Here is a 57538-nt window from a genome sequence, read left to right on the forward strand (position 1 = left end):
CCCTGACGCCGCCAAACTCGCTAAACTCGTCGTTTCGCTTCGTTTGTTTCGCTGCGTCAGCAGCAGAGAGGCCGAACTATACGGCCCAACCCTCGAAGCGTCAACACCCCGCCCGACAATTTTGCGCACCAAGTCGATAAGTCGTTGTTTTAATGCACAACAAAAGCAATACACCTTAGAATCTTTTCGGTACACATATTCAAAATACACTTGAGCCCCCTCACCAACACTTCGATCAGCCTGCCGCGCCCAAAACCCTGCGCCCCCCCCAATTCATAAGAAGGAGTAAGCGATGTCAATACTGGCATGGTGGCTGGTAACCGCTCTGGTGCTGGCCGGTCTGGAAATGGCAACTGGAACGTTCTATTTGCTGGCGCTGTCGGTGGGCATCCTGCCCGGTGCGCTGGTGGCCTGGCTGGGGGGCGATCTGGCGCTGCAGCTGATCGTCGCGGCCATCGGCTGCCTGGTCAGCCTAGGCGTGATCAGGCACTGGAAAAGCCGGCTGATTCCTCTGCAAACCCAGCGCGATGATGATCGCGGCCAACGCGTGCAGGTGGAGAGCTGGATCGATGCCACCCATGCGCGCATCCATTATCGCGGTACGCAGTGGGATGCCGAGCTGGCCACCGGCGAGAGTAATGCCGAGCCGACGCAGTATTACTACATTACCGCGCGCAATGGCACTCACTTCACCATCAGTCGAGGTACCCCCGACTAGATACCAACCACCGTATGCATTCACATTAATTACCGAAATTAACTCACAGGCACATACCCTACTATTTGCAAATGGAGGTTAACCATGTACGCATTTCCGATTGCGCTGTTTCTGCTGGTGGTGGTGTTCATCGCCAAGACATTCAAGATCGTGCCACAACAGAATGCCTGGGTAGTCGAGCGACTCGGCCGCTTTCACGCGGTACTGCAACCGGGACTGAATATCGTCATTCCCTTTATCGACCGCATCGCCTACAAGCACAGCCTGAAGGAAGTACCACTGGATGTGCCCAGCCAGATTTGCATTACGCGTGATAACACCCAGCTGCAGGTCGACGGCATTCTGTACTTCCAGGTAATGAACCCGGAACAGGCCTCCTACGGCACCAGCGATTACTTACTGGCAATTACCCAGCTGGCACAAACCACACTGCGCTCAGTCATCGGCAAACTGGAACTGGACAAGACCTTTGAGGAACGCGACGACATCAACCGCGCGGTAGTGTCAGCACTGGACGAGGCCGCGACCAGCTGGGGCGTAAAGGTTCTACGCTATGAGATCAAGGACTTAACCCCTCCAAAGGAAATCCTGCATTCGATGCAGCAGCAGATCACCGCCGAGCGGGAAAAACGCGCGCGGATTGCCCAGTCGGAAGGCGTGCGCCAGGAGCAGATCAACCTGGCCAACGGTCAACGTGAAGCGGCGATCCAGCGCTCGCAGGGTGACATGCAGGCGGCGATCAACGAATCCGAAGGTGAAAAGCAGGCAGCGATCAACCGCGCCACCGGTGAAGCAGAAGCGATTCGCCTGATTGCGACAGCCAATGCCGAAGCGATTGCGCGCATTGCCGCTGCGATTGGACATGATGGCGGCATCGAGGCAGTGAACCTGAAAGTGGCCGAGCAGTATGTTGCAGCATTTGCCAATCTGGCCAAGGAAGGCAATACGGTACTGTTGCCGCAAAACGTGGGCGACGTAGCCGGACTGGTGGCAACCGCGATGAACGTGGTGAAGTCGGCAAAAACCGGCTAAAACGAAGCTGTCGAAACGATTGCAGCATTACAGACAAAGGGAGAAAGGCATGGCAGAACAGAAATACCGGCTGGTCACACGCAGCGACTTCGATGGCCTGGTGTGCGCGGTACTGCTGAACGAACTGGAACTGATCGACGACATCCTGTTCGTGCATCCGAAAGACATGCAGGACGGCAAAATCGCCATCAGCGAGCGCGACATCACCACCAATCTGCCCTATGTGGCTGGTGCGCATCTGGCATTTGACCATCACCTGTCGGAAACCATTCGCAACACCGGCGAGCGCGACAACCACATCATTGATCCGGCGGCCCCCTCCGCCGCACGCGTGGTGTATGACTACTACGGCGGAGCCGCACGGTTTCCGAATATCAGCACGGACATGATGGAAGCGGTGGACAAGGGCGATTCGGCCAACTTTACCCGCGACGAGATCCTGAACCCAAGCGGCTGGGTTCTGCTGAATTACCTGATGGATGCCCGTACCGGACTGGGACGCTTCCGCGAATTCCGCATCAGCAACTATGCGCTGATGATGGATCTGATCAAGTATTGCCGTGACCACGGCATTGACGACATCCTGGCGCTACCCGACGTGAAGGAACGCGTCGAGCTCTACTTTGAGCACGCCGAGGCCGCCAAGGAACAGCTGCTACGCTGCAGCCGGATCTATGACAATCTGGTAGTACTCGATCTGCGCGAGGAAGAAACCATTTACGCAACCAACCGCTTCATGGTGTACGCGCTCTTCCCCCAGTGCAATATCTCGATTCACGTTCTCTGGGGCGTACAAAAGCAGAACACGGTCTTTGCCACCGGCAAATCGATCCTGAACCGCTCATCGCAGACCAATGTCGGTGAGCTGATGCTCAAATACGGGGGCGGCGGCCATGAAAATGCCGGCACCTGCCAGGTTGGCAATGACGAAGCTTCCGACAAGCTGCGCGAGCTGATTCTGCAGATCACCGCAGATGGCTGATTGTTAAGCTCACCCCAAAGAAAACGCCGCTAAGAGCGGCGTTTTTGATTGCTGCTGGCTACGGGAAGCGCAAGCCCTCGCGATCCGGCCGCCCCCGGCCTCCCCATTCGATGGCATGAAAAGGCACATCGTTCTGGGGCCATGTTTCAAGCAGCGCCGATACGCCTCGGACCTGATGCCCTTGCGCAATCCAGGCAGCCAAGAGCTGACGGAATAAATCAAGCGCGCCTTCGGCAAGCAGATCGACAGAGTCAAGTGCAAACAGCGAATAATCTCCATCAACCCAGCCGGCACTGCGGCGCAATAGTGCTTCCTGTTCCTGTGGCGAATGCAACAAGGTAGTCAGCGCAGGCAAATTCACAGGCAAAGCCAGGCATTGCACTGGTTCGCCATCCGCTACTGGCAGGAACGGCATTTCGCCATCCATGGCACTGACTGCCGCAAAGCCATGACGTTGCAACAGCCGGTAGGCACTGCGACTCATTCGCTGATCCGGGGCGGAAAAATACAGGGGCAGCCTATCGAAGAGCTCGCGATAGGCGGCAATGCCAGCAAGCAATTCGGCCTCGAAGGCGGACTCTGCAACAAAACGCTGCTCCAGCAAAGCCAGCCAGTCATGGCGGGATGCTGGCATGACTCCGCACTCGTGACCATGGTCGCCAACCTGACGGATCAGTGCCGCACAACGGCGCGCCAGAATCGGCGCAGGCCGCAGACGACCATATGCCAACGCACTCCAACCCAGCTGTTTGCGCAAGCGCCAGGTCTCCAGCCACGATTTACCGGAGCGATCCGCTCCCATACTGAAAAAAACTGTTGCAGTGCCCCCCTGCTCCGCCAGCAAAGGCAACAACAAGGGCAGCGCCTTTTCGGCGCCAGCGATGCGGGTCACATCGATACGTAAAGCAATGACAGCCATGATGGGGCTAGCGAAAAGAAAATACGCGGGGCGCTAGCTTATCACGCCAGCATCGCATCAGCGCAGGACGTTCAGAATGGAGAGCCCAAGTTCGTACAAACCGGACTGCTTGAGCGCATGGCAGCGCATGACACGAACCTGCAATGCCATGGGTTGGCGGGCAACACCCGGCGAAGCGGGCGGCATGACAAACACCTGGAATTCCTCGCTGGGCCTGGGTACATAACTGGTCTGGACAGTCAGGCCACTGACACTGAGATCCGTGCACTCGCCATAATGCGAAAGACCAAGATCGGGCAGGCGCAGCTTGACCTTGCAGCGCACCGGTACGCGCACGGCAGCGCGCTGATCCTGGGGTGCCATGCCGGCTGTACCGCGTTTCATCGAATTCAGACTCCCTTCAACTGGCGCGATCATATAATGACACCAAGGCATCGTACATAAGCCGATGCTGATTTTACCCATCAAATCGACCAACGGATGACAGCCATGAGTGATATCGGCAGTTTGCGCACATTCAGTGTGCAGGTCTCCCAGACCCTGATGCAGGGTGCCCAGCAAACCATGCGAGAAGTCCTCGATAACGCGGACCGTCTGGATCGCCGCAAAGGCAATATTGCCGAATCTGCACTGCAGCGTATCCAGGACAATCAGGCCGTCGCTCAAAAAATGGCCGAGAGCCGCAATAAAATCGACGTATTTGTCTGAACACAAGCCTCATTGCAAACAAAGACTTACTGCCGTTGGGCACAAACAGCGGCAGATAACTTCCTTTTTTTCTTGCAAAAGCGCTTGACGCCTCCAAACCCGCATGATTAAATGCGCCCCTCTTCAGACGACGGGCGGTTAGCTCAGTTGGTAGAGCGTCTGCCTTACAAGCAGAATGTCGGCGGTTCGATCCCGTCACCGCCCACCAGTCCGTCAGAAGAAAAACCGCTGCGGAGCGGTAGTTCAGTTGGTTAGAATACCGGCCTGTCACGCCGGGGGTCGCGGGTTCGAGCCCCGTCCGCTCCGCCAGCAACACAGCAGTAAAATGGCATCATCCAGTGGGTTGTTAGCTCAGTTGGTAGAGCGTCTGCCTTACAAGCAGAATGTCGGCGGTTCGATCCCGTCACAACCCACCACCGCTGCGGAGCGGTAGTTCAGTTGGTTAGAATACCGGCCTGTCACGCCGGGGGTCGCGGGTTCGAGCCCCGTCCGCTCCGCCAGCAACACAGCAGTAATCAGCAGCACCTCAATATGGGTTGTTAGCTCAGTTGGTAGAGCGTCTGCCTTACAAGCAGAATGTCGGCGGTTCGATCCCGTCACAACCCACCACCGCTGCGGAGCGGTAGTTCAGTTGGTTAGAATACCGGCCTGTCACGCCGGGGGTCGCGGGTTCGAGCCCCGTCCGCTCCGCCAATCTCCCTTTCTGTTGTGCCTCCACCACGATTCAGCAATGCGCTGGTCACACTGGTACTCTTTCCGGTTACACTTGCATTCCAGCACCCGAGACGACCCACTCGACAGGAACTCGACAATGGCCGAAAGGGCACCCGCGAATACTAATTCCACCGCCTGGTTTCAACGCCCCTCCTGCCAGATTCTTGCCTTTGGCTGCCTGCTGCTTCTCATTTCCTTCGCGCTAATCAGCACTGGCCACAGTCTTGCCGGCCTGACTCTGCTTGTTGCCGCCGCCGCCTGCAATATCGCCGCGCTGCATTCCGAACGACTGCGCCATCAGGCTCGACACCGCCACATTCCCGCTGCTGCCACCACGATTGCCAGACTCCCACGCCCCTCCCAGGGCGAACTGCTCGGCGACATCCCTGATCTCTTGTGGCTGATCGAAGGCAGCGACCGCACCATCACACCGCTCAACCGCAACCGCCTGGAAAAACATCCGGATGGCGCGGGCGACAAAGACCGCCTCAGCAACATCCTGCCCAGCCGGGCTGCACGACTCTATCTGGAAGCGCTGATTGCCCTCCAGAGTGACGAAACACCACAGCGCTTCGAATATCAGCTCGGTCAGGATGGCGAACAGAGCACCTACGAAGCCCGTCTGGTTCCACTCGAAGGCAACCGTTGCCTTGCGGTGATCCGCGACATCAGTCACATCAAAGCGATGGAAGAGGCATTGCTGCACCAACAGCTGTTTGTACATCAGATCATCGATGCAACTCCTGCGCTTGTTTTCGTGCGAGATCGCCACGGCCGCTTCCTGCTGGTTAACCGCGCCACACAAAGCACACTCGGCCATGAACTACTGGTTCAATCGCACATGGCCTGGCTCGATCCGGATCGCCCGTTTGCCACCGGTGACGAGGAAGTACTCGAGCAGCAACGCTCGGTGCGCCTGCTCGATCAATGGACACTACCCAACGGCCAAGTGCACTGGTTCGACGTCACCAAACAGCCGCTACTGCGCGACGACGAAACCTATATTCTGAACATCGCCATCGACATCACCCACCTCAAGGCAGCAGAGAGCGCACTGGCAAGTGGCGACAGCCTGCTGCACGCCATGGCCGACGCCCTCCCGCACCCCTTCCTGCTGGTAGAAGATGGTGTGGTTGAGTTTGCCAACTATGCCGCCTGCGATCTGCTCGGCCTCACCCCGACGGAGCTGATCGGCGAACCACTGGACCAGCTCGCCAGTAACGCCGCCGCACTACAGCAAGCCGAAACGACCAGCGCGAACACCCTGGAACGCGCCAACGCACCGGCCATTCCCTGTGCCATTCACCCTGTCAGTCGCTCCAGTCGCCCCGCCCACCTGATCGTACTGGGCAGCTGATCCCGGCTGCCATGCTAAAATCAGCGGTTTGTCACTCCCGACAGCGTCGCCGATGTCCCGCCTGCCCGCCGCACTCCAGCAACAACTCTCCGACTGCCAGAGCGCAGACCGCCATGCGCTAGTGCGTCTGGCGCGCAACGTGCAGGAGCGTATACAGCGCAAGCAGCCAGCCGACCGCCTGCAAGCCCAGCTGGAACAGCAGCTGAGCACCTCGCTCGAGAAAACCAGCCGCCGCCGCGCCCAGCTGCCGCAACCGCGGTTTGACGAAGCCCTGCCTGTCAACCAGAAGCGTGACGAGCTGCTGCAGGCGATCCGCGATCACCAGGTGGTTATCGTCTGCGGGGAGACTGGCTCCGGCAAGACGACCCAGCTTCCCAAACTCTGCCTGGCACTCGGTCGGGGCGTGCATGGTTTGATCGGCCACACCCAGCCACGCCGGCTTGCCGCGCGCTCGGTGGCGCAGCGCATCGCACAGGAACTCGACAGCGAACTCGGCCAGCATGTTGGATACAAGGTCCGTTTTACCGAAAAATCCAGCGCGGGCAGCTACATCAAGCTGATGACCGACGGCATTCTTCTGGCAGAAACCCTGTCGGACAAATACCTCAACGCCTATGACACGATCATCATCGACGAGGCTCACGAACGCAGTCTGAACATCGACTTTCTGCTGGGCTATCTCAAGCAACTGCTGCCACGCCGGCCGGATCTGAAAGTCATCATCACCTCAGCCACCATCGATGCAGAACGCTTCAGCAAGCACTTCAACAACGCACCAGTGATCGAAGTCTCCGGGCGCACTTACCCGGTCGAGGTCCGTTACGCACCACTGGCGGCGCGCGACGAAGACGACGCCGAAATCGAAATGGAAGAAGCGGTCGCCGATGCCATCGGCAAGCTCTGGGCGTGCGACGGCAATGGTGACGTACTGGTTTTCCTGCCCGGCGAGCGCGAAATTCGTGAAACCGCCGAGGAACTGCGCAAGGCCAAGCTGCGGGACGCCGAAATCCTGCCGCTGTTCGCCCGCCTGTCAAATGAAGACCAGCAACGCATTTTCCGCCCGAGTAATGGCCGGCGCGTGGTACTGGCCACCAACGTCGCCGAGACGTCCCTTACCGTCCCGGGGATCCGCTACGTGATCGACACCGGACTAGCCCGGGTCAATCGCTACAGCCCGCGCGCCAAGGTCGAACAACTGCAAGTGGAAAAAATCAGCCAGGCCAGCGCCCGCCAGCGCGCCGGCCGCTGCGGTCGAGTCGCCTCGGGCATCTGCGTGCGCCTGTACAGCGAAGACGATTTCAAGCTACGCCCACCCTTTACCGACCCGGAAATCGTTCGCTCCAGCCTCGCCGCAGTCATCCTGCGCATGGCGGCACTCAAGCTGGGGCGAGTTGACGCATTTCCCTTTATCGAAGAACCCTCAGGCAAGCTTATTGCTGATGGGTATGCGCAGCTACGCGAGCTGGGCGCTGTCGATGAGAGCGATACCCTAACACCCACTGGCCAGCAACTCGCCCGCCTGCCGGTCGACCCACGTCTTGCGCGCATGCTGCTGGCCGGCCTCGAGCAGCACTGCCTGAGTGAAATTCTGATCATTGCCAGTGCACTCTCGGTGCAAGACCCGCGCGAGCGCCCCTTCGACGCGCGCGAAGCCGCCCACCGCGCACAGCAGAAATTCAACGACGAAAAATCCGATTTCCTAGCCTATCTGCATCTGTGGCAGTGGTACGAGAAGGAATCTTCTGAAAAATCCTCAAACCGCCAACTGGTGCAACGCTGCCACGAACACTTCCTCTCGTGGCTGCGCCTGCGGGAATGGCGCGACCTGCATCGCCAGCTCGCCGACATTGTCGAGGACCTGGGCTGGCAAACCAACAGCAAGCCCGGCACCTACGAGCAGATCCACAAGGCGCTGCTGACCGGCCTCTTGGGGCAAATCGGCATGAAATCGCAGGAATCCGACGAATACCTCGGCGCGCGCGGCATCAAGTTCCATGTTTTTCCCGGAACCGGGCTCAAAAAATCACGCCCGAAATGGGTCGTTGCCGGCGAGCTGGTCGAAACCAGCAAGCTCTATGCCCGCTGTGTGGCGGCCATCGAACCGGAATGGGTCGAACACCTCGCCCCGCACCTGGTCAAGCGCCAGTACTTCGATCCGCACTGGGAAAAGGATCAGGGTCAGGTGGTCGCGCAGGAGCGTGTGACGCTATACGGCCTGCCTGTCGTCAACAAGCGCAAGGTGCATTACGGTGCGATCAATCCGACTGAAGCCCGTGAATTGCTGATTCGTGAAGGGCTGGTGCAGTTCAACCTGAAAACCTCGGGTAAATTCAGCGATCACAACCTAGCGATGCTGCTGGACGTGGAAGAACTTGAACACAAATCGCGCCGGCAGGACGTACTGGTCGACGAAGAGGCCCTGTTCCGCTTCTTCGACGCCCTCGTTCCTGCTGAGGTGGTCAACGCCGCTGGCTTCGAGGCATGGCGCAAGGAAGCCGAAAAAGCCAGCCCGAAGCTGCTCTACCTGGGACGTGACGACCTGATGCGCCACGGCGCGGCGGCCGTCACCGAGGAGCAATACCCCGAAATTTTCAAGCTGGCCGACGCAAAGCTGAAACTCGCTTACCGCTTCGAACCCGGCCATGCGCTCGATGGCGTCACGCTGACGCTGCCATTGCACCTTTTGAACCGCGTCAATCACGCCACGTTTGACTGGCTGGTACCCGGCATGCTGCGCGAGAAAATCACGCTACTGATCAAGGCACTACCCAAACCGCTGCGCCGCCAGTGCGTTCCCGTGCCTGAATTTGCCACCCGCATGCTGGATGAGCTGGAACACGCCAGCCGTGAGGAACCGCTCCTGCCCCAACTCGCCCAAGCCGTTACCCGCGGCATCGGTCAGCCAGTCAGCAGCGACGACTTTGCTTCGGTCGAGCTGCCGGCTCACCTGCAGATGCGCTTTCGCATCATCGACGACGCCGGCCAGGAGCTGGCAAGCGGCCGCGATCTGATTGCATTGCGCGCCCAGCTGGGCGAAGCGGCACAACTCACTTTCCGCGATTCGGCCGACGACAGCAACGGCATCGAGAAATCCGGTATTACCAAGTGGGATTTCGGCGATCTGCCGGCCAAGCTCAACTTCAAGCGCAATGGCCGCAACATGACCGGCTATCCGGCACTCATCCCCGATGAGGAGCAACTGGCCATCCGCCTGTTTGATACCGAACACGCAGCACTGGCAGCTCACCGTGAAGGCGTGGTACGGCTGCTGCAGCTCGAGCTGAAGGAACACGTCAAACAACTACCCAAAGCACTACCCAACTTCAGCCAGCTGGCGATTCAGCTGCGTGCACTGGGCAACGCCGACCTGCTGCTGGATGACATTACAGCCTGCATCTGCAATCGTGCCTTTCTGGGCGAAGACGAGCCACCGCGCAGAAAGAAGGAGTTCGATGAACAGAAAAGCCGCGCGAAGGTGCGCCTACCCTCGGTGCGTGACGCGGCGCTGCGCGCCCTCACCGAGGTTGCTGCTGAATACACCTCCGTCTGCGGCGTAATTGCCAAGGCAGGGGTATTAAGCCAGGAGCTAAAAAATCAGCTCTCGCTGCTCATATACCCTGGCTTCATGCAGCGCACGGACTGGGAGCAGCTACCGCGCCTGCCGCTGTATCTCAAGGCCATGCGCGTGCGCCTGGAAAAACGCACCGCCAATCCCGCCCGCGACGCTCAGCGCGGGGCGGAAATACACGAACTGTGGCAACGCTGGGAGGGCGAACTGGCCAAGTGGCAACGCGAAGGCCGCGATACCGCCCCGCTGCTGCCGTTCCGCTGGATGATCGAGGAACTGCGCATCTCGCTGTTTGCCCAGGAACTGCGCACCCCCTACCCGGTCTCAATGAAGCGGCTGAACAAGCTCTGGGATGAGCTCACCCGGCGCTAAACCAGCTATCCATGAGGTATATACATGCAAGCCATGCAATTATTGCCGGCCAAGGCTGTACATGACCATGTATTGTGAGCGATCTCACGCCATGATCTGCTATGCAGGATTCACACCGGCGCTAGCTTGCCGCGCCCCCATTACGGCCGCATAATCTGCGCTCAACTTCAGGTTTAAGCATGAAATTTCTGTTCGAGCTATTCCCCATCCTGCTGTTTTTCGGCGCCTACACCGCCACCAAGAACATCTATATCGCCACCGGTACAGCCATCGTCGCGACGCTCGGACAGGTCATTTATAGCCTGGTGCGCCACCGCAAGGTCGAGAAGATGTTGTGGATCAACCTGGGATTGATCACCGTACTCGGCGGCGCCACCCTCCTGTTCCACAACAGCACCTTCATTTACTGGAAGCCTACCGCGCTGTACGCGCTGTTTGCCAGCATCTTGCTCGGCGGCTGGTATGTGAAACGCATAAACGTCATCGAGAAAATGATGGGCGCGCAACTGGTGCTGCCCGAAGCCATCTGGACGCGCCTGCTGTGGGCCTGGGCACTCTTTTTCGCCGGCATGGCAGTACTGAATGTACTGGTCGCCTTCCATTACCCCAGCGCTTTCTGGTTAAGCTTCGACACGTTCAGTCAGTGCACTCCCCAAGCGACCTGCGACCAGTTGCGCGAAGACCTGTGGGTCAAATTCAAGGTCTTCGGCACCATCGGCATGACCATCCTGTTTGTGATCGGTCAGAGCATCTACCTGTCGCGCCACATCACCGAAACCCCGGATGGTGTTGCCGAGGTCAAATCTGAATAAAGCTTAAGAGAATTCACCATGCCCCTCTACAGTATCATCGGCACCGACGTCGCAGATTCGCTGGAACGCCGTCTTGGCAGCCGCCCCGCCCACCTGGAACGCCTGCAAGCACTGAAGACCGAAGGGCGACTGGTACTGGCCGGCCCCTTTCCTGCCATCGACAGCACAGACCCGGGACCAGCCGGCTTTTCCGGCAGCCTGATCGTGGCTGAATTTGCTTCGCTGGACGACGCCCGCAACTGGGCTGAGGCCGACCCCTACGTTGCCGCCGGAGTGTACGCCGACGTCGTTGTCAAACCTTTCAAGCACGTACTGCCCTGAGCAATGACTCTAGCCGATGAAATCCGCCAGCGCCTTGCCCCCCTGACTCCCGAAGCCCTCGATATCGAGGACGACAGCGCGGCACATGCCGGGCATGCGGGGAACAGCGGCGGCGGGCACTTCAATCTGGTCATTGTGAGCAACGCATTCGAAGGCAGAAAACTGCTGGAGCGGCATCGCATGGTCAAGGATCTGCTCAAGGAGCTGATGCCGCACCGCATTCACGCACTCAGTATCCGGGCACTTACGCCTACCGAGTTCTAAAAGAACCGGCCCTCAGGCCGGATAACCACGAAACGAAGGAAACTGCATGTTCAAGCCCACCCGCATCACCCTCGCTGTTGCCGCCCTGTCGCTGGGCATGACCTCGATGGTTGCCAGCGCCGCCGTCGCCACCGTGAATGGCGTCGCCATTCCGGACAGCCGCATGAACGCGGCATTGAAGCAACTGAGCCAGCGTGGCCAGAAGGACAGCCCGGAACTGCGCGCCCGCATCAAGGAAAAGCTGGTCCAGGACGAAATTCTCTCCCAAGAAGCCGCCAAGCGTGGCCTGGACAAGAGCCCGGAATTCCAGGCACAACTGGATATGGCCCGTCAGCAGATGCTGATCGGCGCACTGGGTAATGACATCATGGGCAAGATCCAGGTTTCTGATGCCGATCTGAAAGCCGACTACGACAAGATCAAGGCCGGCATGAGCCCGAAAAAATACAAGGCTCGCCACATTCTGGTGAAGACCGACGCCGAAGCCAACGCCATTCTGGCAGAACTGAAAAAGGGCAAGAAGTTCGAAGATCTGGCCAAGGCCAAGTCCATGGACAAGGGTAGTGCCGTTCAGGGCGGCTCGCTGGGTGGCCCGCAAGGCGAGTGGGTGGATCCGAAGATGTTCGTTCCAGCCTTTGCCGCTGCCATGAACACCATGAGCAAGGGGCAGATCAGCAAGGAGCCGGTAAAAACCGAATACGGCTTCCACATCATCAAGATCGATGACGTGCAGGACAACAAGGCTCCGGAATTCAAAGACGTGAAGGAGCAACTGGCCGAGAAGAAGAAGCAGGAACAGGCACAGAAAATCGTCGAAGACCTGACCAAGAAGGCCAAAGTCGAGTAATCGGCCTCCCTCCACAAAAACCCCGCCATGGCGGGGTTTTTGTTTTCCAGATCAACCCTGCAGTGATCAAGAAGCACGCGACAGCTGGGCAAAAAAAACCGCCGCGTAAAGACGCGGCGGAAATTACCACTGGAGATACACGAAGCATCAGCTTGCGAAACCCATTGTGCCGTGACAGGCGCAACGCGTCCTTGACGGGGCTCAACAATGCTCCGGACAGTCGTTTCAGCGGACAAATCAAAGGGAGGGGTGGCGAGCCCGACCCCCGGCACTGGCATCAAAAGCTGTGGCTGCTTCCTTCCGGACCTGACCAGGTTCACCTTCTAGCCATGCGGGGAGACCCGCCATGGAGCGCTACCGCAAGGGCAACGTCAATGAGGACGCAACTATACCACAGCCAGCCCGAGAAAATCACGCATTCTGCCAGCGGCTGCGCAACTCATCCGTGTTCGCGCACTCGGCGAGCAGAACATGCAACTGTGCCACGCAGGCCGCCGAACCCAGTCGCCCCGCCGGAATCGCGCCAATTCTGGCCAGCACCGAGCCAGCCTGATAGACACCAAGCCGCACAGTGCCTGCAGGACACTGGCTTGCCACCACAATCGGCACACCCTGCCCGGCGAGCCGCAGCAGCGCAGCCAGCAAATCGGGATCGTCAGGCAGATTGCCACTGCCGTAGCATTCCAGCACCAGCGCATCGGGCGGACGTGCAAGCAAGCCCTGCCCCAGCCAGGCAGCCGAGCAACCCGGATAGAGCTTGAGCGCCAGCACGCTCGCGTCGTCCGCCAAAGGGCGACATGACACCGGCCGGGCAGCCACCGAGGCGGGAGCACGCGCATGCGCCGGGGCATTCGGAGCGATAAATGCCCGGTCAGCGTCGGCATCCCATTTATGCACATAGCGTCCATGCAGCAATTCGCCACCAAAGGCCAGCCAGACACCCGCCTGCGGCTGCCTTAGCGCCTGCAACGCCAATTGCACATTGGCAGGCGCATCGGAACCCGGCATAAACCAGGGGCGCTGGGCACCAGTGAGCAATACCGGCTGTGCCAACCCATCCAGCATGAAACTGAGCGCCGCAGCCGTGTAGGCCATGGTATCGGTTCCGTGCAGCAGCAGCACGCCATCATGATCCTGCAGCGCCTGCGCAACCTCACGGGCAATGACCTGCCAGTCGCTAGGCTGCATGCAGGAAGAATCCAGCAAGCGGGGCAAGGAACGAAAGCTCAGCAACTCCCGCGGCTCAAGCAGCGCGTGCAAGCGCTCCGCAACATCATCCAGTGCCGGTGCCAAGCCCTCGGGCCCTGGCTGGCAACCGATGGTACCGCCCGTGTAGATACAGCAAATGCGCATGCTCACCGCTCCTTTCACGCCAGTGCTGAAAAGCCAAAAGCCGGCGCAAGGCCGGCTTCTGGTTTTGACTGCAGGTATGTGGCGTCCCCACGGGGATTCGAACCCCGGTTATCGCCGTGAAAGGGCGGTGTCCTAGGCCTCTAGACGATGGGGACATACAGTTTCCTGTGTGTCTGGTGGTGGAGGTAAACGGGATCGAACCGATGACCTCTTGCATGCCATGCAAGCGCTCTCCCAACTGAGCTATACCCCCACGATTGTTGATGGCCAGCAGCAAACTAGGGCATTTGCTGCTTTTCCACTTTGAAGTGGCGTCCCCACGGGGATTCGAACCCCGGTTATCGCCGTGAAAGGGCGGTGTCCTAGGCCTCTAGACGATGGGGACAAAACTGTGTTGCCAACAATCCAACGCAACGCAATCTGTCAAATTTGGTCTTGGTGGAGGTAAACGGGATCGAACCGATGACCTCTTGCATGCCATGCAAGCGCTCTCCCAACTGAGCTATACCCCCGACAAGAGCTGCGCATTCTAGACATCGATTTAACCCCTGTCAAGCACTGCGCACTCATTTTCGCAAATAACTTTAGAAGGGCTTCCACCAGTTGGTGTCGACAGTCATGTCATCGCCGGCAGCCGTGCTGTTCGGGAAGTTTTTCTGCAGCACTCGCTTGGCATCATCACGCAAGGTAGTGAGGCCCAGCTTGTCGTAGGACTGGATCATCAGCCCCAGCGCCTGTTCGACCTGTTTGGTGTTGGTGTAGGTATTGATCAGCAGATTGCCGCGGTTGGCTGCAGCCAAGTACGCACCTCGCTTGAAGTAATACTTCGCCACGTGCAGTTCGTAGCTGGCCAGCACGCCCAGCAGATAATTCATCCGGGTAGTGGCATCCGGGGCGTACTTGCTGTCCGGATAGCGCGTCACCAGCTCCTTGAAAGCGGCAAACGACTCGCGGGCAGCTTGCGGATCACGCTCGGACATGTCCTGCGGAAAGACGGTGGACAAGAAGCCTTGCGAATCATTGAAGGAAACCAGACCCTTCAGATAGAGCGCATAGTCCATGCTGGGATGCGCCGGGTTCTGCTTCATGAAGCGGTCAATCGCGGCCAGCGCCAGGACCGGCTCCTGATCCTTGTAGTAGTTGTAGGCCATCTCGAGCTGCACCTGCTGCGAGTAGCGGCCATACGGATACTTGGCTTCAAGCTGCTCGAACGTCTTGTTCGAGTCAGCCCAGCTGCCCGCCGCCTGCAGCGACTTGCCCTGATTGAACAACTGGTCAGCCGAATCGGTCTGAACTTTCACAATCTCCACCTCGGGCGACTTGGTCGACGAGCAGGCGGTAACGAGCGCAAGGGCGCAAGCAGACAACAGGAAACGCGGTAGAATGGCTTTCATGACAAATCCTGATTTCGAACTCGACGATTATAGCGAGTTAGACGAGCGCCGTGTCCTTACCGTGCCAGCCGAATGCGCCGGCATGCGCTTGGATGCTGCACTGGCACAACTGATCCCCGATTTTTCCCGCAGCCGCCTCACGCTGTGGATCAAGGACGGGCTGGTCGATGTTGACGGACAGACCATTACCGCCCCCAAGCACAAGCTCTGGGGTGGCGAGGCTCTGGCCGTTACCGCTCAGCCCAATCCTGACGAAATCGCCTTTACGCCGGAAGACATCGCGCTGGATGTCCTGTACGACGACGACGCCATCATCATCATCAACAAACCGGCCGGGCTGGTGGTGCATCCAGGCAGCGGCAACTGGTCAGGCACGCTGCTTAACGCGCTGCTGTTCCACTACCCCGAGCTGAAAACGGTGCCGCGCGCCGGCATCGTGCACCGCTTGGACAAGGACACCAGCGGCCTGATGGTCGTCGCACGAACCTTGAGCGCGCAGAACAATCTGGTGCAACAGCTGCAGGCCCGCACCGTAAAGCGCCACTACCTGGCCGTCGCCCAGGGACAGGTCGGCGCAGACGGCACGGTAGACGCGCCGATTGGCCGCCACCCGCGCGATCGCGTCAAGATGGCCGTGGTGCATACCGGCAAGCCCGCCATTACCCACTATCGGGTACTGGAGCGCTTCAATGCGCACACACTGGTCGAATGCCGGCTGGAAACCGGCCGTACCCATCAGATCCGCGTACACATGGCGCACATCGGGCACCCGCTGGCTGCCGATTCGGTCTACAACGCCCGTCCGGTCAAGGTCAGCCCCGAAGTCGATCTGGCCCTGGAAGATCTGGCCCGTCAGGCGCTGCACGCCAGAAAGCTTGCACTGGTCCACCCGGAAACCGGCAAGACCATGCAATGGAAGGCCCCGATCCCTGCCGACTTCGACGCATTGCTGGCTGCGCTGCGCTTCGACGCCCATCCGGACGATGACGAAGATGAGGACTGGGATGACGACGATGACGATCACGACTGCGAGATCATCTATGTCCGCGACTGAGCGTGCCGCCGGCAAGCCCGGCCTCATCCTTCCGGACTGGCCGGCGCCGGCCAATGTGCATGCCCTACAAACCACCCGCTCAGGCGGCAATAGCCTGCCGCCCTACGCCAGCCTGAATCTGGGCGATCACGTAGGCGATGACCCAGCAACGGTCGCGGCCAACCGTGCCATCCTTAATGGCATGGTGGCCGGCACACCGCGCTGGCTGAACCAGATTCACGGCACAACCGTGGTCGATGCCGCAGGTATTGAGCCCAAGCCAAATGCTGACGCGAGCTACAGCCATACACCTAACGCAGTATGTGTTGTCATGACCGCCGACTGCCTGCCAGTGCTGTTCTGTGATCGCGCCGGCACGGTTGTCGCCGCCGCGCACGCCGGCTGGCGCGGATTGTGCAACGGCGTTCTCGAAGCCACCCTTGCCGCCATGCAGACCGAGCCAGCAGAAATCATGGCCTGGCTCGGCCCGGCCATCGGCCCGGACGCCTTCGAGGTCGGCAGCGAAGTCCGCGAGGCCTTTATTGCCCATGATGCCAACGCCGCCGCCGCCTTCAAACCCGGCGCCGCGGACGGCAAATGGCTGGCCGACATCTACCTGCTCGCCCGCCAGCGCCTCAACGCCGCCGGTGTGACCGCCATCTACGGCGGCGACCTGTGCACAGTGAGCGACAGCGCGCGCTTCTTCTCCTACCGCCGCGAACAGACCACCGGACGCATGGCCAGCCTGATCTGGCTGACTTAACACCCTGCGGTCACTCCTCTCCTCAGCCCCCCTGCGCGCGGGGAGACTGGGCACCAAGCTAATGCCACTCAGTTGCATTTTGCGGTACACTGCACGCTTGTCTTGCAAATCGTGTCAATCGCATGAGCACCCTGAGCTGGATCATTTTTGCCACGCTGGCCGGCAGCCTGCTGAGCGTCACCGCAGCAGCACTACTGGCGTACACCGCTCGGCCGAGCTGGATCCCCAAGCTGGTGAGCTTCGCGGTCGGCGCGCTGCTTGCTGCGGCCTTTCTGGAAATTCTGCCCCACGCCTTCGGTGAACACGAGCACGGCGAAACAAGCTCCGCGGTGACTGTGGCATCTCAATCAGCCGCCAGCGCCCCTGCCAGCACGGTCGATCAGCCGCATGACGAGCACGATCATGAAGGGCACACGCACCATGATGAAGAACATGCCCATCAGCCCTCCTCTGCCTCAGCCGAAATTGCGCCAACAGAGGCCGCAGCCGGAGATGAACATCCGCACGAGCGCCCATCGGCGGCCAGCATTTCACTGACGCTACTGGCCGGGATTCTGGCGTTTTTCATTCTGGAAAAGCTGGTGATCTGGCGGCACTGCCACCACGAACAATGCGAAGAGCTCGAACCTCATGAGCACTCGCATAGTCATGACGGCCACAGCCATGGCCACGGGCGCGCCGGGATGATGATCATCATCGGCGACACCTTCCACAACTTCCTGGATGGCGCACTGATTGCTGCAGCCTTCATGGCCGACACCAGCGTCGGGATTGCCACTGCGGCCGCGATCATCGCCCACGAAATCCCGCAGGAAGTCGGGGATTTCATCGTGCTGCTGCACTCGGGCTACAGCAAGGCGCGCGCACTGCTGTTCAATCTGCTGTCGTCGCTGGCGGCGCTCGCTGGTGCCCTGCTGGCGTACTGGTCGCTCGGACTGGTGGAACAATTGCAGCCCTACCTGCTGGCTCTGGGTGCCTCAAGCATGATCTATGTCGCGATTGCCGACCTGATTCCCGGCCTGCACAAGCGCCCGCATCTGCGCGATACCGCCCAGCAAGTTACGCTGATTCTGGCGGGGGTAGCGCTAATCGCTCTGCCGCACTTCCTGCTGCCGCATTAATCGCCCCAAAGAGGGGCTAGCCCCTCCGGCCAATTCAGCGGCCACGCATACGGTCGAGCGCCGAGCCTGCCAGACCAACCACCGCCTGCAGCGCCCCCACCATGGCATAGCCACGGCTTGCATCCAGCGCAGCGCCGGCAGCGCCATGACGGAATTGTGCAATTGCTGCTTCGGCACTGGCGGCAACAATCATGTCGCCCTCCACTTCGTAGCCTTGAGCCAGCAATCCGTCCTTCTGCATCAGAAAGTCACTGCTGTCCGTACAGAGGTAGAGCACCGTACTGCCCGGCTGGTCGGCATTGCGGAAGAACTGATATTTCGCCATGTGTTCGCCCCGGCTTGTTTACACAAAAAGACAGCATGCGCGCAAGCAGCCGGCCAGTCAATCCAGTAGCTGCACCCGCCCCGCCGGATCTTTCAGCAGTTTCTGGATCAGCCGGTAGCACTCCACATCAAATTGCGGCGCGGCATCGGCCAGCACCGATGGAATTTCGGCGGCATCATGCACCGAACCAAGGTAGCACCAGTGGTTGACCAGATGCAGCTGGCTGCCCCATTGCGGCCCCTCGGTGATCGCGATCACCCCCGGGTAGGGCCAGCGGGCAAACCGGTGCCGCGACAGTCCTGCCAGTAGCCGGGCATTGTGCGCCAGCGGAGGCAAGGTGGCGACACACACATTATCGCGTCGCCCCAGTGCGCAGGCAGTACAGCCCTTGCCGCGCCCCGGCTTGAGCTCCAGCCCCATCGCCAGCCGGCACAGGCCATTGCTGTCAGCCAGCCTGGTCAGCAGCTGCCGCGCTTCACGGCGACTGCGAAACGGCCCGTACAGCGCCTCGGCGGTGGAAAAATCAAAGCCGTCCAGCTCGACCAGCTCCGGCAGCAGCAAGCCATCTGCGCGCTCGCGCAATAACCACGCACACAAATCCTGTTCGCGCCGCTGCGGCGGATTCAGCTTCGGCTGCAGCTGGCGCAGCAGCCGCGCCTCGACCAGCTGGGCGCCAAATTCACCGGCGGTTTCCACCCAATCGATGCGTGTGGTCTGCTGCAGCAACACATGGGCACTGGCCATGTCGCGACTGAGCTTGCCGATCTTGGCCGCCGGAACGAAAAACTGCAGCACCCGCTTGCGGATATTGCTGGCATGCCCCAGCAACAGCGCCTGCCCATCCGCCGCGTAGAAGACGAAGACCCCTGCGCCCTCAGGCAGATCGTCGGCAACCTGCGGGTCGACACCGGGCGGCAGCAGCGGCAGCTTCACCAGCTCGGTGACCGCCTCATGTAGGCGCAGCGTGCCATGCTCGCGCAGCGCAACCTCCAGAAAATCCTCCAGCAGTACGGCATCGGTCAGCGCGCGATGCCGCCCGCCCTCGAAGGTCAAGCCGTGACGGGCAATCAGCGCATCCAGACTGTGCTTGTACTCATGCGGATAGAGCACCTTGGAGAGTTTGACGGTGCAGAGCACCGGCGCGTTGAACTTAATCCCTGCGCGCTTGAATTCACTGCGCAGAAAGCCGTAATCGAAACGGGCGTTGTGTGCGACCAGTACCCGCCCCTTCAGCCGTGCCAATACCTCGGCAGCCAGCTCGGCAAACACCGGCGCCTCAGCCACCATGGCATCATCGATCCCGGTCAGCTCGCGGATGAAATCGGAAATCGGCTGCTGCGGATTGACCAGTGAGCTCCAGCGCTGGCTGCCGTGCTCGTCGATACTGACGATGCCGATTTCGGTAATCCGGTCACGCAGCGGATTGGCGCCCGTGGTTTCCAGATCGACCAGCACCAGTGGCTGATCGAAGAAGCGGTTGGCACTCACGGATATACCTTACCCTCTATTGCCTCGCAAACATTTTCAAAAGTAGCCTTCAAGCACATACCCCTTAGGCTTTCTTGACAAAGCGCCAGCACTGGTGAATGCGCTTGTTACGAAAATCTTCCGGAACCGATTGCGCGGAGAGATCCTCACACAGCGGCTTGAAGCTATCGTCGAGCTTGAAGCTACGCAGATTGTTGGAGAAATACAGCACGCCTGCGGGGTTGAGCAGCTCAAGACACGACTCGATCAGCCAGGGATGATCGCGCTGCACGTCGAGCACGCCGGCCATTTTCTTGGAATTGGAAAAGCTCGGCGGATCCATCACGATCAGATCGAAACGCTCCCGATCGGCCATCGCGTTCTGCAAAAACTGGAACACGTCGGCGCGCACGCGCTGGTGCCGTGCGGAATCGATGCCGTTCAGCTCGAAATTGCGCCCAGCCCAGTCGAGATAGGTATTCGACAGGTCAACTGTCAGCGACTCGCGCGCGCCCCCAGCGGCGGCATAGACGCTGAATGCGCCGGTGTAACTGAAGAGATTGAGGAAACGTTTGCCGGCCGCCTCCTGCAACACCCGCTTGCGGGTATTGCGGTGATCGAGAAATAGCCCGGTATCCAGATAGGCGCCAAGATTCACCCAGAATTTCAGCCCGTTCTCGACAACGACAAAATCTTCGCCCTGCTCGCCGGTTTTCTCGTACTGCTCGGTACCTTTCTGGCGCTCGCGGCGCTTGAGCACCACCGCCGGCGCGGGGATCCCCAGTACGTCGGCGGTGGCCAGGCGGATTGCCTCCAGCCAGGCCGAGTGTTCTTCCTCGCTCTGCTGCCAGCCGGTGTCGAATTCCTGCAGGTGCACGCGCTCACCATAAACATCGACAATGACGGGAAATTCCGGGACATCGCGATCGTAGATGCGATACGCCTCCAGCCCCTGCCGGCGGGCCCATTTGCCCCAGTGGCGGTGATTTTTCAGCAGACGGTTTCGATAACTGGCGAGATCAGCCATAAATGATGCAGTGGTGAGCGTAAAGAATGGAATTCTACCAGCCCAGAGGATATGCTTGCCGGATTAAGAATTTGCTAATGTAACGCCCGGCTAGGCAATGATTGCTCCCGCTGATTCAGCACAAGACTCCTGCTCGTTCTGCTTTGATACCCGGCTTGCCCGTGCACTGGCTGCGGGGCCGCACGCACTGATGCTGCTTGACCCGGTGTTTGACGAGCGGGGATCGATCTGCGACTTCCTCTGCGTTTTCGCCAACGCGGCGGCCGCGCGCGAATTGCGCCTGCCGGATGTCGATCACCTGCAGGGCAAGCAGATCCGCCGTGACTGGGCCAACCAGGCCGATAGCGAGGCGCTGTATGCGCTGCTGTGTAGTGTGGAAAGCCGCCAGCAGCCGCTGCGACTGGAGCAGACACTGACCTTCCGTCAGGACGAGCACAACTATCGCGTGCAAATCTACCCGGCACCACCGGGGCTGGCACTGGGACTGCGCAATATCGATCAGGAAGTGCAGGCGCGTGCACTGGCGGATGACTACACCCACCGGCTGGAAGCGGCAGTGCTGGAACGCTCACAGGCTCTGGAGCAGAACGCCCTGCGCGCCCGCGCGCTGCTGGGAGCGCTGCGCACCGGCATCGTGGCGCACTCTGCCGATGGCTGCATCACGGAATTCAATCCGATGGCTGCCGAGCTGCTGGGGCTGAGCGACGAGCAACTGGGCATCCCACTCGACCAGGTTGAGCGCAGCTGGGTATTAGTCGATGAGCAAGGCAATCCGGTCCCTCTAGAGCAATACCCCAACAGGCTTGTACTCAGCAGCTTGCAAGCGGTACAGGATCGCATCTACGGCATTTCCGACGGCGCGACCCGCCCACTGGTGTGGTGTCTCACGGACGCCTTCCCGCGACTGGATGCTGACGGCAAGCTCTGCGAAGTGATTGTGCATTTCGTCGATATCACCTCGCAGATGCGACAGAAGACGGCCAGCCAGCGCAGCCGGCTACGCGCCGAGCACATGCTCTACCTGCAGAGCATGGGCACCCAGCTGGACGAAGCCGGTTTACTGGATGAAATCCGGCAACTGGCCATGCGACTGACCGACAGCTCGACGGTCTATCTCTCCTTCGATGCCTGCGCCCCACAGGGCAGCGAGCGGCAGCTTGCCGTTCGCCTGGCAGGGAGCGGCAATGAATTCCTCCATCTGGCAGTCAGCGGCAAGGTTCGCGAATACGACGACGTTGATCGCCAGTTGCTGGAGGATCTCGGGCGTGACTGCTGGCTGGTGCTGCACCAGTTGCGCCTGCAGCATGCCTGGCAGGCCGATCGCAAGCGAATGCAGATGGTCATCGGCGCCAGCCGGATCGGCATCTGGGAATATGAAATCCTGGAAAACCAGCGTGGTATCCGCATCAACCGCGAATATGCCCATCAACTGGGCTACCCCGCCGAACATTTCAGTGAAGATGCAGATGGCTTCCGCAATCGCCTGCACCCCGATGACCGCGAGCGGGTGCTCGCATACCTGCAGGACTACCTGGGGGGCACCAGCACTCACTACCAGCAGGAATTCCGCCTGCGTGACAGTCACGGCCAGTACCGGCACATCCTGTCTTCCGGTGAAGTCGTCGAACGCTATCCGGACGGACAACCTCGCCGGATGATGGGCACACACCTGGACGTTACCGATGAGCGGCAGACGCAGGCCCGCTTGCGCGCGGTTGAGCGCCAGCTCAGTGACACCCTCAATAGTGTCGATCTGATCACCGTTGTGCTGGATACCGCAGGTGGTATCGTGTTCTGCTCCGAGCATCTGGCCCGGCTACTTGGCTATCAGGTCAGCGATCTGCTCGGCCAGAACTGGTTCGCGATGTTCGGCCGTCCCGAACAGCAACTGCCTGCACTTTACCAGCACGCACTGGCCAACCAGACTCTCAAGGAAGTCAACGAAACCCACATCCGCTGCCACAATGGCGGAGCCCGCCTGATCCGCTGGCACAACACCCTGCGGCGAGACCCGTCCGGCAGTGTGGTCGGCACGATTTCGATCGGCGAGGACATCACCGCGCAGCAGCAGGCACAAAATGAACTGAAACTGGCCGCCACCGTTTTCGACAACAACAGCGAGGGCGTGCTGATTACCGATGCCCAGTTCCGTATCGTCAAAGCCAACCGTGCCTTCTGCTTGCTGAGTGGCCAATCCGAAGCGCAGCTGCAGGGCAGCCATGCCCAGCGCCTGTTCCTGCTCGAGAACCTGGCCGAATACCGGCGCCACCGCTCTACCCTGCGCTTCAACCGCGCCTGGCAGGGAGAACTGCAGTTGCGCCGCCGCAAGGGCAATCACCTGCCGATTGGTATGTCCGTCAACTGCGTTCTCAACCCGCAAGGACAGATCACGCACTACGTTGGCGTGATGACCGATATTTCCGAGCGCAAACGGCAACAGGCCCAGATCGAATACATGGCCTATCACGATCCGCTCACCGGCCTGCCCAACCGCTTGCTGCTGGCCGACCGCTTTCTGGTTGCCCGCGCCCGCGCCGACCGGGAGCAAAGCAAGCTGGCCCTGCTGTTCATTGACCTGGATCGCTTCAAGCTGGTGAACGATACGCTGGGGCATCCGACCGGAGACATGCTGCTGCAACTGGTCAGCGCTCGCCTGCATGACTGCATCCGTGAATGCGATACTGTGGCCCGGCTGGGCGGAGACGAATTCCTGGTGCTACTCAGCATCAGTCATGCCGGGGAAGCCATCGCGGTCGCGAGCAAGATTCTCGAGACCATGGCCATGCCGCTGCATCTGTCCGGTCGCGCCGTGCATAGCGGTGCCAGCATCGGCGTGAGCCTCTACCCCGATGACGGGCAGGATTTCACCCAATTGCAGCAGCGCGCCGATACGGCGCTGTACCTGTCAAAGCAGGAAGGTCGCAACACCTATCGCTTCTATCACGATACAGCCACCGACCAGACCCAGGATCCGCTGGAGCTGGATACGCGCCTGCGACAAGCCCTGCGCAATGGCGAATTGCGGGTACACTACCAGCCGCAGATCGAACTGGAAAGCGGCAAACTGGTCGGCTTTGAAGCGCTGGTACGCTGGCAACACCCGCAAAAAGGCGCTATTTCACCTGCGCAATTCATTCCACTGGCCGAAGAAACCGGCTTCATCCTCGATATCGGGGCCTGGGTATTGCGTGAATCCTGCCGGCAGATGAAATCCTGGCTGGATGCCGGCTATCCGGAACTCACACTGGCGGTGAACCTCTCCGCCATCCAGTTCAGCCGTGGCAATCTGGTCGAACTGGTGCGCGAAACCCTGCAGGAAAGCGGCCTTCCGGCGCGCTGCCTGGAACTTGAACTGACCGAGTCGGTGCTGCTCAATGACGCCGAGCTTTGCCGCAGCACACTGAATACCCTGAGCAGCATGGGCGTACAGGTGTCCATCGACGATTTCGGCACAGGTTATTCCTGCCTGTCCTACCTGAAAGACCTCGATGTTTCCAAGCTCAAAATCGATCGCAGCTTTGTCATCAAACTGAACGACGAGCGCAACCGTGCCATCGTCAAAGCCATCATCAGCCTTGCTCAGGCACTGGGTCTGACGACACTGGCCGAAGGCGTCGAAACACCCGATGAGCTGCTGCAGTTGCACCGGCTGGGTTGTGCGGAAATCCAGGGTTATTTCTGCGGCCGACCACAAGGAGCGGCGGACTGCACCCCCTGGCTGGACAGCCGCCTGCGTGACGAATCATTGATTGTTCCGCCCCATTCGGTGCTGATCGACTGAAAGACGTCATTTCGCAGACTGTCGAAAAGTCGGTTTTTGCTCCGCCTGCAGGCATCGCGCAAACCGCGAGCTAATGAATCAACGACGCGATGGATGTGGCGTAAATGCGACCGCCAGGCTATTCCTCTACAGTCTTGTTAGCGGTGGTTGCCGGCCTGCCAGTTCACCAGATGGCTCAGCACCGGTGGCGGCACGTAATGCGCCACCACCTGCTCCCAGCCCTTGGGGCCCACCAGCCCCTTGACCATGGTCGAACTGATTTCAGCAATGCTGCGCGGCGGCATCAGGAACACCGTATCGATATGCGGCGCAAGATCGGCGTTCACATAACGCATCTTGCGTTCGTATTCGTAATCGGCTGCTTCGCGGATACCACGCAGAATGTAATGTGCTTGCCGCTCGCGGGCAAAATCAACCAGATAGCGGTTCTCGAAGACCTCGATACGCACTCGGGGAAGATGCCGCAGCGCCTGCTCGAGCAAATCCAGACGTTCAGCGGTACTGAAGGTATAACGCTTGTCGGGGTTCTCGCCGATAGCCACAATCATTTCGTCAAACAGGCTGACACCGCGCTCGATCATCCACAGGTGACCATTGGTCACAGGGTCGAAACTGCCGGCATAGACGGCTCTACGCATCACTTTTTCCTCTGACAGAAGCCGACACTATACCATCAGCAAACATTTATTTATGATGACCACAGCCTTTGATCATCGCTGTGTGGCGCATTCGCTCCCGCACGGCGTTTGACCGTTTTCTGTTCTGAATAACCCGGCAGATTGCCTGCCCCGGCTCCGTGTCCGGGCGGCCCGCCGAAGGAGCGCATGATCGTGATCCGCAAACTGATTCTCTGTGCCAGCCTCGCCATCTCGCCCCTGGCTCTGGCCGACCTGACCATCGGCCAGTCCGTTCCCACCACGGGCATTGCCGCCGACACCGGAAAGGCACTGGCGATTGGTGCCGCCATGTACTTCAGCCGGGTCAATGCGCAGGGTGGGATCAATGGCGAAATGATCAACCATGTCGTGCTTGACGATGCCTACGATGCCAAACGCGCCATCAGCAATACCCGCACGCTGGTGGAAAAGGAAAATGCGCTGGCACTGGTCAGTTATTTCGGCACCGGAACCGGCACCGAACTGACGCAAACACGCACCCTGGAAAATGCCAATATCGCACTGGTCGGCATCTATTCTGGTGCCCAATCCGTACGCAGCAATCCGAATATCTTCCATACCCGAGCTTCCTACGCGGAAGAGGTCGAAAAAACCATTCAGCTGCTCACGACCCATCTGGGAGTTACCCGAATTGGTATCGTGGCGCAGAACGACGGCTTTGGTCAGGATGGCGTTGACGCGGTGAAGGCAGCCCTAGCCAAACGCAAGCTGCAGGCCGTGGGCGAAGTTCGATACGACAAGAACTCCGGCAATGTCGCCCAGGCTGCCAAGGACATGGCCAAACTCAACCCGGAAGCTGTGCTGCTGGTTGCCATTTCCCAGCCGGCCGCCCGCTTCCTGAAGCAGTACCGTGAACTGGGGGCCAGCTCGCAGATTTATTCGCTGTCACCTGTGCAATATGAAGAAGTGGATAAAGCAATCACCCGCAAACTTGCACACGGTCTGGGTATCAGTCAGGTGTTCCCCTACCCGAATGATGCCCGCCTGCGCCTGATCCGCGAATTCCAGGCGGATTCGGCAGCCATGGTCAACAAGGGCGAGTACCCGACGTATGCGCTGCTGGAAGGCTATATCTCTGCGCGCCTGGCCGTGGATGCGCTGCGCCGTGCCGGCAAAGCCCCCAGTCGCGAGAGCGTGATGAAATCGATGCAATCCCTGGGCCGGGCCGATCTGGGCGGTTTTGTGCTTGATTACAGCAATGGCAAACGCAATGGCTCGAGCTTCGTCGAGCTGACCATGGTGGCCCCGAGTGGTGGCCTGACCCGCTAACACCAATGGAGCAGGCTGGCCAGCATGGCGTGGCGGATGTCACTCCCCCCGCCATGCGACTTGACCTTGCTGACCTCCAGCTTTTACGATCTTGCCATCAACAAATAAACAACTGAGGAGTGATGTAATGAGCGAAGAACTGCAAACGGGCCTGCCAACCCCGGCAAGTAAGGACTCCACCAATATGGCTCTGCTGGTCTGGCTGGGCACCCTGTTCTTCGGCTTTCTCGTGCCGCTGATCATGTTCCTGGTCAAAAAGGACGACGAATTCGTACTGGATGCATCCAAGGAAGCACTCAACTGGTCCATCACGGCCTTCATCGGCTACATCGCCGGTGCGATTCTGTCGATCATTCTCGTCGGCTTCCTGGTGATGTTTGCTGTCGGGATCGCCCATCTGGTGTTCTGCATTCTGGGCGCGGTGGCTGCCAGCAAAGGTCAGGCCTACCGCCTGCCGTACAACCTGCGCCTGATCAAGTAACCCCGTGCAGACTGACAACACAAAGCGCCTGCGGGCGCTTTTGTTGTGTGCACTGGCCGGCATGTTCGGCGTGCACCGCTTTTATCTGCAGCGCCACATCAGTGGTGTCGTGCAGTTTCTGCTGATGACGGGCGGAATGACCTGGGGCTGGCAGGCGATTGCCGCGCTGCCGGAGGGCAGCCAGTGGCCGGACTGGCTGATAGCGCTCGCCTACCCCGCGATTCCGATGGCGGTCGTAATTGTCTGGATGCACGTCGATCTGCTGCTCATCCTGCTGGGCAGGCTGGATCCGCCCGCAGGCGGCACCGGCCAGAAATAAAAAGGGTGGCTTTCGCCACCCTTTTTATTACACAGACAGGTATGTATCGCCACAAGAAGCTTGATAAACAAAGCTGCCAGACACATACCCCAAGCCATCAGCTTGCGAAGAAATCCTTCACCTTATCCATGAAAGACTTGGCGCGGGGATTCTGTTTGTCGGATTCGCCGCGACCGATCTCGTCAAACTCCTTCAACAGCTCCTTCTGGCGGCTGGTGAGATTGACCGGGGTTTCCACCATGATGTGGCACATCAGGTCGCCGGTAATCGCCGAGCGCACCCCCTTGATCCCCTTGCCGCGCAGGCGGAATACCTGACCGGTTTGCGAACCCGCTGGGATGCTGATACGTGCCTTGCCATCCAGCGTCGGAATTTCGATCTCGCCGCCCAGTGCTGCCGTGGCAAAGCTGATCGGCATTTCGCAGTGCAGATCATTGCCTTCACGCTGGAACACGCTATGCGATTTGATGTGCATGACCACATACAGATCACCGGGAGGGCCGCCATTTACCCCTGCTTCACCCTCGCCGGATAGCCGGATGCGGTCCCCCTCGTCGACACCGGCCGGGATCTTCACCGCCAGCGTCTTGGTCGTCTGTACACGGCCAGTGCCCGAGCACTTGCGGCACGGGTCGGGAATGTACTTCCCGCTGCCGTGACAGGTCGGGCAGGTCTGCTGGATACTGAAAAAGCCTTGTGACACACGCACCTGACCATGCCCGCCACAGGTGTGGCAAGTCTTGGCTTCCGTACCCGGCTTGGCGCCGGTGCCATGGCAGCTATCGCATTCATCATGCGATGGAATCTTGATCTGCTTCTCGACGCCGCGTGCGGCCTCTTCCAGCGAGATTTCCAGGTTATAGCGCAGATCGGCACCGCGGTAGACATTCGAGCGGCCACCACCACGACCTCCACCGAAGATATCGCCGAAGATGTCGGAGAAGGCATCAGCAAAACCACCGCCACCGCCACCGAAACCGCCGCCCATGCCGGCCTGGGGATCAACGCCCGCATGGCCATACTGGTCATACGCCGCGCGTTTCTGCTTGTCGGACAAAATCTCGTAGGCTTCCTTCGCCTCCTTGAACTTGTCCTCGGCCTCCTTGCTGTCCGGATTGCGGTCCGGATGATATTTCATCGCCAGCTTGCGGTAGGCCTTTTTGATCTCGTCATCGCTGGCATCACGGTTAACGCCAAGGATGTCGTAAAAATCTTTTTTTGCCATGATTGCTTCACCATGCAGACACAAGGGCGCAGCGCATCAGGATGACTCCCGACTGGCTGCGCCCCGGTGATGGAAGGAACTTACTTGTTGTCTTTCACTTCGGTGAATTCGGCATCGACGACATTGCCGTCATCCTTCTTCTTGCCGTCATCGTGGCAGTCGCCTTCGCAGGATTCGTTGCCGCAACCGTGCTCGCCCTGAGCAGCGCCAGACTGGGCATACATTGCTTCGGCAACCTTGTGGCTAGCCTGGGCCAGCGCTTCGGTCTTGGCTTCAATGGCTTCCTTGTCGTCGCCCTTGACCACCTCTTCCAGATCCTTGATGGCGGCTTCGATCTTTTCCTTCTCCGCCGCATCAACCTTGTCGGCGGAATCGGTCAGCATCTTCTTCACCGAGTGAATCATGCCTTCGGCCTGATTCTTGGCAGTCACCAGCTCATGCAGCTTCTTGTCTTCCTCGGCATTCAGCTCGGCGTCGCGCACCATGGCCTGGATTTCGGCCTCGGAGAGACCGGAAGATGCCTGGATGGTGATCTTGGCTTCCTTGCCGGAGGCCTTGTCCTTGGCAGACACGTGCAGGATACCGTTGGCGTCGATGTCGAAGGTTACTTCGATCTGCGGTACACCGCGCGGAGCCGGCGGGATGTCACCCAGATTGAACTGACCGAGGCTCTTGTTGGCCGAAGCCTTTTCGCGCTCGCCCTGCAGCACGTGCACGGTCACGGCAGTCTGGTTGTCGTCTGCGGTGGAGAACACTTGCGAAGCCTTGGTCGGAATCGTCGTGTTCTTCTGGATCAGCTTGGTCATGATGCCACCCAGCGTCTCGATACCCAGCGACAGCGGAGTCACATCCAGCAGCAACACATCCTTGCGGTCGCCACCCAGCACAGCGCCCTGAATCGCCGCACCAACGGCCACGGCTTCGTCCGGGTTCACGTCACGACGGGCATCCTTGCCGAAGAATTCCTTCACCTTGTCGATGACCTTGGGCATGCGGGTCTGACCACCGACCAGGATCACGTCATCAATGTCGGAAGCCTTCAGGCCCGCGTCCTTCAGTGCAACACGGCACGGCTCGATCGAGCGCTCGATCAGATCATCCACCAGCGACTCGAACTTGGCACGGGTAATCTTCAGCACCAGGTGCTTCGGACCGGTGGCGTCCATGGTGATGTAGGGCAAATTCACTTCGGTCTGCTGGCTGGAGGACAGCTCGATCTTGGCCTTTTCGGCGGCTTCCTTCAGGCGTTGCAGCGCCATCACATCGTTCTTGAGGTCGATGCCCTGCTCTTTCTTGAATTCGCCAATGATGTAATCAATGATGCGTTGGTCGAAGTCTTCACCACCGAGGAAAGTGTCGCCATTGGTGGCCAGTACTTCGAACTGCTTGTCGCCATCAACGTCGGCAATTTCGATGATGGAGATATCGAAGGTGCCACCACCGAGGTCATACACGGCGATCTTGCGGTCGCCCTTTTCCATCTTGTCCATGCCAAAAGCCAGCGCAGCAGCGGTCGGCTCGTTGATGATCCGCTTGACCTCAAGACCGGCGATACGGCCGGCATCCTTGGTGGCCTGGCGCTGGCTGTCGTTGAAGTAAGCCGGAACGGTAATAACAGCCTCGGTCACCTCTTCGCCAAGGTAGTCTTCGGCGGTCTTTTTCATCTTGCGCAGTACTTCAGCCGAAATCTGCGGCGGCGCCATTTTCTTGTCGCGCACCGATACCCAAGCGTCGCCATTGTCAGCCTTGACGATGGCAAACGGCATCAGGTCGATGTCTTTCTGGACTTCCTTGTCTTCAAAACGGCGGCCGATCAGGCGCTTCACGGCATAAAGGGTGTTCCGCGGGTTGGTCACAGCCTGACGCTTGGCGGGAGCGCCCACCAGAATTTCACCGTCTTCCTGATAGGCGATGATCGACGGAGTCGTGCGAGCGCCTTCGGCGTTTTCGATAACCTTGGGCTGACCGTTTTCGATAACGGAAACACAGCTGTTGGTGGTGCCCAGGTCGATACCAATAATCTTGCCCATGATGTCTTACCTCAAAAAAACTGATGAGAAATGCGGGTTAAACCGTATTGGCCAACCGCTTCAATTAACCTTGTCGTGAAAGTGGGGATGGCAAAGCAACATTCAAGCCCCCCAAAAAATTGCCGACCTTACTTGGCGGCGGCGACGACCACCATCGCCGGACGCAGCACGCGACCGGAGAGGCTATAGCCCTTCTGCATCACGTTCACCACGGTATTGGCTTCCTGGTCAGCCGGGACAGCAGAAATCGCCTGGTGCAGGTTCGGATCGAGCTTGTCACCTACCGCTGGAGCGATGTCCTTGAGCTCGAATTTTTCAAACGCGGAAACCAGCGATTTGTGGGTGAGATCCACCCCCATTTTCAGGGCATCGAAATTGCCGCTAGTGTCCAGCAACGCCATTTCCATGGCGTCCTTCACGGCCAGCAGCTCGCGGGCAAATTTCTCGACCGCGAATTTGCGCGCTTTGTCGAGTTCTTCCAGCCCACGGCGACGGATGTTTTCACCTTCGGCACGGGCGTACATCACGTCCTGCTTCACTTTTTCCAGTTCGGCCAGGGCATTGGCGAGTTGCTCGTCCAGCGAGGGGCTCGCAGCCGGTTCTTCGTTGATGACGGCGGGTTCGCCATTCTGATGCAGTTCTTCGTTGCTCATGCGGTCCTCCAAATCAGATCAGGACAGCAGATGGGGATACCCCTGTGCATTTCAAGGGGATTGGTGCACAGTTTTTGCCATCAGCATCGAGAATCCGCTTCATCAGAATATTGTTGTTGCAGCGCAATATTTTTCTGCTTCAATGGACAGGTAACTCACTGATTCCGCTGGAGACCATGATGACACTTGCAGCACAACGCATTGCCCAATTGCAGCAGGACTGGACCACCAACCCGCGCTGGCAAGGTATCCAGCGTCCGTATTCGGCAGCCGATGTCGAGCGTCTGCGCGGAACCGTATTGGTCGAACACACGCTGGCCCGCCGCGGCGCGGACAAGCTCTGGAAACTGATGCACGAGCTGCCCTATGTCCATGCCCTGGGCGCACTGACAGGTAATATGGCCATGCAACAGGTCAAGGCAGGCTTGAAAGCCATCTATCTTTCGGGATGGCAGGTCGCCGCGGACGCCAACATTGCTGGTGAAATGTACCCCGACCAGTCGCTCTATCCGGCCAACTCCGTCCCTCAGGTGGTACGCCGCATCAACAACACCTTCGCGCGTGCCGACCAGATCCACCATGCCGAGGGCGACGACAGCATCGACTGGTTTGCCCCCATCGTTGCCGATGCCGAAGCCGGCTTTGGCGGTGTGCTGAATGCCTTCGAGCTGATGAAAGCCATGATTGAAGCGGGCGCCGCCGGCGTACACTTTGAAGACCAGCTCGCCAGTGTGAAGAAGTGCGGGCACATGGGCGGCAAGGTACTGGTACCGACCCGCGAAGCCGTCGAAAAGCTGGTAGCCGCCCGGCTGGCCGCCGACGTGATGGGAATTCCGACCATTCTGATTGCCCGCACCGATGCCGAAGCCGCCGACCTCCTGACCAGCGATGTGGATGACAACGACAAGCCGTTCTGTACCGGCGAACGCACGCCGGAAGGCTTCTACCGCACCATGCCGGGCCTGCAGCAGGCCATCAGTCGCGGATTGGCTTACGCACCCTACGCCGATCTGGTGTGGTGTGAAACCGGCAAGCCGGATCTGGACTATGCCCGCCGCTTTGCCGAAGCCATTCATGCCAAATTCCCGGGCAAGATGCTGGCCTACAACTGCTCGCCGTCGTTCAACTGGAAAAAGAATCTTGACGACGCCACCATTGCCAAGTTCCAGCACGAGCTGGGCGCAATGGGCTACAAATTCCAGTTCATTACCCTGGCGGGATTCCACGCCCTGAATTACGGCATGTTCAATCTGGCTCACGGCTACGCCCGCACTGGCATGAGCGCGTTTGTCGAGCTGCAGCAGGCCGAATTCGCGGCTGCCGATCGCGGCTTCACGGCAGTGAAGCATCAGCGAGAAGTGGGCACCGGCTATTTCGACCAGGTTACCCAAGTGATCCAGCAAGGACAAAGCTCGACCACTGCACTGACTGGCTCGACCGAGGAAGAGCAGTTCCACTAAGCCGGATTATCAACGGTTCCGACCCGCCTGCCCCATGGGCAGGCGCTCGTCTGTCATAGCCTCAGGGAGACAGCCCATGAACAATATCCCCGTCGGCGTACTCACGCCGCTAGCGGCCGACAGTAGCCAGGCCAATATTCTCTCGCAGGATGCGCTGTATTTTCTAAGCCAGCTTCATCGCAAATTCGAGCCCAAGCGGCGGGAACTGCTGGCGGCCCGCGCCGAGCGCCAGGCCCGCCTTGATGCGGGGGAAACACCGGATTATCTGCCCGAGACAGCCGACATTCGCAGTGGCAACTGGAGCATTGCGCCACTGCCGCCGGATCTGCTTGATCGGCGGGTTGAGATCACCGGCCCGGTCGAACGCAAGATGATGATCAATGCGCTCAACTCTGGCGCAAAATCGTTCATGGCGGACTTTGAGGACTCCAATACGCCCACGTGGCAGAACCAGATCGAAGGTCAGCAAAACATCATCGACGCCTACCGCCGTACCCTGGGCTATACCAGCCCCGAGGGGAAGGAGTACCGGCTCAACCCGCAGATCGCCACTCTGGTGCTGCGCCCGCGCGGCTGGCATCTGGACGAAAAGCATGTCACCGTCGACGGCGAAATTATGTCGGGCAGCCTGTTCGATTTCGGACTGGCCGCCTTTCACAACCTGCGCTATCAGGTGGAGCATGGCTCGTCCTGTTATTTCTACCTGCCCAAGATGGAATCGCATCTGGAAGCGCGGCTGTGGAATGATGTGTTTACCTTCACCGAATCTTTCCTCGGCGTCCCTCATGGCATCATCAAGGGGACGGTACTGATCGAAACTATCCTTGCCGCATTCGAGATGGACGAAATTCTGTATGAATTGCGCGATCATTCCGCTGGACTGAATGCTGGCCGCTGGGATTACATTTTCAGCTGCATCAAGAAATTCCGCCGCCGGGAAGGATTCTGCCTGGCCGAGCGCAGCAAGATCACCATGACGGTACCGTTCATGCGTGCCTATTCCCTGCTGCTGCTGAAGACCTGCCACCGGCGCAATGCACCGGCGATGGGAGGGATGAGTGCCTACATTCCGGTGAGAAGTGACCCTGCCGCCAACGAAAAAGCGCTGGCCCAGGTCAAGAGCGACAAGGAGCGGGATGCGGGGGATGGCTATGACGGTGGCTGGGTGGCTCATCCCGGACTTGTCCCCGTGGCAATGGCAGCCTGGGACGCCGTATTGGGCGACAAGCCTAACCAGATAACCAAGCAGCGCGATGACGTTACGGTGCGCGCCAGTGATTTGCTGGATTTCCAGCCGGAGACCCCGATTAGCGAAGCGGGGCTGCGCAACAACATCTCGGTCGGCATCCAGTATCTGGCTTCGTGGCTGACCGGCCAGGGCTGCGTCCCGATCCACAACCTGATGGAAGATGCAGCCACCGCCGAAATCAGCCGTTCACAGATTTGGCAATGGCTGCGCAGCAGCAAAGGTGTTCTGGATGATGGACGCAAGGTCGATGTTGCGCTGTTCAAGGCCCTCCTGCCCGAGGAAGTGGCGAGCATCCGCGCCAGTGGCAAATACTCCGCCACACTGGATGAAGCCGCTCGTCTGTTCGACCAGATCACCACAGCCGAAGAATTCGTGGAATTCCTGACTCTTCCCGGCTACGCCCGGCTGGCCTGACCATCGAACTTTGCCTGCACTATGTAGTCGTAACTGGCCAGGCGCTGCCTGGCCAGTCTTTCTTACAGGCAGCAATCACCAGACAAACAACACTCGCAGTGGCGTTGCGCCCAGCGCGCTGGTTTGCGCAACTGCCCCCACGCTAGAATATTGAAAAAATAACCTGCTTACGCGCAGAGCCCGGCCCCCCATGAAACTGATCACCACCCCGAATAGCCCCTATGGCCGCAAGGTCCGCATCGTTCTGGCAGAAAAACGTATCGATTATGAACTGCTGCTCACCGACCTGAGCCAGCCCGATCATCTGGCGGTGGCTCACAACCCACTGGGCAAGGTGCCGGTACTGCTGCTGGATGACGGCAAGCCGGTATACGACTCCAGTGTGATCGTCGATTACCTCGACCACATTTCCCCCGTCAGCCGGCTATTGCCGGACAGCCCCCGGCAGGCCGTGAGCGTCAAGCGCCGCGAGGCCCTTGCCGACGGAATCGTGGATGCGATTGTCGCAATCGCTCTGGAGCGTCGCCGTCCGGAAGCACAGCAATCTGCCGACTGGATCAGCAAGCAGCGCAACAAGATTGATCGGGGCATCATTGCACTGGCCGAAGATCTGGGCGACAAGAAATACCTCATCAATGACAACTATGGTCTGGCCGATATCGCCAGTGGCGTCATGCTGGCCTATCTGCGCTTTCGTCTGCCGGAAATCGTCTGGCAGGACGAACACCCCGCTCTGGATCATTACCTGCAGCGACTCGAAGAGCGTGCGTCGTTCCAGGAAACCCGCCCGGCCTGAGCCGTGTCAGGCCGGTACGGCCTCGCCAACAGCAACGCGATGCACCACATCGGGTTCGGCGGCAATCAACGCCAGCAGGTCCGGCTCCAGCAGATGCCGGTCCAACCTCAGCTGCAGCAACTTCAGAATGGCCTCCGGGCTCATGGCCTTGCGGTAGGGTCGGTGCTGCGCCAACGCCTGATACAGATCAGCCACATGGATAATGCGCGCCTCGAGCGGCATTTCCCCGGCATGCAGGTGAAACGGATAGCCACGGCCATCCGGTGTTTCGTGATGCCAGGCTGCCCAGCGGGCAATTTCCTCGGCCCCCTTCAAACGCTTGAGCACCATATAGGTCGCGAAGCTGTGCGAACGCATGATGCCAGCATCGTGTTCGTTCAAGCCGCAGGGACTATCGAGGATGTCATCGGGAATCTGCAGCTTGCCGATATCGTGCAGCAAGCCGGCAATCTCGATGGCGGCGCACCGATCATCTCCCAGCCCCAGTCGGCTGGCAAAAAACCGGGCCAGCCTGGCAACACCCAGTGAATGCTCGGCAGTAAACGGAGATTTGGCATCAATGATATCTGCCAGCAGATAGGCCCCCGCCACAAACTCTTCCGCACTCAGCACCGTTCCATCATCCAGCGCCCGCATTTCTTCCTGATAATCAAGCACACATTCGCTATCGAGCATCAGCCAGAAGGCTTCACGAGAGGATGCATCCGCAAACACCTCCACCCATTGCGGTGCAAACAGGCTGCCACTCAGCGCAATGATCTGCTCGCGCAACGAGGGTGCCATGGCCAGCGTGCTGCGATCGGCGTAACTGGCACGCGAGAGCGCATCAATACGATCGGCCAGATACACCAGATTGGCTGCCAGTGCGGTCTCGGGCTGGCTGCGGTACAACTCGCTCGCAGCCAACAGTTCCCAGCGGGTATGGTGATGCCGCACCAGTTCGGCCATCGGCGCCAAGGGAGCGCAGCGCAGCAGCAATGCGGCCCCTCGCTGACAATGCGCATCTGCACCGCGCCACTCCAGTTCGGCGGTCAGTGATTGATGCACCGCCGTCGATGAAACGCCGCAATCATGCAGCAGGCCGGCATGATAGAAACGCTTGCGGCTTGCCGCATCACCGCCAGCAAGTACTGCGAGCTCGGCAGCCAGCAGGCCGACTCGCCGGCCATGCCAGGGGTCATCCAGACCGACCAGATCGACGGCATGGGCAACGGTAAAGATGTAATCCTGCAGCGATACGGCGGGGAGCGTCATGGCGGCACATCCTGACATCAAGCTGTATACAGCATAGCCGGAACATGTCACCTTGCCAGCGATTTCCTGCCTGACGCCGCCCGATGGCAAGCCCAAATACTCACAACCCTATCCCGATACAAGCCAGTTAAAACAATATTTACATGGCTATACCCATAAAAATCAGGATAACTTGGCTAGTAAACTGGCCGCCATACCGCGCGCTTCCTGTTTGGTGATCGCCGGGGTGTTCTTGTCGGGAGCCAGGCGCCCCGAGAAACGCACATCCTCAACCGGCATTTCCTTGAGAAAACGGCTGGGCTGCGTAATTTGCCATTCGCCGGCGCGGCGGCGCTTGCCGCACCAGGTGATGGTCAGCGTGCGCTGCGCCCGGGTGATGCCGACGTACATCAGCCGGCGCTCTTCCTCGACGGTGCCGGCCTCAATGGAATTCTGGTGTGGCAGGATTTCTTCCTCGCAGCCAACCAGAAACACATGCGGGTATTCCAGGCCTTTCGACGCGTGCAGCGTAGTCATTTTCACCGCATCGACCTCTTCCTCGTCGCGCCCTTCGAGCATGGTGATCAGCGCAATCGTCTGGGTAAGTTCAAGCAGGTCCTTGCCGTCGCGCTCGCCCTTCTTGGCGATCCAGTCGACGAAATCCATCACCGTGTTCCACTTGGTCTCGGCCGGGCGCGCTTCTTCGCTGTCATACAGCCAGGTTTCGTAGTCGATGGCCTTGAGCATTTCCATCAGCAGGGGACCGGCTGGCTCGCGCGGCGCGCGGAACTGCATGCGGCCGATGAAATCGGCAAAATCTTTCAGTGGCGTGTACTGCGCAGCCTGCACCTGATGGATGAACCCCTCCTCGTATACCGCCGCATACAGCGATATATTTCGCTGCTGGGCATATACCCCGAGCTTCTCCAGCGTGACATTGCCGACACCGCGTTTGGGCGTCGTCACCGCGCGAATAAAGGCCGGGTCGTCCTTGTCGTTCACCAAGAGGCGCAGATAGGCGAGGATGTCCTTGATTTCAGCCTTGTCGAAAAACGACTGCCCGCCGGAAATCTGGTAGGGAATCCGGTGCTCGCGCAGCGCCTGCTCGATGATGCGCGCCTGGAAGTTGCTGCGATACAGGATGGCGTAGTCCTTGAAGTCGGTCTGCGCTTCGAACTTGTGCGCCAGCAGCTTCATCGCGATCAGCTCGGCTTCATGCTCCTCGTTCTTGGTTTCGACCACCTGGATCGGATCGCCCACGCCCAGCTCGCTCCACAGGGTTTTCTCGAACAGCTTGGGATTGTTGGCGATCACCGCATTTGCACAGCGCAGGATGCGGGCCACCGAGCGGTAATTCTGCTCGAGCTTGATCACACGCAGCTGCGGAAAATCGTCCTGCAGCGTGCGCAGGTTTTCCATGTTCGCGCCGCGCCAGGCGTAGATCGACTGATCGTCATCCCCCACGGCGGTGAACTGGCCGGAGACATTGCACAAGAGCTTCACCAGATCGTACTGCGTGGTATTGGTGTCCTGGCACTCGTCGATCAGCAGGTATCTGAGCCGCGAACGCCATTTCTGCAGAACGTCGTCATTGCGCTCCAGCAGATCGACCGGCAGGCGGATCAAATCGTCAAAATCGACCGCCTGATAGGCCGTCAGCGTGTCCTGATACTGGCGGTACAGTCGCGCCAGATGCATTTCGCCCTCGCTGGCGGCGTTGCGGAGGGCATCATCCGGGCCGATGCGGTCGTTTTTCAGCAGCGAAATCTGGCTGACCGTCTGGCGGATCAAGCCCTTGTCGGTAGTCTGCAGGATGTCCGAAATGATCTTCCAGGCATCCGCGGAATCCAGAATCGAAAACTGCGGCTTGTAGCCCAGATGCCTGGCTTCTTCGCGCAGAAAACGCATGCCGAGGCTGTGAAAGGTCGAGACAGTCAGCCCGCGCAGCATGGGCGCGGGCAGCAGGGTGGAGACCCGCTCCTGCATTTCACGGGCCGCCTTGTTGGTAAACGTGATCGCCGCAATATTGCGTGCATCCATGCCGGCGGTTTCGATCAGGTAGGCGATTTTCTGCGTGATTACCCGCGTTTTGCCGGAACCGGCGCCCGCCAGCACCAGACAGGGGCCACCCAGATATTGCACGGCAGCACGTTGCGCGGGATTGAGCGTATGCAGCATGAAAAAACCTTGCCGATCAGTGTTTTGCAGGCGGCGAATTCTATCACGTGCACAGTCAGGCGTCTGCGCATTGGCAAGCTGTCGGTTCTGGATTACAAATGCAAGGTGAATCACCACTTTCTGATATTGCACCTCCATGGCCGATGACGATCTCCTGCCGCTGCGCAAATCCGACCTGCAAGTCGGCGTGGCCTTGCCTTACCCGGTCTATGACCGGCAGCGCCATTTGTTGATCGCCGCCGGCGACGTCATCCAGAATGAAAAACAGGTCGAAGTGCTGCTCAAGCTGGGGGTATTCCGCAATCCGCAATGGAGCGGCCTGCGCAGCAGCCCGCCAGCCGGCGGCGCGCGCGTGCACCGGGACACGGACGAGCAACAGGAAGTAGCTACCGCCAAAGCTGCACCGGCACGCGCCACAGCCAAAACCCTCAACCAGACCAAACTGCTGCCCGGGATGGTGGTGCATGTGCAATCAGCAGGCGATGCACTCAAACCCAAGGCGGCAGTCAAGCTGATCGGCTGGCTGGAAAAAACCGCAGTGCTGGTCAGCGCCACCGGTGCCAATGGGGCCGTGCTGCCCTTCCGTGACGATGAGGTACTGCAGTTCAAGGCCATTGCCGGGAAGGACATCATCAGCTTTTTCGCGCCGGTGATGAAAATGAGCTACACGCCCTACCCGCTGCTGCATCTGGCCTGGCCTGAGCAGGTGCAGATCCATCAGCTGCGCAAGAGTCTGCGGGTCAATACCCGGCTGATTGCCAGTGTCAGCAATGCCCGGCGCGGGGACGCACCAAGCGCCTCTGCCCGCATGATCAACCTGTCGGCCGGCGGCGCGATGCTGGAAAGTCGCGATCTGCTGGGCGAGAAAGGCGATGAGCTGCTGCTTGGCCTGCGCATCCCGGCGGCAGGCGAGTCACACACCCTGAGTGTGCGGGCACTGATCCGTAATATCCATGAAGCCGAAGTCAGCCATGAGGGTCAGGGCTACGGACTGGAGTTTGTCGAGTTGCCAATGGCGGAACGGCTGATCCTGGAGCATTACATCTACCAGACGCTGCTGGAAAACTAGATACACGGATATGTATAAGCCCGGCAGGCCTTATTAAATTGACTCACAGCAACATACCCATTCACCACCTAATCAGCAAGCGCTGTTGCACATGCTGCAGCCACTGCTGTTGCGCACGCAGGGCCGTCAGCGCGGCAGCTTCATCCACCGGAACAAAACGCACGGCCTGGCCCGGCCGCCACTGCGCACAGCGCCAGAGATCGGCAGCAATCACCTGCCCGATCACCGGGTAACCACCGGTCAGCTGAGCATCTGCCAGTAGCACAATTGGCAGACCGGCCGGTGGCAACTGGATCGTACCCGGCAACACCGGATGGGAAAACAGGCTCTCGCTGTGCGCCAGCACCAGCGACTCGCCACTCAGGCGCAAGCCCATGCGGTTGCTCTGCGGCGACACCTGCCAGGCCTGTCCGTGCCAGAGCGCTCGGCTTTCAGCATCCAGCCAGTCTACTTGCGGGCCGGGCAACACCCTTACCCAGTCAGTCATCCCCGGCGATCTGACACCGCGCCGGCAGGGCAACCAGTGACTCTCTCCCAGCGGCAAGCGATCTCCGGCGGCCAGCGCCCGCCCCTGCCAGCCCCCGAAACCGGCAGCCAGCCGGGTGCTGCGGCTACCCTGCACCTGCGGCACAGCAAGCCCCCCTGCCACTGCCAGGTAGCTGCGCAGCCCGGCATTTGGTGCACCGATCTGCAATTCGGCGCCGGCGGGCAGCAGGAAACTGCTGGCAACACCGCGCGAACGGCCATCAACCGACAGCGGAGCCGGCGCGCCGGTCAGCGCCAGCCAGCAGTCATGATCACTGCGCACCCGGGCCTGCCCGAAGGTCAATTCGATCAGTGCGGCATCGGCGGAATTGCCAACCAGCCAGTTGGCAAGCCTTGCCGCCAGCGGGTCCGCCACTCCACCTTGCCCCATCCCGGCGCTGGCGGCATTCACACAGCCCAGGTCCTGAACGCTCGCCAGCACACCGGCTTTGAGAATGTGCAGCTCAGCCATGCGACACCGTTGGCACAAACTGCACTATATCTCCCGGCTGCAGACGCGCGGCGGGAGTTGCTTGCGGGTCAAACAGCGGCACAACAGTGCGCCCGATCAACTGCCACCCCCCCGGCGCGGCCTGCGGATAGATTCCCGTCTGAGCCCCCCCGATTCCGACACTGCCTGCCGGCACCACCTGCCGTGGCGTGGCGCGTCGCGCGCAGGTCAGCTGCGGGTCAAGCCCGCCCAGATAGGCAAACCCCGGCAGAAAACCCAGGCAATACACGCGATACTCCGGCGCGGCATGCCGCTCGATCACCTCGGCCTGCGACAGGCCGGTCGCCTGCGCCAGTTCGGCGAGATCAGGCCCGGCAGCCCCGCCGTAGCTCACCGGGATAGCGTGCCGGCGCAACGACGAAAGCTCGGCGGGTGTCGACACCTCCCAGGCTTCCAGCAGCATGCCAGCCACCGCATCGCCCGAATCCCGCAGGGGGTCAAAGCGGATAGCGAGGTGATACACCCCCAGCACGAGCTGCCAACGCGGGTTTTGCAGCCGCTGCGCGAGCTGCCAGAGCCGCTGCTGACTGGCCAGCCCCTCCGGAACGCGCAACTGCCGCATGCCCTCACCCAAGGCAAACACGTGGGCCTGCCCGGGACTTACTGGCTGCGGCATGTGTTTCCCCTGTCATTTTGCTGCGTTGCATCCATACTGTCATAGAGTTGACCGACCGCCCGTATTTTGACTGACATGACCACATCCAGCCATACCGTTGAAGGCCATTACCTGACTCCGGAGCAATTGCAGATCGGGCTCTTTATCCATCTGGACATGCACTGGATGGATCACCCGTTTGCACTGGGCAGTTTCAAGATCAAATCAGCCGAGCAGATTGCCACGCTCCGGCAGCTGGGCCTGAACCGCATCCGTTACTCACCGGAACAAAGCGATTGCGACCCCCTGCCGCTTGCGGTCGGGACAAGCGAGGCGGAGCCCACTCCCATAGCCGAGCCGGATCCGGAGCTGCTGGCACGTCTGGCGGCCAAGCGGGCGGCACAGGAGCAGGCCGAACGCCGTCGGGCGCTGCTGCAGGCATGCGAACGCGATTTCACCCAGGCGGCGCAGGTCGTGCGCCAGATCAACAAGCAGATTTACGCCCGGCCGAAAGAGATCGCAGCCGAGGCCGGCCAGCTGGTCGGGCGCATGCTGGATTCGCTGCTGGCAGAAAGCGATATCGCCCTGCAGCTGATGAACGACAAGGCGGCCAGCGAGGACCTGTATTTTCACTCGTTGAATGTGTCAGTGCTGGCACTGCTGCTGGCGCGAGCCATCGGCTTGCCACGGGAGCAGCTGCATGAACTCGGGGTTGCCACACTGCTGCATGATGTCGGCAAGACGCGCATCCCCGACCGGGTGCTGCTCAAGACCGAATCACTGACACTGGCCGAGCGCAAGCTCGTCGCCCAGCACTGCGAATGGAGCGTCGAGGCGGCACAGGCCGCGGGGTTGTCGCAACGCATCCGCAACATCATCCTGCAGCATCACGAGTTGGCCGATGGCAGCGGCTACCCGCAGAAACTCAAGCTGGATGCCATCGATCCACTGGCGCGCATTCTGGCAATCGTGAATTACTACGACAACCTGTGCAACCGCATCAACCCGATCGAATCACTGACCCCGCACGAGGCGCTGGCGCAGATGTTTGCCCAGCACCGCCAGCAATTCGACCCGCAACAGCTGGGGATTTTCGTACGATGCATGGGGGTATACCCACCAGGATCAGTCGTACAGCTATCCAACGAGCTATACGCCATGGTGGTATCCGTCAACACCAGCCGCCCGCTAAAACCGACCGTGCTGGTTCATGATCCAGACGCGCCACGCGAGGATCCGCACATCATCAATCTGGAAAACGAGAGCGGTCTCAACATCAGCAAATCACTGAAAGTAGCCCAGCTGCCACGCAGTGCTGCGGACTACCTCAGCCCGCGCAAGCGCACGACGTATTTTTTCCGACCGAACGACGAGGGCTAGCATGGCGATTGCAGCCCCTCCCGCCGAACTCCTGCTGGCCGCCTGTACCGAAAGCCTGCTTCTCGTGCATGGCCGTACCCTGGAAATCGTCTACGCCAACCCGGCAATCAGCCTGATGCTGCACTATCCCGCGGAAGCGCTCGCCGGGTTGCGCATCACCGAAATCGAGTCGGGGCTTTCCGAGCTGTTTTACTGGGAAGAAGTCGCTGCCGGCGAATTCCGCAACATCGATGCCATGCGCAGCGAATACCGCCGCCATGATGGCAGCCTGCTGCAGGTAGAACGCAGTGTGCGGCACATCGACTGGCAGGGGCAGCCCTTTCTGCTGATCAGCAGCAGGGACATCAGCAATATCGTCCTGCAAGAACAACTGAGCAGCCGCAGTGCGGCCCTGTTTGCCACGATTCTGGAATCCACCGTCGATGGCATTCTGGTCACCAATCTGGAAGGGCGGATCGAGCACTTCAACCGCCGTTTTGCCGAGCTGTGGCAGCTTTCGGATCTGCTGCTGCAGGGCAACAGCCAGCAGATCCGTGCCAGCCTGCATGCCCAGGTCGCCAACCCGCAGGAAGTACTGCTGTGGGAACAGTGCCTGCGGGATTTCCCGGCACAGGAATTCCGCATGAGCTGCCCGCTGCGTGACGGCAGGGTCTTCGAGGTGTCCTCGCGTCCCCAGTTATTGCAGGAGCGCGTGATCGGCCACGTCACCAGCTTTCATGACATTACCCGGCTGAAACAGAACGAAGCCGCCCTGCTCGAAGCGCGGGATCAGGCCCAGGCCGCCAGCAAGGCCAAATCGGACTTCCTGTCGCACATGAGCCATGAATTGCGCACGCCGCTGAATGCCATTCTCGGATTTGCCCATCTGCTGCGCGAAGATGCTGACGACAGCAGCCGCGAGATGCTCGGGCATATTCTCACTGCCGGCCAGCACCTGCTGGGCCTGATCAACGAGGTGCTTGATCTGGCCAGCATCGAGGCCGGCCGTTTGCAGCTGCATTGCGAAAGCATCGAGCTTGGCCCGGTCATCAGTGACTGCCTGACCCTAGTAAAACCGCTGGCCGCCGCCCGCGACATCCGCCTGCAGATCCCGTCTCTACCCTCCGGTCAGCGGGTTCAGGCCGACCCGAAGCGCTTGCGCCAGATGCTGATCAATCTGCTGTCGAATGCAGTGAAATACAACCGGCCACAAGGCAGTGTCACCATCGCAGTCGGCCCCAACGGACAAGGGATGTGGCGCATTACCGTCAGCGACACCGGCCGTGGCATGAACGAAGAGGAACTATCCCGGCTGTTCCAGCCATTTTCCCGAGTAGGCCGGCAACAAAGCGAGATCGAAGGCACCGGCATCGGCCTGGCTTTTACCCGCAAACTGGTCATGCTGATGCATGGAGCAATTGGCGTCAGCAGCGAGCCCGACATCGGCAGCCGTTTCTGGATTGATCTGCCTGCCTGTAGCGCGCCGGCGACCCTGCCGCCGCGCCCTCCCGAATTAGCCAGCCCGGCCAGCCAGTCGGCCACGCTGCTCTATATCGAGGATGACGAACTCAATCAGCGCGTACTGCAAAGCATTCTGGCCAGACAGCGGCCGCAGTACTGCCTGCTGCTGGCCGGTACGCTGCAGGATGGCCTGCTGCTGCTGGAGCAGTCGCAGCCCGATCTGGTACTCCTGGATCTGCATCTGCCCGATGCCCAGGGACTGGAAATGCTCCAGCGGGTACGCTCGACCAGTGCCGGACGTACGACACCGGTTCTGGCGCTCTCGGGAGATCTGGATATTGACACTGCGGCGGCCGCCCTGGAGGCCGGCTTTGGCGGCTATCTGGGCAAGCCACTGGAGATCGACAAGGCACTGGCCAGCATTGACGACATGCTGGCCGCCCTGCGCCTGTCACGAGGTGGCTGACTCAGCAGCTAGACCATCACCCCGTGCTGCTCCAGCGCCCAGAGCACATGTTCGCGCACCAATTCGCTCGGGTCGGCGGCGCGCGATTGCAGTGCAGCAATCACCGCCGGCGTGGAAGGCGCATTGCCGAGCCCCACCGCCAGATTGCGCAGCCAGCGCTCGTGGCCGATGCGATAGATGGGGCTGCCGGCCAACCGCGACAGGAAGTCGCTCTCGCTCCAGGCAAACAGCTCAGCCAGTGTCACATCATCCAGGCCGTTGCGGACATGGAAATCGCTCTCGGCCGTGGTCACGGCAAAGCGGTTCCAGGGGCAGACCAGCTGGCAATCGTCGCAGCCGTATACCCGGTTGCCCAGCATGCGGCGAAATTCGACCGGGATGCTGCCTTGCAGCTCGATGGTCAGGTAGGAAATGCAGCGACGGGCATCCACCTGATACGGGGCGACAATCGCCTGCGTCGGACAGGCATCCAGACAGCGGGTGCAGCGGCCGCAATGCTCAAGGGGTTCTGGTTCATCCAGCGGCAGAGCCAGATCGGTGAACAGCTCGCCGAGAAAGAAATACGAGCCATAGTCGCGATTGAGCAGCAGGGTATGCTTGCCACGCCAGCCCTGCCCGGCATTCACCGCCAGCGCCACTTCCAGTACCGGCGCCGAGTCGACAAACACGCGGTGACCAAACGGACCAATCAGCGCGCCCAGGCGATTGGCCAGCTGCTGCAGACGGTTGCGCAGTACCTTGTGATAGTCACGTCCGAGTGCGTAACGCGACAGATAGGCGCGCTCGCCATCGGCCAGTACGGCATCGGCCGGCGCGCCCTGCGGGGGCTGATAGGGCATGAAAACGCTGATGACCGAACGTGTTCCGGGAACCAGTTCAGCCGGACGGGCCCGCTTGAGCCCGTGCCTTGCCATATAATCCATCTCGCCGTGATACCCTGCCGCCAGCCAGTCGAGCAAGCCTTGCTCGGCATGGGCAAGATCAGTGCCGGAAATGGCCGCGCGGGCAAAGCCCAGCTCCTGCGCCCAGCGCTTTACCGTATCGGCGAGTTCAACCAGATCGAGTTCCGTATGCATAGCCCCGATGATACCGCCCTTTTTGCCGATCTCCTGCTTCCCGACGAAAGTGCCACGCTGGCGCTGGGCGAAGCCATCGCCGCCGCACTGGAAGGCGGGCTGGTAATCGAGCTGGAAGGCGATCTGGGTGCCGGCAAAACCACGCTGACGCGCGGCATTCTGCGCGGCCTGGGCTACACCGGTCGAGTGAAAAGTCCCACCTATACGCTGGTTGAACCTTATTCGATTTCTAACTTATACTTGTATCACTTTGATTTGTATCGCTTTAGCGACCCGGAAGAATGGGAAGATGCCGGGTTCCGCGAACACTTCAACCCGCACAGCGTCTGCCTGATCGAATGGGCAGACAAAGCGGCCGGACTCCTCCCCACTCCCGACTGGCGCATCATGCTGCGTCCGGAAGGTGAAGGCCGGCGCGCCAGAATTGACGTTTTCAGCACACAAGGCAAGGCATGCGCAACAAGGGTATCACTCCCCAGCCCAATGAAATCGTAACATCCGGGCCAATACCCCAAAGACGTCTATTGCTGCAGACGGCTGCTGCCACGCTGTTGCTAAGCGTTATCCCCCGCGGGCGCGCAGCCAGTGACAGCCCGAATGTCGTCGCGGTACGCGTCTGGCCATCGCACGCCTACACCCGGGTTACGATCGAATCGACCGCCCCGCTAAGCTTCAAGCAGTTCCAGCTCAAGGATCCAGAACGCCTGGTCGTCGACCTGGAAGGGATCGACATCAATAGCCAGCTGCAAAGTCTCTCCGGCAAGGTCTTGCCCGATGACCCCTATATCCAGCAGCTGCGCGCCGGCCGCAACAAGCCAGGCGTGGTCCGGCTGGTGCTCGACCTCAAAACCGAAGCCCGCCCGCAACTGTTTACCCTGCCGCCCGTGGCGGAGTATCAGCACCGGCTGGTCATCGACCTGTATCCAGCCCATCAGGATGATCCGCTGCTGGCCTTTCTCAGCGACCACGACGGCGATAGCCCGGCGCCACTGAGCAAATCCGATACGATAGCTTCCCAGCCACAGCGTGCCGATGCATCGGCTGCTGGCGACAGCAGCAAGCCAGCACAGCCCGACAAAAAGCCGCCAAAAGATGAAGTCGTCGAACGCAAGCAACTCAAAGTCGACCGGCTGGTCACCGTCGTGCTCGATCCCGGCCATGGCGGTGAAGACCCTGGTGCGGTAGGGCCAGGGGGAACTTATGAAAAAACCGTGGTGCTCTCGATTGCCCGCCGGCTGAAAACCCTGCTGGAAGAAGATCCGAACGTGCGCGTGGTACTCACCCGCGACGGCGATTATTTTGTTCCGCTCGGAACCCGGGTCAAGAAGGCTCGCGCCGTCAAGGCGGACCTGTTCATGTCCATCCATGCCGATGCCGCGCTGCGTGCTGATGCCAGCGGCGCCTCGGTGTTTGCCCTTTCCGACAAGAGTGCAACCAGCGTGCAGGCCCGCATGCTGGCACAGAGCCAGAACGAGGCGGATCTGATCGGCGGCGTGAAGCTCGACAACAAAAATCCCGAACTGGCGCGGGTGCTGATGGATCTGACGATGACCTCGACCATCAATGACAGCCTCAAGCTAGGCAAGGTCATGCTGGGCGAACTCGGCGACATCAATCGATTGCACAAGCCACAGGTCGAGCAGGCCGGCTTTGCAGTACTGAAGGCCCCGGACATACCGTCCGTGCTGGTCGAGACCGCCTTCATTTCCAATCCGGAAGAAGAAAAGAAGCTGGTTTCGGATGACTACCAGCAAAAGATGGCTCAGGCACTGCACCGCGGCATCCGCAAATTCTTCAGCAAGTATCCGCCGCAGCCACGCACCAAGCTGGCCAATCGCTAGGCACGCGGCTCGACTTGGCAGGCACAACCGCTGCAGACCTCGCGTTTAGTGATCCAGCCCCAGCGCATGCCCAACTGCGGCTAGCAGCTTGGCTGGCGTAAACGGCTTGACGACAAAACCGGCAGCGCCGCTGCCCAAAGCCGTACGGACGCGATCCACCGTCGCCTCGGCGGTGACCATCACGACCTTCGGCGGTGGATCCAGCTTGAGAATTTCAGGCAGCAGCTCCAGACCACTGCGCTCCGGTAGATTGATGTCGAGCATCACCAGCCGCGGATGATGCTGCTTGACCAGCTCGATGACATTGTCGGCATGCGCCGATTCAGCCAGCACATCAATGTCGGCACTGCGCAGGATGGATGACATCACGCCACGCAGCACGCTGTCGTCATCAATGAGAATGCAGGTCGGTTTCCGAGGCATCGTGATCAATTCCGCAAAGGGGTGGCGCGGGGCAGTTATCAACATGCGATATACTGATTCGCCTTTACGCACCACTTCGCTTTCATCGTAGCTCATTCTTACTGACATGCCACGTATTCAGGTATTGCCCGACCAGCTCGTCAACCAGATCGCCGCCGGCGAAGTGGTGGAGCGCCCTGCCAACGCGCTCAAGGAAATGCTGGAAAACAGCCTGGATGCCGGCAGCCAGTCACTGCACATCGAATTGCTCAATGGCGGCACCAAGCTGATCAAGATTGTCGACGATGGCTGCGGCATCGCCCGCGACGAGCTGCCACTGGCACTGCACCGGCATGCCACCAGCAAGATCGCCAGCTTCGATGACCTGCAGCGTGTCGCCACGCTGGGCTTTCGCGGCGAAGGGCTGGCATCGATCGCCTCGGTCTCGCGCCTCACGCTGACCAGCCGCTACCAGGATGCCAGCCATGCCTGGCGTGTCGAAGCCGACCATGGCCACCTGGGCGAGATCGAACCCGCGGCGCTCAGTCTTGGCACGACCATCGAAGTCCACGAGCTGTATCACCAGCTCCCTGCACGCCGCAAATTCCTGAAATCCGATGCAACCGAATTCGCGCATTGCGCCGAAATGGTCAAACGCCTCGCACTGGCCAACCCGGGCAAGCAGTTTACCCTGTTGCATAATGGCCGCCCGCAACTGCGGCTTGCGCCGGGTGATCTTGCCCGCCGTGCCGGTGAGCTGCTGGGCGAGGAATTTGTCAGCAGCGGTATCGCGGTAAACGAAGGTTTCGGCCCGCTGCGGCTGTTTGGCATCACGGGCAACCCGACGCTGGGCAAGAGCAGCCGCGATGCGCAGTACTTTTTCGTGAACGGCCGCTATGTCCGCGACAAGGTGATCCAGCATGCGCTGCGAGAAGCCTACCGCGACGTCCTGCACCACGACCGTCACGCCGCCTACTGTCTGTTTCTCGAGCTTGATCCGGAAAGTGTCGACGTGAATGTGCACCCGACCAAGATCGAGGTACGTTTCCGGGAAAGCCAGGCCGTCTACCGCTTCCTGCTCACCAGCCTGACCAAGGCACTCTCGGCCACGCGCGCTGGGGCCGCAGCGACAGTGCCGCAGGGCATCGACCCGGATACCGGCGAAATTCTCGACAAATCCGCCTCGGAAATCGTTACAACACCGGCAAGCTTCATGCCAGCTGCGCCAAGCCGCCTGGCCGCCCCGCGAGCGCCCAGCTATGCCGAGCTGGCTGCGCGCCAGCAGTCTATCCCGCTGGCGTCAGCACGAGAGGGGCTGGGCTTTTATGACAAACTGATTGGCGACCTGCGCCGCGACGACGATACAAAACAGGGTATACCAACAGAAAAGGCGAATTCAAAGGATCTCGGAAACATACCCGTAAGCGGCCCAGTACAGACCGTTTCTGCCCCTGTTCCACCCACCCTGCCCTCTGCCACGGCCAGCGAGCCGCTGATTCCACCGCTGGGGTTTGCACTGGGCCAGTTGCATGGGGTGTATATCCTGAGCCAGGCCGCCGAGGGGCTGATTGTCGTGGACATGCACGCGGCCCACGAACGCATTGTCTACGAAAAACTGAAAACCGCGCTGGATCTGCATCAGATGCCGACCCAGCCACTGCTGATCCCGCATGTGTTCGGCGCCGAACGGCTGGATGTGGCCACAGTGGAAGATCATGCTGGCGAAATTGCCCAGCTGGGGCTGGAGCTCTCTGTGATGTCCCCGACCCAGCTGGCGGTCCGGGCGGTACCGTTATTACTGAAGGATGCCGATGTCGTCGAACTGGCCCGTGCCATTCTCGCCGATGTGCGGGCAGTCGGTATCAGCCAGATGCTTGCTGGCCAGCGTAACGAGCTGCTGGCAACCATGGCCTGCCATGGCGCCGTGCGCGCCAACCGCCAGCTCACCCTGCCGGAAATGAATGCGCTACTGCGCGACATGGAAGCAACCGAGCGATCCGGGCAATGCAATCACGGCCGGCCCACTTGGTTCCGCCTCAGCATGAAGGATCTGGACGGGATGTTCATGCGCGGCCAGTAAGGCGCTAAAGCAGCGAAACCCTGCTATGGTGAGTCAAGGCAAACCTCACGGATTCTTCAGAATTGATGCGCCCTGGCATGCTGCTGGCCCTGCTGCTCTCCCCTCTGGCAATGGCTGGCCCCGTAAACTGCCCCGAACAGCCCATCCGGCTGGCGTATTACGAATACGGCCTGCTGTATGACTCCGGCCGCGGTATCGACAAGGATGTCGCCGAAGAACTCATGCGCCGCAGTGGCTGCCGCTTCAGCACCAGCGTACTGCCACGCGCCCGCATCTGGGCTGATCTGGCCAGCGGCGAGCTCGACATGAGCATGTCCGGCATCCAGACGGCCGAGCGCGACCGCTTTGCCTGGTTTGCGCCCTATCTGGCGATGAAAAACTACGCGCTATTGAACAAGTCTGCGGCGGCCAAAATCAGCAAAGCCGATGATTTCCTGGCAAACCCTGACCTGCAGTTTGGTGTGGTCCGGGCATTCAGGCATGGCAAACAGCAGGATGAATGGCTGGCTCAGCTGCGCCAGCAGCAACGCATCCAGGAAAGCCCGGATGCCGAAACCCTTTATCAAAAGCTGAAGCAGGGCCGCGTCAGCGCCATCTTTTCGCAGCCCCCAGTATTCGCCAAGTATCTGCAGAAACTGGGCATGCAGTCGAGCATACTCATTGAGGACTGGACCCCGGGCGAACGCGGTGTGCCGCATGGACTGATCCTCGCCAAGCAGCGTTTCAGCCAAGAGGATGCGCAACGCTGGCAAGTGCTGGTGCGCCAGTTGCGGGATGACGGCACGCTGCGCACCATTTTCCTGCGCCATCTTGGCCCTGCCGAAGCGCAAACCCTGCTTGATTTCTGACTATGAGCCAACCACGTCAACTCTCCCGTCTCCTGCTGCAGCGGGTTCTGCTGGTCAGCCTGGTGCTGGCCCTCTTGCTGGGCGGACTCAATGCGCTATACGTGTTCCGCAGCGAATCCAGCCGGCAGACCGAGCAACTGAATGCGGCAATGGCCGCGTATTCCGCCAGCATCAGCAAATCGCTCTGGGAGCTCGATTACGACTCGGCCGAGCTGCAAATGAAAGCGCTGACCCACTTTCCAGCCATCCTCAGTGCCGACCTCATCAGCGGGGATCGCACGCTGTCCTATCGGAAACCAGGCGGCAACCTGCAGCAGGACTCCCTTCCGCGCCCCTATCCGATCTTTGCCCCCAACTCGGAGCGCGAGATTGCCAAATGGGCCATCCGGCTGGACAAATCCGCACTGGAAGCGACGGTCTGGCAGGAAAGCCTGCGGTTTGGTGCCATGGTGACCCTGGAGTTGCTGCTGCTGTCACTGGTGCTCTGGCTGATGGTGCAGCGAACCGTGACCCGCCCCATCCGTGCGTTGTGGCAGCATGTCCGGGAGCTGGATGTCCAACATCTGGATCGCGCGGCGCCGCAGCCGGATGAACCGGTTGAAAACGAACTGCACGAACTGGCCAAGGGCATCAGTACGCTGCAGGCGAACCTGGGGCACCAACTTACCCTGCAGCAGCAAGCCGGCGACGAGATTGCCAGGCAGCGCGATGAGCTGGATCAGCTCTTGCTGCAGCAATCCCGCCGGCTGGACAGCGTACTGGAATCCATGGCCGACGGCGCTGGCGTAGTGGATCTGGATGACGGTGAACTGCTGTTTGCCAATCCGGCGCTACGCAGCATGCTGGTGCATGATGGCAGCAGCTGGGGCAGTTCTCGCTGGCTGCACGCACCGGACTGGCCCGATCTGGTCACCCGGCTGGCCAGTGAAACACGTCTGGCAAGCCAACAACTGACACTTTGCCGGGCCGATGGCAGCCCGCTGGCAACCGAAGCCAGCCTGTCGGTGATTCCCGGTGCCAGCGGGGAAGCACAACGCGTGCAACTGGTGGTACGCGACATCAGCGCCCGCCTGGCTGCCGAGGAGGCATTGATTGCCGCCCGCGAAGCGGCCCAGAACGCCAACCAGGCCAAGTCGGCGTTTCTGGCCAATATGAGCCATGAGATCCGCACGCCGCTCAACGCCATTCTCGGCTTTGCCGAACTGCTGCACGACACGCGCCTGAACGAGCAGCAACAGGACTATCTGGCATCAATCCAGACCGGCTGTGATGTACTCATGGCCCAGATCAACGACCTGCTGGATTTTTCCAAGATCGAAGCTGGCAAGCTGGTATTGGAACAGATCGACTTCGACCTGCGCAGCCTGCTGGAAAGCACCCTCGACCTGGTCGCCAGCCGTGCGCACCAGAAAGCGCTGGACGTGGTCTGTCTGATCGACCCGAGCATTCCTCCCGGCCTGCGGGGCGACCCCAGCCGCTTGCGGCAGATTGTTCTGAACCTGCTGAACAACGCGATCAAATTCACCGAGAAAGGCGCGATTGTTGTGCGTGTACGCGCACAAAGCGAGCGCAACCGGCTGCGCCTCTTCGTGCAGGTGGAAGACAACGGAATCGGTATTGATACGGCCACCCAGGCACTGCTGTTCCAACCCTTTGTCCAGGCCGATGTATCGACAACCCGCCGCTTTGGCGGCACCGGGCTGGGCCTGTCGATCTGCCGCAAGCTGGCCGAAGCCATGGGAGGCAGCATTGGCGTCACCAGCACCCCGGGGGTCGGCTCGGTCTTTCATTTCGATCTGCTGCTGGATACCGGGGCCACCATGCCGGCAGCGGCACATCAGCACATCGACCTTGGCGGTCGCCGGGCGCTGATCATTTCGGCGCTGGCCGCCACTCGCGAACAATTACTGCAGCAGCTGGGCAGCCTCGGCATGCATACCGAGCATCTGACCGAATTGGCAGCACTGCCGCACCGGCCAGCAACCGCCCCCATCCCGGATGTAATCATTCTGGATGTGCACAGTAGCGACCGTCCCGCGGCAGCACTGGCCAGCGACATCCATGCGCTACCGGGCTTTGCCGGTGTGCCGCTCATCCTGCTTGCTTCGCACAATGCGCAGGCGGGTGAGGCCAGCGGCGCCCATGCTGCCGGATTTGCCGCCTATCTTGCCAAGCCGCTGCATCCGTCGCTGCTACCGGGCTGCATTGCCGAAGCCCTGCGCCTGCAAACGTTGCCACCAGGCGAAAAGCGGCCACTCATTACCAAGCACAAGGTTGCCGAACAGCTGGCCGCGGAAAAACCGCGCATCCTGCTGGCCGAAGACAATCCGGTCAATCAGAAAATCGCCGTGCTGATGCTGGAAAAACTGGGGATGCGCGTCGATGTGGCCGACAACGGCCGCAGCGCCGTCGAAGCGCTGCAAGGCAATGATTATGCGCTGGTGCTGATGGATTGCCAGATGCCGGAAATGGATGGCTTCACCGCGACTCGGGCCATTCGCGGCCTGGACAGCCCCAAGGCAAAGATTCCGATCGTGGCGCTGACGGCCAATGCGCAGCAGGATGACATGCAGCAGTGCCTCGCAGCGGGAATGAACGATTTCCTATCCAAACCCGTGAAGCTGCAAACCCTGCAGGCAGCACTCGAACGCTGGCTGGGTGGTCACGAAGCGCCCGCAGAAAGCGTGTAAGATACGCGGCCAGATCCCTGCCCCAGACGATCATGACCGCGCCAAGCTCTGCCTCCCTCCGCGTGCTGTCGCTCATCCCGCCGATGACACAGCTCAATACCCCCTACCCCTCTACCGCGTACATAACGGGGTTTCTGAGATCCAGAAGCATACCCGCTCAACAGGAAGACCTGGCGCTGGCGCTGGTGCTGCGGCTGCTATCAAAGGACGGCCTTGCGCGCGTGCTCGACGCAGTGCTCGACATTCCGAAGAAGCAGCGCAGCCCGGCGCTGCGCTCCTTCATCCATCATTACGAACACTACCAGCGCACCATCGCGCCGGTGATCGCCTTCCTGCAAGGGCGCGATACCACACTGGCGCACCGCATCGTCAGCCGGAGCTTCCTGCCCGAAGGCCCGCGCTTCGCATCAGTGGACGCCTATACCATTGACGACAGCAACGATCCCCTGGCCTGGGCCTTCGGCGCGCTGGGCACGCATGACCGCGCCCGCCATCTGGCGACGCTGTATCTGAACGATCTCGCCGATGTGCTGCGCGATGGCATCGATGAACGCTTCGAGTTCGTACGCTACGCCGAATCGCTGGCCATCAGCCAGCCGACCTTCGAGCCGCTGGCACAAGCACTCGCCGCGCCCCCCAACCTCATCGACCGCGAACTGGCGGAACTGACGCTCGCCGCCCTCTCCCGGCACCAGCCCGATCTGGTCCTGCTCTCGGTACCCTTCCCCGGCGCGGTGTACGCCGCGTTTCGCATCGCGCAGACGATCAGGGCAAACCACCCGCACATCCGAACCGCGCTGGGTGGCGGCTTTGCCAATACCGAGCTGCGCGAGCTGAAAGAAGGCCGCGTCTTCGATTATTTCGACTTCGTCACGCTGGATTCGGGCGAACGCCCGCTGCTGGCACTGATCGACCACCTGGAGGGCAAACGCAGCGCCGAGCGGCTGGTTCGCACGTTTGTTCGAGAGAACGGCAAGGTCCGCTACATCAACTTCCCCGAGCCGGACGTTCCCTTCGAGGAATGGGGCGCGCCGACCTGGGACGGGCTGCCGATTCACGACTACCTGTCACTGCTGGACATGCTCAACCCGATGCACCGGCTGTGGAGCGACGGGCGCTGGAACAAGCTGACCGTCGCGCACGGCTGCTACTGGAAAAAGTGCAGCTTCTGCGACATCACGCTCGACTACATTTCACGCTACGAAACCGCGTCAGCCGAGATTCTGGTTGATCGCATCGAAGCCATCATTGCGGAAACGGGGCAAACCGGCTTTCACTTCGTCGATGAAGCCGCGCCGCCAAAAATGCTCAAGGCGCTGGCCGAAGAACTGCTGCGGCGCGGTGTGACGATTTCCTGGTGGGGCAACATCCGTTTCGAAAAATCGTTCACGCCCGAGCTGTGCCAGTTGCTCGCGGACAGTGGCTGCATCGCCATTTCCGGCGGACTGGAAGTCGCCAGTGACCGCTTGCTTACGCTGATGAAAAAAGGCGTGTCCGTCGAACAGGTCGCGCGCGTCACCGCTGGCTTCAGTCAGGCAGGCATTCTGGTGCACGCCTACCTGATGTACGGCTTTCCGACGCAGACGCTGCAAGACACTGTCGATGCGCTGGAGTATGTGCGGCAGCTGTTTGCCGAGGGCTGCATCCAGTCCGGCTTTTTCCACCGCTTTGCCTGCACCGTGCATTCGCCGGTCGGCAAAAGTCCGGAAGAATACGGCGTGAAGCTGATTCCGCTGCCGGAAATCAGCTTCGCGACCAACGACATCGGCTTTATCGACCCGACCGGTGTGGATCACGATGCGCTCGGTCGCGCACTCAACAAGGCGCTCTACAATTACATGCACGGGCTGTGTCTGGATGACGACGTGCGCGGCTGGTTTGCCGAATTTGTCGATGCGCGCATCCCGAAACCGCGCGTGGCGCGCCAGTTCATTGCCCGCGCGCTCGGCCACCCCGGCTAGCCGCATCCCCGCCCAGAAAGCAAAACACGCAAGCAGGCACCAACCGCATGAACAAGATTAGCACCCGCAACCATAGTGGCCATAGCCGCTTCGCCGCACATGGTCATGTCGAAGTCTGGGCGGAAGGCCAGCTACTGCGCTATCAGGCCACCGGCCCTTTCAATCTGGAGCTGCTGCAGGCACTGGATGCCGCCGATCGCGGCCTGATGGCCGCCACCGCGGCCCAGGGACCGTTCGCGATTCTGGCCGAATTCGCCGGCAGCATTGCAGCAACCCCGGAGGCACTGGCTGCGCTGGAAGGGTCGCTGGCCGCGCAGAATGAAGCCGGGCTGGCAACGGTTGCCGTCGCATATGTGGTTGATCCACAAGCCGAGGGAGCCGAAGTCATGCGCAGCATTATTGATGCCATCTACGCGCGCCAGCAGTTACGCTTCGGCTGGTTTCAGGATCTAACCTCCGCACAGCGCTGGCTCACGGACTGCCTGTCCAGCAAGTAAAGGCGCCGGCTCGACTCAGTCTGACCGGGCCTCTTGCAGCCATGCGGCAACGGTATTGGTCGTCGGAATACGCCCCGAGCACACGAGCTGCTCGTTGATGACCAGCCCCGGTGTGCGCAGGATGTCATATCGCATGATCTCGTCCATCTTGGTTACCTTGACGATTTCGAACGGAATACCCAACTGCTCGGCGGCTTCAGCCGCAATCTGCGCCAGCTTCTGACAGTTGGCACAGCCCGGACCCAGAATCTTGATGGTCAGCATACACACCTCCGCTAGTCATGGCCGGCACGCCACCGGGCCCCAAGCCGCAGCAGCACACTCAAACCACTGATGAATAGAGCGATCAGTAAGGCAAGCCAGGCAACTGATGCGCCGTCAATCCACGCCCCGTAAGTCCAGCCCGCAACCACGCTGAACAGTGCCACCAGCAGCACATACACGGCCGTGCGCACTTTGCCGATGATGGCCGCAATAACCAGCATGCTCTGCAGCGACAATTCTGGATCCGCCATCAGATAGGCCAGCAAAGGCCCGCGATGCATCCCGAGCTGCAGGAAAAGATGAGCGATCGGTACCTCGACCAGCGTCGGGAAATACATGAACACGCCGAACAGCACACCGGCCAGATTACCGCTCAGGGTATTGGAGCCAGCCAGCGTCTGGATCCACTCCGGCCGGATCAGCGGCCGTATCATGCCAAGAACCAGCACGCCAAGCACCAGCAAGGGCATGATCTGCCGGGCAAAACGCCAGGATTCCCACAGCCAGTCCTGCAGCGCCTCGGCGCCCAGCCGGCGTGCCGTTAGCCACAGGGCCAGCAACAGCCCCGCCAGCAGCAGCATTCGCAGAGGCACGCCCAGTTGCAGCCCCTCAGGCACAGCCTGGACGTTCAGCGATGCCAGCACAATGGTCAGCGCCAGCAGCAGCAGTGCCGCACGTGCCCACGCATTCATGCCGGCATGGATTCGCTCAAATCCGCGCCAGGCCAGCCCCCCCAGCACCAGCAACAGAAGCACCAGCAAGGCGCCGTGCACACTGATCCCTTCTTCGCCACGGGCGGCATCGTGCACCACCCAGACATCCAGCACTGCCTGCCACTGCGCCGCCCCGGCCCAGGGCAGCTTCACAGTGAGCACAGACGTACTGAGCACCGCCAGTTTCAGTGTTCCAGCCAGCAGCAGCGCCACCCAGAGCAGCAGAAACTGCAGGCCGCTGCGCGCCATCCGTTCATCACCCCGCCGGGCGAATGCATCACTGCACACCGCCTGCTCCGCGTCGGGGAAGAGCAGCGC

General features: G+C 60.3%; 50 protein-coding genes, 10 tRNA genes and 1 other RNA gene (1 of these 61 cut by a window edge). 37 read left to right on the forward strand and 24 right to left on the reverse strand.

Going from position 1 to position 57538, the window contains the following annotated elements; translation table 11 throughout:
* The 4 genes from INR99_RS17480 to INR99_RS13415 all read left to right on the forward strand — a co-directional run.
* A partial coding sequence (locus INR99_RS17480; protein WP_228098317.1) for a hypothetical protein occupies positions 1–214 on the forward strand: 214 nt, incomplete at its 5' end.
* 78 nt (positions 215–292) lie between these two features.
* Positions 293–718, forward strand: a complete 426-nt coding sequence (locus INR99_RS13405) for an NfeD family protein (RefSeq protein ID WP_194116864.1) — start codon at positions 293–295, stop codon at positions 716–718.
* 84 nt (positions 719–802) lie between these two features.
* A complete protein-coding gene (locus tag INR99_RS13410; protein ID WP_194116865.1) occupies positions 803–1750 on the forward strand; it encodes an SPFH domain-containing protein in 948 nt (315 codons plus the stop codon).
* A 49-nt stretch (positions 1751–1799) separates the two neighbouring features.
* Positions 1800–2732, forward strand: a complete 933-nt coding sequence (locus INR99_RS13415; RefSeq protein WP_194116866.1) for an exopolyphosphatase — start codon at positions 1800–1802, stop codon at positions 2730–2732.
* A 58-nt stretch (positions 2733–2790) separates the two neighbouring features.
* On the opposite strand, the gene INR99_RS13420 is transcribed toward INR99_RS13415, so the two are convergent.
* Together INR99_RS13420 and INR99_RS13425 are read right to left on the reverse strand one after the other, a co-directional pair.
* A complete protein-coding gene (locus tag INR99_RS13420) occupies positions 2791–3651 on the reverse strand; it encodes a polysaccharide deacetylase family protein (RefSeq protein ID WP_194116867.1) in 861 nt (286 codons plus the stop codon).
* 57 nt (positions 3652–3708) lie between these two features.
* Positions 3709–4035 carry a PilZ domain-containing protein gene (locus INR99_RS13425; RefSeq protein ID WP_194116868.1) on the reverse strand — a complete coding sequence of 109 codons (327 nt, stop codon included), beginning with the start codon at positions 4033–4035 and terminating at the stop codon, positions 3709–3711.
* Positions 4036–4140: 105 nt separating this feature from the next.
* On the opposite strand from INR99_RS13425, the gene INR99_RS13430 reads away from it, so the two are divergent.
* The 13 genes from INR99_RS13430 (at position 4141) to INR99_RS13490 (ending at position 12614) form a co-directional block, all read left to right on the forward strand.
* Complete coding sequence (locus INR99_RS13430) at positions 4141–4359, forward strand: hypothetical protein (protein ID WP_194116869.1); 219 nt, start codon at positions 4141–4143, stop codon at positions 4357–4359.
* A 132-nt stretch (positions 4360–4491) separates the two neighbouring features.
* A tRNA-Val gene (locus tag INR99_RS13435) sits at positions 4492–4567 on the forward strand.
* Between the two features lie 24 nt (positions 4568–4591).
* Positions 4592–4668: transfer RNA gene (locus INR99_RS13440), tRNA-Asp, on the forward strand.
* 31 nt (positions 4669–4699) lie between these two features.
* Positions 4700–4775, forward strand: a tRNA-Val gene (locus tag INR99_RS13445).
* Between the two features lie 7 nt (positions 4776–4782).
* Positions 4783–4859: transfer RNA gene (locus INR99_RS13450), tRNA-Asp, on the forward strand.
* A 33-nt stretch (positions 4860–4892) separates the two neighbouring features.
* A tRNA-Val gene (locus INR99_RS13455) sits at positions 4893–4968 on the forward strand.
* Between the two features lie 7 nt (positions 4969–4975).
* Positions 4976–5052 (forward strand) — tRNA-Asp (locus INR99_RS13460).
* Between the two features lie 118 nt (positions 5053–5170).
* Positions 5171–6430, forward strand: a complete 1260-nt coding sequence (locus INR99_RS13465) for a PAS domain-containing protein (RefSeq protein WP_194116870.1) — start codon at positions 5171–5173, stop codon at positions 6428–6430.
* 52 nt (positions 6431–6482) lie between these two features.
* Positions 6483–10370, forward strand: a complete 3888-nt coding sequence (gene hrpA, locus INR99_RS13470) for an ATP-dependent RNA helicase HrpA (RefSeq protein ID WP_194116871.1) — start codon at positions 6483–6485, stop codon at positions 10368–10370.
* 179 nt (positions 10371–10549) lie between these two features.
* Positions 10550–11182 (forward strand): inner membrane-spanning protein YciB, encoded by a 633-nt coding sequence (locus tag INR99_RS13475; RefSeq protein WP_194116872.1) that lies wholly within the window; start codon positions 10550–10552, stop codon positions 11180–11182.
* 18 nt (positions 11183–11200) lie between these two features.
* Entirely contained in the window at positions 11201–11503 is a 303-nt protein-coding gene (locus INR99_RS13480) for a YciI family protein (protein ID WP_194116873.1), read from the forward strand.
* 3 nt (positions 11504–11506) lie between these two features.
* The gene (locus INR99_RS13485) at positions 11507–11767 is read left to right on the forward strand and encodes a BolA family protein (protein WP_194116874.1); all 261 of its coding nucleotides are present in this window, start codon (positions 11507–11509) and stop codon (positions 11765–11767) included.
* 46 nt (positions 11768–11813) lie between these two features.
* Entirely contained in the window at positions 11814–12614 is an 801-nt protein-coding gene (locus INR99_RS13490) for a peptidylprolyl isomerase (RefSeq protein ID WP_194116875.1), read from the forward strand.
* Positions 12615–12862: 248 nt separating this feature from the next.
* Here the strand turns inward: INR99_RS13490 and ffs are convergent.
* From ffs to INR99_RS13525, 7 genes are all read right to left on the reverse strand, one after another.
* Positions 12863–12960, reverse strand: an RNA gene (ffs, locus tag INR99_RS13495) — signal recognition particle sRNA small type.
* Positions 12961–13025: 65 nt separating this feature from the next.
* Positions 13026–13967 carry an asparaginase gene (locus tag INR99_RS13500; protein ID WP_194116876.1) on the reverse strand — a complete coding sequence of 314 codons (942 nt, stop codon included), beginning with the start codon at positions 13965–13967 and terminating at the stop codon, positions 13026–13028.
* Positions 13968–14046: 79 nt separating this feature from the next.
* Positions 14047–14122 (reverse strand) — tRNA-Glu (locus INR99_RS13505).
* A 22-nt stretch (positions 14123–14144) separates the two neighbouring features.
* A tRNA-Ala gene (locus INR99_RS13510) sits at positions 14145–14220 on the reverse strand.
* 56 nt (positions 14221–14276) lie between these two features.
* Positions 14277–14352: transfer RNA gene (locus INR99_RS13515), tRNA-Glu, on the reverse strand.
* Positions 14353–14403: 51 nt separating this feature from the next.
* Positions 14404–14479 (reverse strand) — tRNA-Ala (locus INR99_RS13520).
* Between the two features lie 72 nt (positions 14480–14551).
* On the reverse strand, positions 14552–15361 hold the full coding sequence (locus INR99_RS13525) for an outer membrane protein assembly factor BamD (RefSeq protein WP_194116877.1): 810 nt from the start codon (positions 15359–15361) through the stop codon (positions 14552–14554).
* Between INR99_RS13525 and rluD the strand changes: the two genes are divergently transcribed.
* The 3 genes from rluD (at position 15360) to INR99_RS13540 (ending at position 18278) form a co-directional block, all read left to right on the forward strand.
* Positions 15360–16415, forward strand: a complete 1056-nt coding sequence (rluD, locus tag INR99_RS13530) for a 23S rRNA pseudouridine(1911/1915/1917) synthase RluD (protein WP_194116878.1) — start codon at positions 15360–15362, stop codon at positions 16413–16415. The genes INR99_RS13525 and rluD overlap by 2 nt on opposite strands.
* Positions 16402–17157, forward strand: coding sequence for a peptidoglycan editing factor PgeF (gene pgeF / locus INR99_RS13535; RefSeq protein WP_194116879.1), 756 nt, complete (start codon positions 16402–16404; stop codon positions 17155–17157). Before rluD ends, pgeF begins: the two co-directional genes overlap by 14 nt.
* Positions 17158–17279: 122 nt before the next feature.
* On the forward strand, positions 17280–18278 hold the full coding sequence (locus INR99_RS13540; RefSeq protein ID WP_194116880.1) for a ZIP family metal transporter: 999 nt from the start codon (positions 17280–17282) through the stop codon (positions 18276–18278).
* Between the two features lie 34 nt (positions 18279–18312).
* Here INR99_RS13540 and INR99_RS13545 read toward each other — a convergent pair whose 3' ends face one another.
* The 3 genes from INR99_RS13545 to INR99_RS13555 all read right to left on the reverse strand — a co-directional run bounded on the left by INR99_RS13545 (position 18313) and on the right by INR99_RS13555 (position 21097).
* Complete coding sequence (locus INR99_RS13545; protein ID WP_194116882.1) at positions 18313–18603, reverse strand: hypothetical protein; 291 nt, start codon at positions 18601–18603, stop codon at positions 18313–18315.
* A 57-nt stretch (positions 18604–18660) separates the two neighbouring features.
* Positions 18661–20091: an exonuclease domain-containing protein gene (locus tag INR99_RS13550; protein WP_194116883.1), complete on the reverse strand. Its 1431-nt coding sequence runs from the start codon at positions 20089–20091 to the stop codon at positions 18661–18663.
* Positions 20092–20155: 64 nt separating this feature from the next.
* Complete coding sequence (locus INR99_RS13555) at positions 20156–21097, reverse strand: class I SAM-dependent methyltransferase (protein WP_194116884.1); 942 nt, start codon at positions 21095–21097, stop codon at positions 20156–20158.
* A 97-nt stretch (positions 21098–21194) separates the two neighbouring features.
* Here INR99_RS13555 and INR99_RS13560 point away from each other — a divergent pair, with 97 nt between their 5' ends.
* Positions 21195–24878, forward strand: coding sequence for an EAL domain-containing protein (locus INR99_RS13560; RefSeq protein WP_194116886.1), 3684 nt, complete (start codon positions 21195–21197; stop codon positions 24876–24878).
* A 137-nt stretch (positions 24879–25015) separates the two neighbouring features.
* On the opposite strand, the gene coaD is transcribed toward INR99_RS13560, so the two are convergent.
* Entirely contained in the window at positions 25016–25516 is a 501-nt protein-coding gene (gene coaD / locus INR99_RS13565) for a pantetheine-phosphate adenylyltransferase (protein ID WP_194116887.1), read from the reverse strand.
* Positions 25517–25702: 186 nt separating this feature from the next.
* Here coaD and INR99_RS13570 point away from each other — a divergent pair, with 186 nt between their 5' ends.
* From INR99_RS13570 to INR99_RS13580, 3 genes are all read left to right on the forward strand, one after another.
* Positions 25703–26824, forward strand: coding sequence for an ABC transporter substrate-binding protein (locus INR99_RS13570; protein WP_194116889.1), 1122 nt, complete (start codon positions 25703–25705; stop codon positions 26822–26824).
* 127 nt (positions 26825–26951) lie between these two features.
* Positions 26952–27305, forward strand: coding sequence for a DUF4870 domain-containing protein (locus INR99_RS13575; RefSeq protein ID WP_194116890.1), 354 nt, complete (start codon positions 26952–26954; stop codon positions 27303–27305).
* Positions 27306–27309: 4 nt separating this feature from the next.
* Positions 27310–27624: an NINE protein gene (locus tag INR99_RS13580; RefSeq protein WP_194116892.1), complete on the forward strand. Its 315-nt coding sequence runs from the start codon at positions 27310–27312 to the stop codon at positions 27622–27624.
* A 97-nt stretch (positions 27625–27721) separates the two neighbouring features.
* Here INR99_RS13580 and dnaJ read toward each other — a convergent pair whose 3' ends face one another.
* The 3 genes from dnaJ to grpE all read right to left on the reverse strand — a co-directional run bounded on the left by dnaJ (position 27722) and on the right by grpE (position 31532).
* A complete protein-coding gene (gene dnaJ / locus INR99_RS13585; RefSeq protein ID WP_194116893.1) occupies positions 27722–28849 on the reverse strand; it encodes a molecular chaperone DnaJ in 1128 nt (375 codons plus the stop codon).
* An 80-nt stretch (positions 28850–28929) separates the two neighbouring features.
* A complete protein-coding gene (gene dnaK / locus INR99_RS13590) occupies positions 28930–30879 on the reverse strand; it encodes a molecular chaperone DnaK (protein ID WP_194116894.1) in 1950 nt (649 codons plus the stop codon).
* A 128-nt stretch (positions 30880–31007) separates the two neighbouring features.
* Positions 31008–31532 carry a nucleotide exchange factor GrpE gene (gene grpE / locus INR99_RS13595; protein ID WP_194116896.1) on the reverse strand — a complete coding sequence of 175 codons (525 nt, stop codon included), beginning with the start codon at positions 31530–31532 and terminating at the stop codon, positions 31008–31010.
* Between the two features lie 179 nt (positions 31533–31711).
* Between grpE and aceA the strand changes: the two genes are divergently transcribed.
* The 3 genes from aceA to INR99_RS13610 all read left to right on the forward strand — a co-directional run bounded on the left by aceA (position 31712) and on the right by INR99_RS13610 (position 35451).
* Complete coding sequence (gene aceA / locus INR99_RS13600; protein ID WP_194116898.1) at positions 31712–32992, forward strand: isocitrate lyase; 1281 nt, start codon at positions 31712–31714, stop codon at positions 32990–32992.
* A gap of 76 nt (positions 32993–33068) precedes the next feature.
* Positions 33069–34655, forward strand: a complete 1587-nt coding sequence (gene aceB / locus INR99_RS13605) for a malate synthase A (RefSeq protein ID WP_194116900.1) — start codon at positions 33069–33071, stop codon at positions 34653–34655.
* A gap of 190 nt (positions 34656–34845) precedes the next feature.
* Complete coding sequence (locus INR99_RS13610) at positions 34846–35451, forward strand: glutathione S-transferase N-terminal domain-containing protein (RefSeq protein ID WP_194116901.1); 606 nt, start codon at positions 34846–34848, stop codon at positions 35449–35451.
* A gap of 6 nt (positions 35452–35457) precedes the next feature.
* Here the strand turns inward: INR99_RS13610 and INR99_RS13615 are convergent, their stop codons facing one another.
* Positions 35458–36705, reverse strand: coding sequence for an HD-GYP domain-containing protein (locus INR99_RS13615; RefSeq protein WP_194116902.1), 1248 nt, complete (start codon positions 36703–36705; stop codon positions 35458–35460).
* A 162-nt stretch (positions 36706–36867) separates the two neighbouring features.
* A complete protein-coding gene (locus INR99_RS13620) occupies positions 36868–38862 on the reverse strand; it encodes a UvrD-helicase domain-containing protein (RefSeq protein ID WP_194116904.1) in 1995 nt (664 codons plus the stop codon).
* Between the two features lie 136 nt (positions 38863–38998).
* On the opposite strand from INR99_RS13620, the gene INR99_RS13625 reads away from it, so the two are divergent.
* Positions 38999–39931: a flagellar brake protein gene (locus INR99_RS13625; protein ID WP_194116905.1), complete on the forward strand. Its 933-nt coding sequence runs from the start codon at positions 38999–39001 to the stop codon at positions 39929–39931.
* 61 nt (positions 39932–39992) lie between these two features.
* On the opposite strand, the gene INR99_RS13630 is transcribed toward INR99_RS13625, so the two are convergent.
* Positions 39993–40928 (reverse strand): 5-oxoprolinase subunit C family protein, encoded by a 936-nt coding sequence (locus tag INR99_RS13630; protein ID WP_194116907.1) that lies wholly within the window; start codon positions 40926–40928, stop codon positions 39993–39995.
* A complete protein-coding gene (gene pxpB / locus INR99_RS13635; protein WP_228098318.1) occupies positions 40921–41583 on the reverse strand; it encodes a 5-oxoprolinase subunit PxpB in 663 nt (220 codons plus the stop codon). The genes INR99_RS13630 and pxpB overlap by 8 nt, the downstream gene beginning before the upstream one ends.
* 75 nt (positions 41584–41658) lie before the next feature.
* Between pxpB and INR99_RS13640 the strand changes: the two genes are divergently transcribed.
* A complete protein-coding gene (locus INR99_RS13640; RefSeq protein ID WP_194116909.1) occupies positions 41659–42942 on the forward strand; it encodes a cyclic di-GMP phosphodiesterase in 1284 nt (427 codons plus the stop codon).
* 1 nt (position 42943) lies between these two features.
* The gene (locus INR99_RS13645; protein ID WP_194116910.1) at positions 42944–44848 is read left to right on the forward strand and encodes a PAS domain-containing hybrid sensor histidine kinase/response regulator; all 1905 of its coding nucleotides are present in this window, start codon (positions 42944–42946) and stop codon (positions 44846–44848) included.
* A gap of 8 nt (positions 44849–44856) precedes the next feature.
* Here INR99_RS13645 and queG read toward each other — a convergent pair whose 3' ends face one another.
* Positions 44857–45924, reverse strand: coding sequence for a tRNA epoxyqueuosine(34) reductase QueG (queG, locus tag INR99_RS13650; protein WP_194116912.1), 1068 nt, complete (start codon positions 45922–45924; stop codon positions 44857–44859).
* Here queG and tsaE point away from each other — a divergent pair.
* Both tsaE and INR99_RS13660 read left to right on the forward strand, forming a co-directional pair.
* Positions 45919–46419, forward strand: coding sequence for a tRNA (adenosine(37)-N6)-threonylcarbamoyltransferase complex ATPase subunit type 1 TsaE (gene tsaE, locus INR99_RS13655; RefSeq protein WP_194116914.1), 501 nt, complete (start codon positions 45919–45921; stop codon positions 46417–46419). The two genes, queG and tsaE, sit on opposite strands and share 6 nt — an antisense overlap.
* Positions 46420–46448: 29 nt before the next feature.
* Positions 46449–47765: an N-acetylmuramoyl-L-alanine amidase gene (locus INR99_RS13660; protein WP_228098319.1), complete on the forward strand. Its 1317-nt coding sequence runs from the start codon at positions 46449–46451 to the stop codon at positions 47763–47765.
* Positions 47766–47810: 45 nt separating this feature from the next.
* Here the strand turns inward: INR99_RS13660 and INR99_RS13665 are convergent, their stop codons facing one another.
* On the reverse strand, positions 47811–48188 hold the full coding sequence (locus INR99_RS13665) for a response regulator (protein WP_194116917.1): 378 nt from the start codon (positions 48186–48188) through the stop codon (positions 47811–47813).
* 106 nt (positions 48189–48294) lie between these two features.
* On the opposite strand from INR99_RS13665, the gene mutL reads away from it, so the two are divergent.
* The 5 genes from mutL to INR99_RS13690 all read left to right on the forward strand — a co-directional run bounded on the left by mutL (position 48295) and on the right by INR99_RS13690 (position 56243).
* The gene (mutL, locus tag INR99_RS13670; RefSeq protein ID WP_194116918.1) at positions 48295–50247 is read left to right on the forward strand and encodes a DNA mismatch repair endonuclease MutL; all 1953 of its coding nucleotides are present in this window, start codon (positions 48295–48297) and stop codon (positions 50245–50247) included.
* A 77-nt stretch (positions 50248–50324) separates the two neighbouring features.
* Complete coding sequence (locus INR99_RS13675; RefSeq protein ID WP_194116920.1) at positions 50325–51095, forward strand: substrate-binding periplasmic protein; 771 nt, start codon at positions 50325–50327, stop codon at positions 51093–51095.
* 2 nt (positions 51096–51097) lie between these two features.
* A complete protein-coding gene (locus tag INR99_RS13680) occupies positions 51098–53785 on the forward strand; it encodes a hybrid sensor histidine kinase/response regulator (protein WP_194116921.1) in 2688 nt (895 codons plus the stop codon).
* A 32-nt stretch (positions 53786–53817) separates the two neighbouring features.
* Positions 53818–55746, forward strand: a complete 1929-nt coding sequence (locus INR99_RS13685; protein ID WP_194116923.1) for a B12-binding domain-containing radical SAM protein — start codon at positions 53818–53820, stop codon at positions 55744–55746.
* 47 nt (positions 55747–55793) lie between these two features.
* On the forward strand, positions 55794–56243 hold the full coding sequence (locus INR99_RS13690) for a hypothetical protein (protein ID WP_194116925.1): 450 nt from the start codon (positions 55794–55796) through the stop codon (positions 56241–56243).
* 15 nt (positions 56244–56258) lie between these two features.
* Here the strand turns inward: INR99_RS13690 and INR99_RS13695 are convergent, their stop codons facing one another.
* Positions 56259–56507, reverse strand: a complete 249-nt coding sequence (locus tag INR99_RS13695) for a thioredoxin family protein (RefSeq protein ID WP_194116927.1) — start codon at positions 56505–56507, stop codon at positions 56259–56261.
* An 11-nt stretch (positions 56508–56518) separates the two neighbouring features.
* Positions 56519–57538, reverse strand: partial view of a permease gene (locus INR99_RS13700; protein ID WP_194116928.1) — the 3' portion only. The gene runs 429 nt beyond the window's last position; the window shows 1020 of its 1449 coding nt (coding positions 430–1449); the start codon falls outside the window, past its right edge; it ends in the stop codon at positions 56519–56521.

It is taken from the genome of Chitinilyticum piscinae, from assembly GCF_015223195.1.
Classification (GTDB): domain Bacteria; phylum Pseudomonadota; class Gammaproteobacteria; order Burkholderiales; family Chitinibacteraceae; genus Chitinilyticum; species Chitinilyticum piscinae.

Bases quoted from the DNA above. Each gene is read 5' to 3' on its own strand.
- INR99_RS13405 (WP_194116864.1), top strand. From the start codon at position 293: ATGTCAATACTGGCATGGTGGCTGGTAACCGCTCTGGTGCTGGCCGGT.
- INR99_RS13410 (WP_194116865.1), top strand. From the start codon at position 803: ATGTACGCATTTCCGATTGCGCTGTTTCTGCTGGTGGTGGTGTTCATC.
- INR99_RS13415 (WP_194116866.1), top strand. From the start codon at position 1,800: ATGGCAGAACAGAAATACCGGCTGGTCACACGCAGCGACTTCGATGGC.
- INR99_RS13420 (WP_194116867.1), bottom strand. From the start codon at position 3,651: ATGGCTGTCATTGCTTTACGTATCGATGTGACCCGCATCGCTGGCGCC.
- INR99_RS13425 (WP_194116868.1), bottom strand. From the start codon at position 4,035: ATGAAACGCGGTACAGCCGGCATGGCACCCCAGGATCAGCGCGCTGCC.
- INR99_RS13430 (WP_194116869.1), top strand. From the start codon at position 4,141: ATGAGTGATATCGGCAGTTTGCGCACATTCAGTGTGCAGGTCTCCCAG.
- INR99_RS13465 (WP_194116870.1), top strand. From the start codon at position 5,171: ATGGCCGAAAGGGCACCCGCGAATACTAATTCCACCGCCTGGTTTCAA.
- hrpA (WP_194116871.1), top strand. From the start codon at position 6,483: ATGTCCCGCCTGCCCGCCGCACTCCAGCAACAACTCTCCGACTGCCAG.
- INR99_RS13475 (WP_194116872.1), top strand. From the start codon at position 10,550: ATGAAATTTCTGTTCGAGCTATTCCCCATCCTGCTGTTTTTCGGCGCC.
- INR99_RS13480 (WP_194116873.1), top strand. From the start codon at position 11,201: ATGCCCCTCTACAGTATCATCGGCACCGACGTCGCAGATTCGCTGGAA.
- INR99_RS13485 (WP_194116874.1), top strand. From the start codon at position 11,507: ATGACTCTAGCCGATGAAATCCGCCAGCGCCTTGCCCCCCTGACTCCC.
- INR99_RS13490 (WP_194116875.1), top strand. From the start codon at position 11,814: ATGTTCAAGCCCACCCGCATCACCCTCGCTGTTGCCGCCCTGTCGCTG.
- INR99_RS13500 (WP_194116876.1), bottom strand. From the start codon at position 13,967: ATGCGCATTTGCTGTATCTACACGGGCGGTACCATCGGTTGCCAGCCA.
- rluD (WP_194116878.1), top strand. From the start codon at position 15,360: ATGACAAATCCTGATTTCGAACTCGACGATTATAGCGAGTTAGACGAG.
- INR99_RS13525 (WP_194116877.1), bottom strand. From the start codon at position 15,361: ATGAAAGCCATTCTACCGCGTTTCCTGTTGTCTGCTTGCGCCCTTGCG.
- pgeF (WP_194116879.1), top strand. From the start codon at position 16,402: ATGTCCGCGACTGAGCGTGCCGCCGGCAAGCCCGGCCTCATCCTTCCG.
- INR99_RS13540 (WP_194116880.1), top strand. From the start codon at position 17,280: ATGAGCACCCTGAGCTGGATCATTTTTGCCACGCTGGCCGGCAGCCTG.
- INR99_RS13545 (WP_194116882.1), bottom strand. From the start codon at position 18,603: ATGGCGAAATATCAGTTCTTCCGCAATGCCGACCAGCCGGGCAGTACG.
- INR99_RS13555 (WP_194116884.1), bottom strand. From the start codon at position 21,097: ATGGCTGATCTCGCCAGTTATCGAAACCGTCTGCTGAAAAATCACCGC.
- INR99_RS13560 (WP_194116886.1), top strand. From the start codon at position 21,195: ATGATTGCTCCCGCTGATTCAGCACAAGACTCCTGCTCGTTCTGCTTT.
- coaD (WP_194116887.1), bottom strand. From the start codon at position 25,516: ATGCGTAGAGCCGTCTATGCCGGCAGTTTCGACCCTGTGACCAATGGT.
- INR99_RS13570 (WP_194116889.1), top strand. From the start codon at position 25,703: ATGATCGTGATCCGCAAACTGATTCTCTGTGCCAGCCTCGCCATCTCG.
- INR99_RS13575 (WP_194116890.1), top strand. From the start codon at position 26,952: ATGAGCGAAGAACTGCAAACGGGCCTGCCAACCCCGGCAAGTAAGGAC.
- dnaJ (WP_194116893.1), bottom strand. From the start codon at position 28,849: ATGGCAAAAAAAGATTTTTACGACATCCTTGGCGTTAACCGTGATGCC.
- dnaK (WP_194116894.1), bottom strand. From the start codon at position 30,879: ATGGGCAAGATTATTGGTATCGACCTGGGCACCACCAACAGCTGTGTT.
- grpE (WP_194116896.1), bottom strand. From the start codon at position 31,532: ATGAGCAACGAAGAACTGCATCAGAATGGCGAACCCGCCGTCATCAAC.
- aceA (WP_194116898.1), top strand. From the start codon at position 31,712: ATGACACTTGCAGCACAACGCATTGCCCAATTGCAGCAGGACTGGACC.
- aceB (WP_194116900.1), top strand. From the start codon at position 33,069: ATGAACAATATCCCCGTCGGCGTACTCACGCCGCTAGCGGCCGACAGT.
- INR99_RS13610 (WP_194116901.1), top strand. From the start codon at position 34,846: ATGAAACTGATCACCACCCCGAATAGCCCCTATGGCCGCAAGGTCCGC.
- INR99_RS13615 (WP_194116902.1), bottom strand. From the start codon at position 36,705: ATGACGCTCCCCGCCGTATCGCTGCAGGATTACATCTTTACCGTTGCC.
- INR99_RS13620 (WP_194116904.1), bottom strand. From the start codon at position 38,862: ATGCTGCATACGCTCAATCCCGCGCAACGTGCTGCCGTGCAATATCTG.
- INR99_RS13625 (WP_194116905.1), top strand. From the start codon at position 38,999: ATGGCCGATGACGATCTCCTGCCGCTGCGCAAATCCGACCTGCAAGTC.
- INR99_RS13630 (WP_194116907.1), bottom strand. From the start codon at position 40,928: ATGGCTGAGCTGCACATTCTCAAAGCCGGTGTGCTGGCGAGCGTTCAG.
- pxpB (WP_228098318.1), bottom strand. From the start codon at position 41,583: ATGCCGCAGCCAGTAAGTCCCGGGCAGGCCCACGTGTTTGCCTTGGGT.
- INR99_RS13640 (WP_194116909.1), top strand. From the start codon at position 41,659: ATGACCACATCCAGCCATACCGTTGAAGGCCATTACCTGACTCCGGAG.
- INR99_RS13645 (WP_194116910.1), top strand. From the start codon at position 42,944: ATGGCGATTGCAGCCCCTCCCGCCGAACTCCTGCTGGCCGCCTGTACC.
- tsaE (WP_194116914.1), top strand. From the start codon at position 45,919: ATGCATAGCCCCGATGATACCGCCCTTTTTGCCGATCTCCTGCTTCCC.
- queG (WP_194116912.1), bottom strand. From the start codon at position 45,924: ATGCATACGGAACTCGATCTGGTTGAACTCGCCGATACGGTAAAGCGC.
- INR99_RS13665 (WP_194116917.1), bottom strand. From the start codon at position 48,188: ATGCCTCGGAAACCGACCTGCATTCTCATTGATGACGACAGCGTGCTG.
- mutL (WP_194116918.1), top strand. From the start codon at position 48,295: ATGCCACGTATTCAGGTATTGCCCGACCAGCTCGTCAACCAGATCGCC.
- INR99_RS13675 (WP_194116920.1), top strand. From the start codon at position 50,325: ATGCTGCTGGCCCTGCTGCTCTCCCCTCTGGCAATGGCTGGCCCCGTA.
- INR99_RS13680 (WP_194116921.1), top strand. From the start codon at position 51,098: ATGAGCCAACCACGTCAACTCTCCCGTCTCCTGCTGCAGCGGGTTCTG.
- INR99_RS13685 (WP_194116923.1), top strand. From the start codon at position 53,818: ATGACCGCGCCAAGCTCTGCCTCCCTCCGCGTGCTGTCGCTCATCCCG.
- INR99_RS13690 (WP_194116925.1), top strand. From the start codon at position 55,794: ATGAACAAGATTAGCACCCGCAACCATAGTGGCCATAGCCGCTTCGCC.
- INR99_RS13695 (WP_194116927.1), bottom strand. From the start codon at position 56,507: ATGCTGACCATCAAGATTCTGGGTCCGGGCTGTGCCAACTGTCAGAAG.